At 42.4% G+C, this 57027-nt stretch carries 71 protein-coding genes, 1 rRNA gene and 2 other annotated features (2 of these 74 cut by a window edge); of the genes, 4 read left to right on the top strand and 68 right to left on the bottom strand.

From position 1 onward, the window contains the following. The 32 genes from BrL25_RS11185 to BrL25_RS25630 form a co-directional block, all read right to left on the bottom strand. A protein-coding gene (locus BrL25_RS11185; protein ID WP_035312459.1) for an energy-coupling factor transporter ATPase crosses the window boundary here: on the bottom strand, window positions 1-177 show its 5' end (the start). It extends 660 nt beyond the left edge of the window; the window shows 177 of its 837 coding nt (coding positions 1-177); its start codon is at window positions 175-177; its stop codon lies beyond the left edge, outside the window. A 151-nt stretch (window positions 178-328) separates the two neighbouring features. Next, a complete protein-coding gene (gene rplQ, locus BrL25_RS11180) occupies window positions 329-691 on the bottom strand; it encodes a 50S ribosomal protein L17 (RefSeq protein WP_018674387.1) in 363 nt (120 codons plus the stop codon). Window positions 692-817: 126 nt separating this feature from the next. Next, window positions 818-1762 carry a DNA-directed RNA polymerase subunit alpha gene (locus BrL25_RS11175; protein WP_099327245.1) on the bottom strand — a complete coding sequence of 315 codons (945 nt, stop codon included), beginning with the start codon at window positions 1760-1762 and terminating at the stop codon, window positions 818-820. A 158-nt stretch (window positions 1763-1920) separates the two neighbouring features. Further along, window positions 1921-2319: a 30S ribosomal protein S11 gene (gene rpsK / locus BrL25_RS11170; protein ID WP_018673881.1), complete on the bottom strand. Its 399-nt coding sequence runs from the start codon at window positions 2317-2319 to the stop codon at window positions 1921-1923. Window positions 2320-2335: 16 nt separating this feature from the next. Beyond that, window positions 2336-2704 (bottom strand): 30S ribosomal protein S13, encoded by a 369-nt coding sequence (rpsM, locus tag BrL25_RS11165; protein WP_018673882.1) that lies wholly within the window; start codon window positions 2702-2704, stop codon window positions 2336-2338. A gap of 23 nt (window positions 2705-2727) precedes the next feature. Further along, window positions 2728-2841 carry a 50S ribosomal protein L36 gene (gene rpmJ / locus BrL25_RS11160; protein WP_003333770.1) on the bottom strand — a complete coding sequence of 38 codons (114 nt, stop codon included), beginning with the start codon at window positions 2839-2841 and terminating at the stop codon, window positions 2728-2730. A gap of 31 nt (window positions 2842-2872) precedes the next feature. Next, the gene (gene infA, locus BrL25_RS11155) at window positions 2873-3091 is read right to left on the bottom strand and encodes a translation initiation factor IF-1 (RefSeq protein WP_003333772.1); all 219 of its coding nucleotides are present in this window, start codon (window positions 3089-3091) and stop codon (window positions 2873-2875) included. Between the two features lie 136 nt (window positions 3092-3227). Beyond that, window positions 3228-3974: a type I methionyl aminopeptidase gene (gene map / locus BrL25_RS11150; RefSeq protein WP_018673883.1), complete on the bottom strand. Its 747-nt coding sequence runs from the start codon at window positions 3972-3974 to the stop codon at window positions 3228-3230. A 6-nt stretch (window positions 3975-3980) separates the two neighbouring features. After that, window positions 3981-4625, bottom strand: a complete 645-nt coding sequence (locus BrL25_RS11145) for an adenylate kinase (RefSeq protein ID WP_026315344.1) — start codon at window positions 4623-4625, stop codon at window positions 3981-3983. 108 nt (window positions 4626-4733) lie between these two features. Beyond that, window positions 4734-6029 (bottom strand): preprotein translocase subunit SecY, encoded by a 1296-nt coding sequence (secY, locus tag BrL25_RS11140; protein ID WP_018673885.1) that lies wholly within the window; start codon window positions 6027-6029, stop codon window positions 4734-4736. Beyond that, window positions 6029-6469: a 50S ribosomal protein L15 gene (gene rplO, locus BrL25_RS11135; protein ID WP_003333776.1), complete on the bottom strand. Its 441-nt coding sequence runs from the start codon at window positions 6467-6469 to the stop codon at window positions 6029-6031. The genes secY and rplO overlap by 1 nt, the downstream gene beginning before the upstream one ends. A 31-nt stretch (window positions 6470-6500) precedes the next feature. Next, complete coding sequence (gene rpmD, locus BrL25_RS11130; RefSeq protein ID WP_018673886.1) at window positions 6501-6689, bottom strand: 50S ribosomal protein L30; 189 nt, start codon at window positions 6687-6689, stop codon at window positions 6501-6503. A 16-nt stretch (window positions 6690-6705) separates the two neighbouring features. After that, complete coding sequence (rpsE, locus tag BrL25_RS11125; protein WP_018673887.1) at window positions 6706-7203, bottom strand: 30S ribosomal protein S5; 498 nt, start codon at window positions 7201-7203, stop codon at window positions 6706-6708. Window positions 7204-7233: 30 nt separating this feature from the next. Then, complete coding sequence (rplR, locus tag BrL25_RS11120; protein ID WP_018673888.1) at window positions 7234-7596, bottom strand: 50S ribosomal protein L18; 363 nt, start codon at window positions 7594-7596, stop codon at window positions 7234-7236. A 33-nt stretch (window positions 7597-7629) separates the two neighbouring features. Continuing rightward, window positions 7630-8166 carry a 50S ribosomal protein L6 gene (gene rplF, locus BrL25_RS11115; protein WP_018673889.1) on the bottom strand — a complete coding sequence of 179 codons (537 nt, stop codon included), beginning with the start codon at window positions 8164-8166 and terminating at the stop codon, window positions 7630-7632. A gap of 30 nt (window positions 8167-8196) precedes the next feature. Further along, window positions 8197-8595: a 30S ribosomal protein S8 gene (gene rpsH, locus BrL25_RS11110; protein WP_018673890.1), complete on the bottom strand. Its 399-nt coding sequence runs from the start codon at window positions 8593-8595 to the stop codon at window positions 8197-8199. A gap of 27 nt (window positions 8596-8622) precedes the next feature. Then, the gene (locus BrL25_RS11105) at window positions 8623-8808 is read right to left on the bottom strand and encodes a type Z 30S ribosomal protein S14 (RefSeq protein WP_003333781.1); all 186 of its coding nucleotides are present in this window, start codon (window positions 8806-8808) and stop codon (window positions 8623-8625) included. 24 nt (window positions 8809-8832) lie between these two features. Beyond that, a complete protein-coding gene (gene rplE, locus BrL25_RS11100) occupies window positions 8833-9375 on the bottom strand; it encodes a 50S ribosomal protein L5 (protein ID WP_003333782.1) in 543 nt (180 codons plus the stop codon). Window positions 9376-9401: 26 nt separating this feature from the next. Further along, entirely contained in the window at window positions 9402-9716 is a 315-nt protein-coding gene (rplX, locus tag BrL25_RS11095; RefSeq protein WP_018673891.1) for a 50S ribosomal protein L24, read from the bottom strand. Between the two features lie 48 nt (window positions 9717-9764). Continuing rightward, a complete protein-coding gene (gene rplN / locus BrL25_RS11090) occupies window positions 9765-10133 on the bottom strand; it encodes a 50S ribosomal protein L14 (protein WP_003333784.1) in 369 nt (122 codons plus the stop codon). 59 nt (window positions 10134-10192) lie between these two features. Continuing rightward, window positions 10193-10459 (bottom strand): 30S ribosomal protein S17, encoded by a 267-nt coding sequence (gene rpsQ, locus BrL25_RS11085; RefSeq protein ID WP_018673892.1) that lies wholly within the window; start codon window positions 10457-10459, stop codon window positions 10193-10195. A gap of 22 nt (window positions 10460-10481) precedes the next feature. Then, window positions 10482-10679, bottom strand: coding sequence for a 50S ribosomal protein L29 (gene rpmC / locus BrL25_RS11080; protein ID WP_003333786.1), 198 nt, complete (start codon window positions 10677-10679; stop codon window positions 10482-10484). Continuing rightward, window positions 10669-11103, bottom strand: a complete 435-nt coding sequence (gene rplP / locus BrL25_RS11075; protein ID WP_018673893.1) for a 50S ribosomal protein L16 — start codon at window positions 11101-11103, stop codon at window positions 10669-10671. Before rplP ends, rpmC begins: the two co-directional genes overlap by 11 nt. Before the next feature lie 2 nt (window positions 11104-11105). Then, window positions 11106-11768, bottom strand: coding sequence for a 30S ribosomal protein S3 (gene rpsC, locus BrL25_RS11070; protein ID WP_003333788.1), 663 nt, complete (start codon window positions 11766-11768; stop codon window positions 11106-11108). 13 nt (window positions 11769-11781) lie between these two features. Beyond that, on the bottom strand, window positions 11782-12114 hold the full coding sequence (gene rplV, locus BrL25_RS11065; RefSeq protein ID WP_018673894.1) for a 50S ribosomal protein L22: 333 nt from the start codon (window positions 12112-12114) through the stop codon (window positions 11782-11784). A 30-nt stretch (window positions 12115-12144) separates the two neighbouring features. Further along, window positions 12145-12426, bottom strand: a complete 282-nt coding sequence (gene rpsS, locus BrL25_RS11060; RefSeq protein WP_018673895.1) for a 30S ribosomal protein S19 — start codon at window positions 12424-12426, stop codon at window positions 12145-12147. A gap of 53 nt (window positions 12427-12479) precedes the next feature. Further along, on the bottom strand, window positions 12480-13310 hold the full coding sequence (gene rplB / locus BrL25_RS11055) for a 50S ribosomal protein L2 (protein WP_018673896.1): 831 nt from the start codon (window positions 13308-13310) through the stop codon (window positions 12480-12482). A gap of 33 nt (window positions 13311-13343) precedes the next feature. After that, on the bottom strand, window positions 13344-13634 hold the full coding sequence (rplW, locus tag BrL25_RS11050; RefSeq protein WP_003333793.1) for a 50S ribosomal protein L23: 291 nt from the start codon (window positions 13632-13634) through the stop codon (window positions 13344-13346). Further along, window positions 13634-14257, bottom strand: a complete 624-nt coding sequence (gene rplD, locus BrL25_RS11045) for a 50S ribosomal protein L4 (protein WP_018673897.1) — start codon at window positions 14255-14257, stop codon at window positions 13634-13636. Before rplD ends, rplW begins: the two co-directional genes overlap by 1 nt. 17 nt (window positions 14258-14274) lie before the next feature. Continuing rightward, window positions 14275-14901: a 50S ribosomal protein L3 gene (rplC, locus tag BrL25_RS11040; protein WP_018673898.1), complete on the bottom strand. Its 627-nt coding sequence runs from the start codon at window positions 14899-14901 to the stop codon at window positions 14275-14277. A gap of 148 nt (window positions 14902-15049) precedes the next feature. Further along, window positions 15050-15358, bottom strand: a complete 309-nt coding sequence (rpsJ, locus tag BrL25_RS11035) for a 30S ribosomal protein S10 (protein WP_003333796.1) — start codon at window positions 15356-15358, stop codon at window positions 15050-15052. 25 nt (window positions 15359-15383) lie between these two features. Then, the gene (locus BrL25_RS25630; protein ID WP_236847671.1) at window positions 15384-15521 is read right to left on the bottom strand and encodes a hypothetical protein; all 138 of its coding nucleotides are present in this window, start codon (window positions 15519-15521) and stop codon (window positions 15384-15386) included. A 98-nt stretch (window positions 15522-15619) separates the two neighbouring features. Here BrL25_RS25630 and BrL25_RS11025 point away from each other — a divergent pair, with 98 nt between their 5' ends. Then, window positions 15620-16024 carry a globin domain-containing protein gene (locus tag BrL25_RS11025; protein ID WP_018673899.1) on the top strand — a complete coding sequence of 135 codons (405 nt, stop codon included), beginning with the start codon at window positions 15620-15622 and terminating at the stop codon, window positions 16022-16024. Window positions 16025-16072: 48 nt separating this feature from the next. Here BrL25_RS11025 and BrL25_RS11020 read toward each other — a convergent pair whose 3' ends face one another. From BrL25_RS11020 to BrL25_RS10895, 26 genes are all read right to left on the bottom strand, one after another. Continuing rightward, entirely contained in the window at window positions 16073-16996 is a 924-nt protein-coding gene (locus BrL25_RS11020) for a DMT family transporter (protein ID WP_018673900.1), read from the bottom strand. A 146-nt stretch (window positions 16997-17142) separates the two neighbouring features. Next, window positions 17143-18333, bottom strand: a complete 1191-nt coding sequence (tuf, locus tag BrL25_RS11015) for an elongation factor Tu (RefSeq protein ID WP_018673901.1) — start codon at window positions 18331-18333, stop codon at window positions 17143-17145. Window positions 18334-18495: 162 nt separating this feature from the next. Then, a complete protein-coding gene (fusA, locus tag BrL25_RS11010; protein WP_018673902.1) occupies window positions 18496-20574 on the bottom strand; it encodes an elongation factor G in 2079 nt (692 codons plus the stop codon). Window positions 20575-20643: 69 nt separating this feature from the next. Next, complete coding sequence (gene rpsG / locus BrL25_RS11005) at window positions 20644-21114, bottom strand: 30S ribosomal protein S7 (protein WP_003333802.1); 471 nt, start codon at window positions 21112-21114, stop codon at window positions 20644-20646. Between the two features lie 51 nt (window positions 21115-21165). Then, window positions 21166-21588 carry a 30S ribosomal protein S12 gene (rpsL, locus tag BrL25_RS11000; protein WP_018673903.1) on the bottom strand — a complete coding sequence of 141 codons (423 nt, stop codon included), beginning with the start codon at window positions 21586-21588 and terminating at the stop codon, window positions 21166-21168. Window positions 21589-21706: 118 nt separating this feature from the next. Beyond that, on the bottom strand, window positions 21707-21961 hold the full coding sequence (locus BrL25_RS10995; protein WP_018673904.1) for a 50S ribosomal protein L7ae-like protein: 255 nt from the start codon (window positions 21959-21961) through the stop codon (window positions 21707-21709). A gap of 164 nt (window positions 21962-22125) precedes the next feature. Beyond that, window positions 22126-25743 (bottom strand): DNA-directed RNA polymerase subunit beta', encoded by a 3618-nt coding sequence (rpoC, locus tag BrL25_RS10990; protein ID WP_018673905.1) that lies wholly within the window; start codon window positions 25741-25743, stop codon window positions 22126-22128. Window positions 25744-25773: 30 nt separating this feature from the next. Beyond that, the gene (gene rpoB / locus BrL25_RS10985; protein ID WP_018673906.1) at window positions 25774-29310 is read right to left on the bottom strand and encodes a DNA-directed RNA polymerase subunit beta; all 3537 of its coding nucleotides are present in this window, start codon (window positions 29308-29310) and stop codon (window positions 25774-25776) included. A 335-nt stretch (window positions 29311-29645) separates the two neighbouring features. Further along, window positions 29646-30242, bottom strand: a complete 597-nt coding sequence (locus BrL25_RS10980; RefSeq protein WP_018673907.1) for a class I SAM-dependent methyltransferase — start codon at window positions 30240-30242, stop codon at window positions 29646-29648. A gap of 109 nt (window positions 30243-30351) precedes the next feature. Beyond that, the gene (rplL, locus tag BrL25_RS10975; protein ID WP_018673908.1) at window positions 30352-30711 is read right to left on the bottom strand and encodes a 50S ribosomal protein L7/L12; all 360 of its coding nucleotides are present in this window, start codon (window positions 30709-30711) and stop codon (window positions 30352-30354) included. A gap of 30 nt (window positions 30712-30741) precedes the next feature. After that, entirely contained in the window at window positions 30742-31257 is a 516-nt protein-coding gene (gene rplJ / locus BrL25_RS10970; protein ID WP_018673909.1) for a 50S ribosomal protein L10, read from the bottom strand. Window positions 31258-31285: 28 nt separating this feature from the next. Beyond that, window positions 31286-31435 (bottom strand) — a sequence feature (ribosomal protein L10 leader region). Between the two features lie 48 nt (window positions 31436-31483). Then, entirely contained in the window at window positions 31484-32167 is a 684-nt protein-coding gene (rplA, locus tag BrL25_RS10965; protein ID WP_018673910.1) for a 50S ribosomal protein L1, read from the bottom strand. 99 nt (window positions 32168-32266) lie between these two features. After that, window positions 32267-32692 (bottom strand): 50S ribosomal protein L11, encoded by a 426-nt coding sequence (rplK, locus tag BrL25_RS10960; RefSeq protein ID WP_018673911.1) that lies wholly within the window; start codon window positions 32690-32692, stop codon window positions 32267-32269. Between the two features lie 169 nt (window positions 32693-32861). Beyond that, window positions 32862-33398 (bottom strand): transcription termination/antitermination protein NusG, encoded by a 537-nt coding sequence (gene nusG / locus BrL25_RS10955; RefSeq protein ID WP_003345138.1) that lies wholly within the window; start codon window positions 33396-33398, stop codon window positions 32862-32864. A gap of 48 nt (window positions 33399-33446) precedes the next feature. Beyond that, window positions 33447-33641, bottom strand: a complete 195-nt coding sequence (secE, locus tag BrL25_RS10950; RefSeq protein ID WP_003333814.1) for a preprotein translocase subunit SecE — start codon at window positions 33639-33641, stop codon at window positions 33447-33449. A 29-nt stretch (window positions 33642-33670) separates the two neighbouring features. Continuing rightward, on the bottom strand, window positions 33671-33820 hold the full coding sequence (gene rpmG, locus BrL25_RS10945; protein WP_003333815.1) for a 50S ribosomal protein L33: 150 nt from the start codon (window positions 33818-33820) through the stop codon (window positions 33671-33673). A gap of 290 nt (window positions 33821-34110) precedes the next feature. Continuing rightward, window positions 34111-34761 carry an RNA polymerase sporulation sigma factor SigH gene (gene sigH / locus BrL25_RS10940; protein ID WP_003333816.1) on the bottom strand — a complete coding sequence of 217 codons (651 nt, stop codon included), beginning with the start codon at window positions 34759-34761 and terminating at the stop codon, window positions 34111-34113. A 79-nt stretch (window positions 34762-34840) separates the two neighbouring features. Beyond that, window positions 34841-35365, bottom strand: a complete 525-nt coding sequence (locus BrL25_RS10935; protein ID WP_018673912.1) for an NYN domain-containing protein — start codon at window positions 35363-35365, stop codon at window positions 34841-34843. A gap of 1 nt (window position 35366) precedes the next feature. Further along, entirely contained in the window at window positions 35367-36122 is a 756-nt protein-coding gene (gene rlmB, locus BrL25_RS10930) for a 23S rRNA (guanosine(2251)-2'-O)-methyltransferase RlmB (RefSeq protein ID WP_018673913.1), read from the bottom strand. 5 nt (window positions 36123-36127) lie between these two features. Further along, on the bottom strand, window positions 36128-36535 hold the full coding sequence (locus tag BrL25_RS10925) for a Mini-ribonuclease 3 (RefSeq protein WP_018673914.1): 408 nt from the start codon (window positions 36533-36535) through the stop codon (window positions 36128-36130). An 11-nt stretch (window positions 36536-36546) separates the two neighbouring features. Continuing rightward, window positions 36547-37953: a cysteine--tRNA ligase gene (gene cysS, locus BrL25_RS10920; protein ID WP_018673915.1), complete on the bottom strand. Its 1407-nt coding sequence runs from the start codon at window positions 37951-37953 to the stop codon at window positions 36547-36549. Next, window positions 37934-38599: a serine O-acetyltransferase gene (cysE, locus tag BrL25_RS10915; protein ID WP_018673916.1), complete on the bottom strand. Its 666-nt coding sequence runs from the start codon at window positions 38597-38599 to the stop codon at window positions 37934-37936. The genes cysS and cysE overlap by 20 nt, the downstream gene beginning before the upstream one ends. 152 nt (window positions 38600-38751) lie before the next feature. Then, window positions 38752-39003, bottom strand: a binding site (T-box leader). A 17-nt stretch (window positions 39004-39020) separates the two neighbouring features. Beyond that, window positions 39021-40487, bottom strand: a complete 1467-nt coding sequence (gene gltX / locus BrL25_RS10910) for a glutamate--tRNA ligase (RefSeq protein ID WP_018673917.1) — start codon at window positions 40485-40487, stop codon at window positions 39021-39023. Window positions 40488-40536: 49 nt separating this feature from the next. After that, a complete protein-coding gene (gene ispF, locus BrL25_RS10905; RefSeq protein WP_018673918.1) occupies window positions 40537-41010 on the bottom strand; it encodes a 2-C-methyl-D-erythritol 2,4-cyclodiphosphate synthase in 474 nt (157 codons plus the stop codon). Beyond that, window positions 41007-41708, bottom strand: coding sequence for a 2-C-methyl-D-erythritol 4-phosphate cytidylyltransferase (gene ispD, locus BrL25_RS10900; protein WP_018673919.1), 702 nt, complete (start codon window positions 41706-41708; stop codon window positions 41007-41009). The genes ispF and ispD overlap by 4 nt, the downstream gene beginning before the upstream one ends. A 30-nt stretch (window positions 41709-41738) precedes the next feature. Further along, the gene (locus BrL25_RS10895) at window positions 41739-42830 is read right to left on the bottom strand and encodes a PIN/TRAM domain-containing protein (RefSeq protein WP_018673920.1); all 1092 of its coding nucleotides are present in this window, start codon (window positions 42828-42830) and stop codon (window positions 41739-41741) included. A 306-nt stretch (window positions 42831-43136) separates the two neighbouring features. On the opposite strand from BrL25_RS10895, the gene BrL25_RS10890 reads away from it, so the two are divergent. Then, window positions 43137-43529, top strand: coding sequence for a nucleoside triphosphate pyrophosphohydrolase family protein (locus BrL25_RS10890; protein ID WP_018673921.1), 393 nt, complete (start codon window positions 43137-43139; stop codon window positions 43527-43529). 100 nt (window positions 43530-43629) lie between these two features. Here the strand turns inward: BrL25_RS10890 and pssA are convergent, their stop codons facing one another. The 7 genes from pssA to BrL25_RS10855 form a co-directional block, all read right to left on the bottom strand. Further along, a complete protein-coding gene (gene pssA, locus BrL25_RS10885; RefSeq protein WP_018673922.1) occupies window positions 43630-44349 on the bottom strand; it encodes a CDP-diacylglycerol--serine O-phosphatidyltransferase in 720 nt (239 codons plus the stop codon). A 141-nt stretch (window positions 44350-44490) separates the two neighbouring features. Beyond that, the gene (gene disA / locus BrL25_RS10880; RefSeq protein WP_018673923.1) at window positions 44491-45537 is read right to left on the bottom strand and encodes a DNA integrity scanning diadenylate cyclase DisA; all 1047 of its coding nucleotides are present in this window, start codon (window positions 45535-45537) and stop codon (window positions 44491-44493) included. A 9-nt stretch (window positions 45538-45546) separates the two neighbouring features. Continuing rightward, window positions 45547-46911, bottom strand: coding sequence for a DNA repair protein RadA (gene radA / locus BrL25_RS10875; protein ID WP_018673924.1), 1365 nt, complete (start codon window positions 46909-46911; stop codon window positions 45547-45549). A gap of 190 nt (window positions 46912-47101) precedes the next feature. Next, complete coding sequence (locus BrL25_RS10870; protein ID WP_018673925.1) at window positions 47102-49564, bottom strand: ATP-dependent Clp protease ATP-binding subunit; 2463 nt, start codon at window positions 49562-49564, stop codon at window positions 47102-47104. A gap of 27 nt (window positions 49565-49591) precedes the next feature. Further along, complete coding sequence (locus tag BrL25_RS10865; RefSeq protein ID WP_018673926.1) at window positions 49592-50656, bottom strand: protein-arginine kinase McsB; 1065 nt, start codon at window positions 50654-50656, stop codon at window positions 49592-49594. 26 nt (window positions 50657-50682) lie between these two features. Continuing rightward, window positions 50683-51219 carry a protein-arginine kinase activator protein McsA gene (locus BrL25_RS10860; RefSeq protein ID WP_018673927.1) on the bottom strand — a complete coding sequence of 179 codons (537 nt, stop codon included), beginning with the start codon at window positions 51217-51219 and terminating at the stop codon, window positions 50683-50685. Window positions 51220-51294: 75 nt separating this feature from the next. Continuing rightward, window positions 51295-51759, bottom strand: coding sequence for a CtsR family transcriptional regulator (locus BrL25_RS10855; protein WP_018673928.1), 465 nt, complete (start codon window positions 51757-51759; stop codon window positions 51295-51297). Between the two features lie 274 nt (window positions 51760-52033). Here BrL25_RS10855 and BrL25_RS10850 point away from each other — a divergent pair, with 274 nt between their 5' ends. Continuing rightward, window positions 52034-52342: a transposase gene (locus BrL25_RS10850; protein ID WP_099327224.1), complete on the top strand. Its 309-nt coding sequence runs from the start codon at window positions 52034-52036 to the stop codon at window positions 52340-52342. Continuing rightward, window positions 52339-53217, top strand: a complete 879-nt coding sequence (locus BrL25_RS10845) for an IS3 family transposase (RefSeq protein WP_236848055.1) — start codon at window positions 52339-52341, stop codon at window positions 53215-53217. Before BrL25_RS10850 ends, BrL25_RS10845 begins: the two co-directional genes overlap by 4 nt. A gap of 68 nt (window positions 53218-53285) precedes the next feature. Here BrL25_RS10845 and BrL25_RS10840 read toward each other — a convergent pair whose 3' ends face one another. From BrL25_RS10840 to BrL25_RS10830, 3 genes are all read right to left on the bottom strand, one after another. Further along, entirely contained in the window at window positions 53286-53957 is a 672-nt protein-coding gene (locus tag BrL25_RS10840) for an HAD family hydrolase (protein ID WP_018674421.1), read from the bottom strand. 64 nt (window positions 53958-54021) lie between these two features. After that, window positions 54022-55122, bottom strand: coding sequence for a UDP-N-acetylglucosamine--LPS N-acetylglucosamine transferase (locus tag BrL25_RS10835; RefSeq protein WP_018674422.1), 1101 nt, complete (start codon window positions 55120-55122; stop codon window positions 54022-54024). A gap of 406 nt (window positions 55123-55528) precedes the next feature. Then, window positions 55529-57027: ribosomal RNA gene (locus BrL25_RS10830) — 23S ribosomal RNA — on the bottom strand; it runs 1430 nt beyond the window's last position.

Genomic DNA, 57027 nt, shown 5'->3' with positions numbered 1-57027 from the left:
AGTCGGTACCAACAAAGCGTTCATAAGCTTTGCTAACGTCGATTTGCCAGAGCCATTGTGTCCAATAATTGAAACAAAAGAACCTTCCTGAATAGAAAAGTCTATACCTTTTACCACGGGGGATGCTTCTACTTGCTCCGAGTGATATTGAAAGGTAAGCCCACTAGCCTGAATCATGTTAGATTGTTCTTTCAAAGTCCTCACATCCCTCGTCACAGGCAATAATACAAGATGTTTTTGGAACTATATCTGGATAAAAGAAAAAAGGGTTGAATCAGAACCCGGCAAAACCAGACCCTGTCCTCACCCTTTCTCTAGCAACCAGTTACTATTCAACTAATTCGATATAAGCCATTGGTGCAGCATCGCCACGGCGAGGACCAATTTTAAGGATACGAGTGTATCCACCATTACGCTCAGCGAAACGTGGTGCGATATCATCGAAAAGTTTTTGAACAGCTGTTTTGCCTTCCTCAGTAGCGATTTCGTTACGAACGAAAGCAGCTACTTGACGACGTGCATGAAGATCACCGCGTTTTGCAAGAGTGACCATTTTATCAGCGATAGAACGTAGTTCTTTCGCTTTCATTTCAGTCGTTTCGATGCGCTCATTGATGATAAGATCTGTTACCAAATCGCGGAACAGAGCTTTACGAGCCGCACTACGACGTCCCAGTTTACGGTATGCCATGTTCTAACCTCCTTCTTTCTGGTGTGTTGTGACTTATATTGCATCAGCATTTCACACCAGATTTGACCCTCTCCCAAGACAAGGAGTGGATAGTAACATCTGTATAGATAACTATGCTAAAAGCTCTTAGTCATCGTTACGTAGACCTAGACCAAGTTCTTGAAGTTTTTCTTGAACTTCTTCTAAAGATTTACGTCCCAAGTTACGAACTTTCATCATATCTTCTTCAGACTTCTGAGTTAACTCTTGAACCGTGTTGATACCAGCGCGTTTCAAGCAGTTGTAAGAACGAACAGAAAGATCAAGCTCTTCGATAGTCATCTCCAAGACTTTTTCTTTCTTATCTTCTTCTTTTTCGACCATGATTTCAGCATCTTTGGCTTCGTCAGTCAAACCAACGAACAAGTTAAGATGTTCCGTCATGATTTTGGCTCCAAGGCTAACAGCTTCCTCAGGGCGGATGCTTCCATTTGTCCAAACTTCCAATGTTAATTTATCATAGTTAGTCATTTGCCCAACACGGGTATTCTCAACTTGATAGTTAACACGTTTGATTGGAGTGTAAATGGAATCAATTGGAATAACCCCAATTGGTTGATCCTCAGATTTATTGCCATCTGCTTGAACATACCCACGACCGCGTCCTGCTGTCATGCGAATATGCAGACGACCGCCATTTGCTAACGTTGCGATATGCAGATCAGGGTTTAAAATCTCCACATCACTATCAGCACGAATATCTCCTGCTTTCACAACGCCTTCGCCTTCTGCATCAATCTCAAGGATTTTTTCTTCATCAGAATGGATCTTAAGCGCAAGACCCTTGATGTTGAGGATGATTTCAGTTACGTCCTCCACGACTCCATCAATAGTCGAGAATTCGTGTAGTACACCGTCAATTTGAACAGAAGTAACCGCCGCACCTGGCAAAGAAGACAGTAGAATCCGTCTAAGTGAATTGCCAAGGGTTGTACCGTAACCACGCTCAAGGGGCTCAACGACGAATTTGCCGTACAAGTTATCGTCGTCTAACTCCACAACCTCAATTCTAGGTTTTTCTATTTCTATCATTCTTAACAAACCCTCCTTCAAAACGTCGAAATTCAAGGGTGGGCCTAGGGACCCACTCAGGAATTTCTTTCGGCGGTTTACCGTTTGCATGCATGTCAAGCCAAAAAAGCAGAATCTACCATTCTATTATGGACAAGTTCTGAGCTTTATAAACCCGACTACACGCGGCGACGTTTTGGTGGACGGCAGCCGTTGTGTGGGATTGGGGTAACATCTTTAATCATGTTAACTTCCAAACCAGCAGCTTGCAATGAACGGATAGCAGCCTCACGACCAGCACCAGGACCTTTAACTAGTACTTCCAAAGAACGCATTCCATGATCCATTGCAGTTTTTGCTGCAGTTTCAGCAGCCATTTGAGCTGCGAATGGAGTGCTCTTACGGGAACCTCTGAAGCCGAGGGCACCAGCACTGGACCAAGAGATTGCGTTGCCATGAGGGTCTGTGATCGTAACGATAGTGTTGTTGAAAGTAGAACGGATATGTGCTACGCCAACTTCAACGTTTTTACGATCGCGACGACGTGTACGAGTCGCAACTTGTTTTCTTTTAGCCATGTTAATTTACCCTCCTTTACTTCTTCTTGTTCGCTACTGTACGACGAGGACCTTTACGTGTACGAGCATTTGTTTTAGAACGTTGACCACGAACTGGTAATCCACGACGATGGCGGATACCACGGAAGCAACCAATTTCCATCAAGCGTTTGATGTTAAGAGAGATTTCACGACGAAGATCCCCCTCAACTTTGATGTTCTTGTCGATGAATTCACGAAGTTTGTTAACTTCATCTTCAGTCAAATCACGAACACGAGCATTAGCATCTACGCCAGCTTCCGCAAGAATGCGTTGGGAAGTAGAGCGACCGATACCGAAGATATAGGTAAGTGCGATTTCCACTCGTTTTTCACGAGGCAAGTCGACGCCTGCAATACGTGCCATTCTTCTAAAGCACCTCCTTGAGTTTATCCTTGTTTTTGCTTATGTTTTGGATTTTCACAAATAACCATAACGTTACCTTTGCGACGGATAACTTTACATTTTTCGCAAATCGGTTTAACCGACGGTCTTACTTTCATGGTTCTTGCCTCCCTTTTCTAGGGGTTAAAATTATTTGTAACGGTACGTAATACGCCCGCGAGTTAAATCGTAAGGCGATAGTTCGACAGTTACCTTGTCTCCAGGAAGAATACGAATGAAGTGCATTCGAATTTTTCCAGATACGTGTGCCAATACTTTATGTCCATTTTCCAGTTCAACACGGAACATTGCATTTGGCAATGGTTCGATGACGGTACCTTCTACTTCAATTACGTCGTCTTTGGCCATTGGCTAGTCTCCTTTCAACTGTTTATACAGTCAGACCATGAGTTTGGCATCATCATAATGCCTCGAGAAACTTCTCGGCTACTTGAACAAACTTATCGTCAACACGTTGAACGACAATCTTCCAGTTCACCTTCGTTTAGGGTCTAGTCAAGATCTCATAGCCATCTTCCGTAATCGCGATGGTGTGTTCATAGTGCGCACACTTTTTCCCATCCACTGTTACGACCGTCCAATTGTCCTCCAATGTGCGGACATAACGTTCGCCAGCATTCACCATCGGCTCGATTGCTAAAACCATTCCTGGCTTTAATCTTGGCCCTCTGTTAGGAGAACCATAATTAGGAATTTGTGGATCTTCATGCAAACTTTGACCGATTCCATGTCCCACGTACTCGCGGACAATTGAATAACCAGCAGCTTCCGCATGTAGTTGAATCTCATGAGAGATATCAGAAAGGCGTCCATCAGGAATTGCTTTCGCCAGACCTTTATATAAGGACTCTTCTGTGACTTGCATCAGGCGCTGATCATCCAAAGAGATGTTACCAACAGCATAGGTCCAGGCTGAGTCACCATGATAACCCTGAAACTTAGCACCAATGTCTATGCTGATGATATCCCCTTCTTGCAATGTCCGTTTTCCTGGAATTCCATGTACGAGTTCCTCATTGACTGAGGCACAGATACTGCCTGTAAACCCACCGTAGCCCTTAAACGACGGAATCGCATTATGACTGCGAATAAAAGTTTCGGCCAGCTCATCAAGTTCCTTTGTAGTAACACCCGGCTTTATGAAGTTTGCCAGCTGTTGGTGAGTTAAAGCGACAATTCGGCCAGCTTCCCTCATAATTTCAAGTTCAGCTTTTGACTTTATATTAATCATTATCGCTTACCCTCGCAATAACGTGGCAATATTTTCAAACACCTTGTTGATATCTTGTTCCCCATTGATTGTACGCAAGATACCCTCTTTGGAGTAGTAATCAACCAAAAGATTAGCCTGAGAAATATTAACATCTAAACGTTGTGTTACTACTTCTGCTTTGTCATCATCTCGTTGGAATAGCTTGCTGCCATCTTTATCACAGATTCCATCCACTTGAGGTGGGTTAAACACTGTGTGGTAGCTCGCAGCGCAAGTTGGGCAGATCCAGCGACCAGTAAGACGTTCAATTAACAACTCGCGGCGAACCTCGATGTTAATCACGTGGTCAAGTTCACGTCCCAGTTCTTTTAGCATGGAGCTTAATGCTTCAGCTTGGGGAACTGTGCGCGGAAAACCATCGAGAAGAAATCCTTTTGCACAATCATCTTTACTTAAACGTTCCCGCACAATGCCGATCGTAATCTCATCTGGTACTAAGTTACCTTTATCCATATAGGACTTTGCTTCCATTCCTAGAGGAGTTTGGTTCTTAATAGCAGCCCGGAACATATCTCCGGTAGAGATGTGCGGGATGTTAAAGGTTTCTACGATACGTTCTGCCTGTGTGCCTTTACCGGCTCCAGGAAGACCCATCAAAATTATATTCATGTCCATCCCCCGTCCACTTACGAAAGATATCCTAAGGAATTCCTTAAAGAACTCTTTCTGCACCAGATCCTCTCCCATTAGGAGGTTCAGAGGTGATTATTATACTCGTTATTTAATGAAGCCTTTGTAATGACGCTGTATAAGCTGGCTCTCGATTTGTTTCATGGTGTCGAGAACAACCCCAATCATAATCAAGATGGATGTACCACCGATATAAATCGAGTTAGGCAATCCAAACATCTTACTAAATGCGAAAGGCAATAGCGAGATGATAGTCAGGAATATAGCACCGGCGAACGTTAGGCGAGTTAATGTACGAGTAATATATACCTCGGTGTTAGTACCAGGGCGAATTCCAGGAATGTAACCGCCATTCTTTCTCATATTTTCTGCCATTTGAGCAGGATTCATCTGAACAAATGTATAGAAGAACGTAAAGCCAATGATTAACACCGCGTAAAGCGTCATGCCAAGCGGAGAACTAACCTGGAAGTTGTTATAAATCCAGTTAGCAATTCCTTCACCAGTCGGTTTTACCCAGAAACTAGCGATTGTTGACGGGAACACTACTAGCGACACAGCGAAGATTACCGGAATAACCCCTGCTGAGTTGACTTTTAGTGGAATATGAGAAGACTGTCCACCAAACATCTTACGTCCTACAACACGTTTCGCATACTGTACAGGAATCTTCCGCAAGCCTTGTTGCATGTAGATAATTCCTACAACCAGCAATAGAATCGCTAGTAGAATCAGTAAGATTTTAATAACTCCAAAGAAAACTTGCGAGTTGGGATTATTAAACTGCATCTCATAGATTGTATGAATCCCACCAGGTATATTGGCGACGATACCCGCCATGATGATAATGGAAATACCATTACCAATGCCCTTTTCGGTAATTTGCTCACCTAACCACAGCAAAAAAGCAGTTCCTGCTGTTAGAGTCAAAGCAATTAACAAAAAGCTGCTCCAAGATGTGTCAGTAACTAATCCGTTCATCATTCGGTTAAAACCATAGGTCATACCAAGTGATTGGATAAATCCAAGAACAATCGTACCGTAGCGTGTTACCTGCGCAATTTTGCGACGTCCCACTTCTCCTTCCTTCGACCATTGCGTAAACTTCGGAACCACATCCATGGAAAGAAGCTGCATAATGATCGAAGCAGTGATGTATGGCATAATACCCATCGCGAAGATAGAGAATTTTTTCAATGCACCACCAGAGAATGTATCCAGAAGACCAACAAAATTGTTGGTATTACCTTGAAGTAAATCAACATTGATGTTAGGCACAGGAACGTGGGTTCCAATTCGGAAGACGACAAGCATCAAAAGAGTGAAAAACACCTTTCGACGCAGGTCGCCTATCTTAAAGATGTTAGAAAAAGATCCTAACATTAGATCACCTCAGTGGTTCCACCGACTTGAGCAATCTTTTCAGCAGCAGCACCAGAGAATTTGTGAGCTTTTACTGTAAGCTTCACAGTTAATTCACCGTTAGCCAAAACTTTCACTCCATCACGAAGAGCACTGATAACTCCTGTTTCTTTAAGCAACTCAGGTGTAACCACTGTACCTTCAGCAAAGCGATTCAACGCATCTAGAGATACGATTGCAAACTCCTTGCGGTTGATGTTGTGGAAGCCACGTTTAGGTAAACGACGGAATAGTGGGTTTTGACCACCCTCAAATCCTGGGCGTACGCCACCACCAGAACGAGCATTTTGACCTTTGTGACCTTTACCAGCTGTTTTACCAGTTCCACTACCGATACCACGTCCTAGACGTTTACGTTCATGACGGGATCCTTCTGCTGGTTTAAGTTCATGCAATTTCATAGGTTGCACCTCCTCACTATCAATCTGTAGCTTATTCTCCGATTTCCTTTACATCTACAAGATGTTTAACTTTGAAAATCATACCACGCATTGCTACGTTGTCTTCTTTTTCTACTGTTTGACGGATTTTGCGAAGGCCAAGGGCTTTCACCGTTTCCTTCTGGTCAGCCGGACGACCGATTAGGCTACGTTTTAGCGTGATTTGTAATGATTTCGCCATGTCCCTTTCCCTCCTTCTATCCTAAAAGTTCTGCGACAGTTTTTCCGCGAAGTTTAGCTACGTCTTCAGCAGTTTTCAGACGGCTAAGGCCTTCAAGAGTAGCGCTAACCATGTTGATTGGGTTGTTAGAACCCAAAGATTTACTCAACACGTCACCTACACCTGCAAGTTCAAGTACCGCACGAACTGGTCCACCCGCAATAACTCCTGTACCTTCAGAAGCTGGCTTGATTAATACACGGCCAGAACCGAAATGGCACAAAACTTGGTGAGGGATGGTAGTTCCTTTTAAAGGTACGCGAATCATGTTTTTCTTCGCGTCATCAATTGCTTTACGAATAGCGTCCGGTACTTCTTGGGCTTTACCCATACCAGAGCCAACATGGCCGTTCTTGTCGCCTACTACTACTAGTGCGCTAAAGCTGAAGCGACGACCACCTTTAACCACTTTTGCTACGCGGTTAACAGCGACGACTCTTTCTTCTAGCTCTAATTTGCTAGCGTCGATACGCATTCTTTTCCCTCCTTATATCTTATTGTCTCCTTAGAATTGCAGACCAGCTTCACGTGCTGCATCAGCTAGTGCTTTAACACGTCCATGGTACAAGTAACCACCACGGTCAAAGACGATTTCAGTGAGACCTTTTTCTTGAGCGCGTGCTGCGATCAAGTTACCAACAGCAGTTGCTGCTTCAGTATTAGAACCGTTATTTAAGTTAAGCTCTTTATCAAGTGAAGATGCAGATGCAAGAGTTGTACCTGCTACATCATCGATTAACTGAGCATAGATATGCTTAGAAGAACGGAAAACGTTCAAACGTGGACGAGCAGCAGAACCCATTACACGCTTACGAATACGCAGTTGACGTTTTTTCCGTGCTTTGTTTTTATCGTTTTTCGTAAACATTAAGCGGCCTCCTTTCTGATGAAACTATGCGGCTTATTTACCTTTTTTACCTTCTTTACGACGAACAACTTCATTGCTGTAACGAATACCTTTACCTTTGTATGGCTCAGGTTTACGTAGAGAACGAATTTCAGCAGCCACTTGGCCTACACGCTCTTTATCGATACCTTTAACAACTAATGTTGTTTGGTTAGTTAGTTCTAATTCGATTCCTTGTTCAGGAGTTACCTCAACTGGGTGAGAGAAACCTAGAGAAAGAGTTACACCGTTAGCAGACTTAGCTCCACGATAACCTACACCTACTAGTTCAAGTGTACGAGTGAAACCTTCAGATACACCTACAACCATGTTCGAAACCAAGGCACGAGTAGTACCATGGAGAGAACGATGAAGTTTATTGTCAGACGGACGTTCAACGATTACTTCAGATTCAGTAATGTTGATTTTGATGTCCGGATGAAAGTTACGAACGAGAGTACCCTTAGGGCCCTTTACTGTCAACTCTGTACCGTTCAGAGTTAAAGTAACGCCTGCAGGAACCGTAATCGGTTTTTTACCGACACGCGACATGACTTGCACCTCCTGTGCGTAAATCTAAGATTACCAAATATAAGCTAGTACTTCTCCACCAACATGTGCTTGACGAGCTTGTTTGTCAGTCATAACACCTTTGGAAGTAGAGATCAAAGCGACACCTAGTCCGCCTAATACACGAGGAATTTCATTGTTGTTTGCATAAACACGGTGTCCTGGCTTACTGATACGTTTTAGGCCAGTGATAACACGTTCGTTGTTAACCCCGTATTTAAGGAACAAACGAATGATTCCTTGCTTGTTGTCTTCGATAAATTCTGCATCACGGATAAAGCCCTCTTCTTTCAAAAGACGAGCAATTTCCTTCTTCAAGTTAGATGCAGGAATTTCAACTTTCTCGTGGCGAACCATGTTCGCATTGCGGACGCGAGTTAGCATATCAGCAACTGGATCAGTCATTACCATGAGAGAAAAACCTCCTTCCCGTCTATATTACCAGCTGGCTTTCTTTACACCTGGAATTTGGCCTTTGTAAGCCAATTCACGGAAGCAAATACGGCACAGTTTAAATTTGCGAAGCACAGAGTGCGGACGACCGCAACGTTCGCAACGAGTATACGCACGAACTTTAAACTTTGGATCACGCTGTTGCTTCACGATCATAGATTTCTTTGCCACAATTGTCCCTCCTTACGATAGGGTTTATTTACGGAATGGCATACCCATCTGAGTCAGAAGTTCACGAGCTTCTTCATCAGTTTTCGCAGATGTTACAACTACGATGTCCATACCGCGAACCTTATCAATTTTATCGTATTCGATCTCTGGAAAAATCAATTGCTCTTTAAGACCAAGAGTATAGTTTCCACGACCGTCAAAAGCTTTGGATGAAATACCACGGAAGTCACGAACACGTGGTAGAGATACGTTCATCAATTTATCGAGGAATTGGTACATACGCTCACCACGAAGTGTTACCTTCGCACCGATCGGCATACCTTCACGCAATTTGAAACCAGCGATAGACTTCTTCGCACGAGTAACAATTGGCTTTTGACCAGCGATTAATTGTAAATCTTCAATGGCTGTATCGATAGCTTTTGCGTTAGCAACTGCTTCACCAACACCAATGTTGATAACGATTTTCTCTACTTTAGGAACTTGCATGACAGTTTTATAGTTAAACTTAGTCATCAAGCTAGGAACGATTTCCTGCAAGTACTTATCTTTCAATCTTGCTGCCATTTAAGACAACCTCCTTTCCGACCTGACTACTTATCGATTACTTCGCCAGATTTTTTCGCAACCCGAACTTTTTTACCGTTCTCTAATACTTTGTAACCTACGCGGGTAGGTTTTCCTGATTTAGGGTCAATTAGAGAGACATTAGAAACGTGAATGGCAGCTTCTTGTGTTACGATTCCGCCTTGTGGATTCGCTTGAGAAGGACGAGCATGCTTCTTCACAAGATTAATACCTTCTACCAATACACGGTCTTTTTTAGGTAAAGCAGCCAATACTTGACCTTTTTTACCTTTGTCTTTGCCCGCAGTAACGATAACCATATCGCCTTTTTTTACGTGCATCGCTGGGTGCACCTCCTATCGAACAAAATACAGATTTGTTACGTTAATTTAGATAACCTCAGGAGCCAGAGAGATGATCTTCATGAAATCTTTTTCACGAAGCTCACGAGCAACCGGTCCAAAGATACGTGTACCACGTGGAGAGTTATCATCTTTGATAACTACCGCTGCATTCTGGTCGAAGCGGATGTAAGAACCATCGTTACGACGTACGCCACTAACTGTACGAACGATAACAGCCTTAACTACTTGACCTTTCTTGACAACTCCTCCGGGTGTAGCAGCTTTGACAGAGCAAACGATAATGTCGCCTACATTAGCTGTCTTGCGGCCAGATCCACCAAGAACCTTAATGCACATTAATTCTTTAGCACCAGAGTTGTCAGCAACTGCTAGTCTGGATTGAGTTTGGATCATTCTGAGTCACTCCCTTCGGATGTGATGTTTTATCCGAGTCTATCATATATTAAGCTATCTTAAACAATGACAGCTTCTTGTACTACTTTTACAAGACGGAATCTCTTGTCCTTAGAAAGCGGACGAGTTTCCATAATTTCTACGATATCACCGATTTTAGCTGTATTGTTTTCATCGTGTGCTTTGAACTTTTTAGAGTACTTCACACGCTTACCATACAACGTATGTTTTTTGTAGGTTTCAACCAGAACAACAATGGTTTTGTCCATTTTGTCTGATACTACACGACCTACCAGCGTTCTACGCAAATTGCGTTGTGCGGTCATCGTTGGAACCTCCTTCCTTATATTAGCCGATTCCTAATTCACGTTGGCGTAGGATAGTTTTCGCGCATGCGATATCCTTACGCACTTGCTTAATACGAGCCGTGTTTTCCAATTGGCCAGTAGCTAATTGAAAACGAAGGTTGAACAATTCTTCTTTCAAAGAAGAAACGTTTTGTTCGATCTCGGCAGTGGTTAGATTGCGGTATTCATTAGCCTTCATGTGCGTCACCACCCACTTCTTCGCGCTTAACAAACTTACACTTTACAGGTAGTTTGTGCATAGCAAGACGCATAGCTTCACGCGCTACTTCTTCAGATACACCAGCAAGTTCAAACATAACTTTACCTGGTTTAACTACAGCAACCCATTTTTCAACGGAACCTTTACCAGAACCCATGCGGACTTCTAGAGGTTTTTGTGTAATCGGTCTGTCTGGGAAAACTTTAATCCAAACTTTACCGCCACGACGGATATAACGTGTCATCGCAATACGTGCTGCCTCGATTTGACGATTCGTTACCCAAGCTGGTTCAAGAGCTTGGAGGCCATATTCACCGAAAGCAACAGTTGTACCGCCTTTAGCGTTACCGGACAACTTCGGACGATGTTGTTTACGATGCTTCACGCGTTTAGGCATCAACATGTTTACTTGCCTCCTTCCACTCGTGCAACGTTCTTCTTAGTAGGAAGAACTTCACCACGGTAGATCCATACTTTTACACCGATGCGGCCATAAGTAGTGTGAGCTTCAGCTGTACCATAGTCGATGTCAGCACGCAATGTATGAAGAGGTACAGTACCTTCGCTGTAACCTTCAGAACGCGCGATATCAGCTCCACCTAGACGACCACTAACAAGTGTTTTGATACCTTTCGCACCTGCACGCAAAGAACGAGTGATTGTTTGCTTTTGTGCACGACGGAAAGAAATACGGTTTTCCAATTGACGAGCAATGTTTTCAGCTACAAGAGTAGCGTCAAGATCAGGTTTCTTGATCTCGTTGATATTGATGTGTACACGCTTGCTAGTAAGTTGGGAAAGAGCTTTACGAAGTGTTTCAACTTCAGATCCACCTTTACCGATAACCATACCAGGCTTAGCAGTGTGAATTGTTACGTTTACGCGATTTGCAGCGCGTTCGATTTCAACAGTAGATACAGCAGCGTCTTTAAGACGACCTTTGATGTATTTACGAATGTGAAGGTCTTCATGCAACAAAGTTGCGAAGTCCTTATCAGCATACCATCTGGATTCCCAGTCACGAATTACGCCAACTCGCAGACCGACCGGACTTACCTTTTGTCCCACTCAATTTCCCTCCTTATTTTTCGTTTAATACCACTGTAATGTGGCTCGTACGCTTATGAATACGGCTAGCACGACCCATTGCACGTGGACGGAATCGTTTCAAGGTAGGACCTTGATCAACGAAAATTTGACCAACAACAAGGTTTTCAATATCCATGTTGTAGTTATGCTCAGCATTAGCAATCGCAGAGTTTAAAAGCTTCTCTACTACTGGAGAACCTGCTTTAGGAGTGTGTTTCAAAATACCTAGAGCTTCTCCAATTTTCTTGCCTCTGATTAGATCGATAACTAGACGCACTTTACGAGGCGCGATTCGAATATTACGAGCAACTGCTTTGGATTCCATGATTGTACCTCCCCTCTATGAAGAGAATAATTAGCGCTTCTTGGATTTTTTGTCGTTGTCGACGTGACCCCTGAAGGTACGAGTAGGTGCGAATTCACCTAATTTGTGTCCGACCATATCTTCAGTCACGTATACAGGAACATGTTTACGACCATCGTATACAGCGAATGTATGACCGATAAAATCAGGGAAGATTGTAGAACGGCGTGACCAAGTTTTAACAACTTTCTTCTCGCTTTTCTCGTTCAAAGCATCAACCTTTTTCATCAAGTGGTCGTCCACGAAAGGACCTTTCTTCAAGCTACGACCCATAGTTCAGAAACCTCCCTTCGCCAAAGGCGTTCGGTTTATTGTATTATCCGATCTTACTTCTTACGGCGACGGATAATGTATTTATCATTCTTGTTTTTCTTCTTACGAGTCTTAAGACCCAATGCAGGTTTACCCCAAGGAGTAACTGGTGCTTTACGACCGATAGGAGCGCGACCTTCACCACCACCGTGTGGGTGATCGTTAGGGTTCATTACGCTACCGCGAACAGTAGGACGTACGCCCAACCAACGTTTACGACCAGCTTTACCGATGTTGATCAACTCATGATCCAAGTTACCAACTTGACCGATTGTAGCACGGCACACGTTGTGGATACGACGAGTTTCACCAGAACCTAGACGTACGATTACGAATTCACCATCGCGACCTAGCAATTGAGCAGATGTACCAGCTGCACGTACCAACTGAGCACCTTTACCTGGTTTCAACTCGATGTTGTGAATTGTTGTACCAACAGGAATGTTTACAAGTGGTAAGCAGTTACCTGTTTTGATGTCTGCATCTGCGCCAGATACAATCTCATCTCCAACTTTCAAACCATGTGGAGCGATGATGTAACGCTTTTCACCATCAGCGTAGTTGATTAACGCGATGTTTGCAGAACGGTTTGGATCGTATTCGATAGTAGCTACGCGACCTACGATACCATCTTTGTTACGTTTGAAATCGATAACACGATATTTACGCTTATGGCCGCCACCTTGATGACGAACAGTAATCTTACCTTGGTTGTTACGTCCAGCTTTTTTGTTAAGCGGTTGTAGAAGAGATTTCTCCGGAGTGGAGGTTGTGATCTCTTCGAAGGTAGAAACCGTCATTTGGCGACGACTCGGAGAAGTCGGTTTAAACTTCTTGATACCCATTCCTTATTCCCTCCTTATAGAAAGTCGTCGAACTTAGATACCTTCGTAGAATTCTAGCTCTTTGCTATCAGCAGTCAATTTAACGATTGCTTTTTTCCACTCAGAAGTGTATCCAGCATATTTACCATAGCGTTTAGGTTTTGCAGCAACGCGAATTGTGTTAACTGCTTCAACTTTTACGCCGAAAACTTTCTCAATAGCTTGTTTGATTTCCGTTTTGTTGGCTTTCATCGGTACTTCGAAAACGTACTTCTTATCAGCCATCATATCGGTGGTGCGCTCAGTAATGATAGGGCGCTTGATAACATCGTGAAGGCTCTTCATTATGCGAGCACCTCCTCTACTTTAGCAACCGCTTCTTTAGTCACGATTACTTTATCATGTGCAACTAGGTCAAGAACGTTAACGCCAGCAGCATCAATGCACTTAGCACCTGGAATGTTGCGAGAAGAAAGGGCGATGTTTTGATCATAGTCTGCTGTTACGATTAGAACTTTACGGTCAACTTTCAAGCTAGAAAGAATACCAGCAAAATCCTTAGTTTTAGGAGCAGACATAGTCAATGCATCTAGTACTAACAATTCATTGTTTTGTACTTTTGTAGATAAAGCGGATTTAAGAGCCAAACGACGAACTTTACGGTTTAGCTTATATCCGTATTTACGAGGTGTAGGTCCGAATACTACGCCGCCGCCTTTCCATTGAGGAGAGCGAATAGATCCTTGGCGTGCACGACCAGTACCTTTTTGACGCCATGGTTTGCGTCCACCACCACGTACTTCAGAACGATTTTTTACATCGTGAGTACCTTGGCGTTGAGAAGCTTGTTGCATAACGATTGCATCAAACAGTACAGCGTTGTTTGGTTCGATACCGAATACAGCTTCAGCCAATTCGATGTCGCCTACTTGCGCACCTGTTTGGTTATAAAGAGCTACTTTTGGCATGTCAGTTCCTCCTTTCCTTATTTCTTGACAGCCGTACGCACGACTACGTAGCTGTTTTTAGGTCCAGGTATGGAACCTTTAACAAGAATCAAGTTACGGTCTGTGTCAACTTTAACAACCTCAAGATTTTGGATTGTTACGTTTTCGCCACCCATTTGACCAGGCAATTTCATACCTTTGAATACACGGTTAGCTGCGATAGAACCCATGGAACCTGGTCCACGATGGTAACGGGAACCGTGAGCCATTGGACCACGAGCGTGGTTGTGGCGCTTGATAGAACCTGCAAAACCTTTACCTTTTGTCACGCCGGACACGTCTACAAACTCTCCTGCGGCAAAAATATCAGCTTTAAGTTCTTGACCTACCTCATATTCTGTGAGGTTAATTCCGTCGATTTCACGGATGAAGCGCTTAGGTGCAGTGTTAGCTTTAGCTGCATGTCCTTTTTCAGGTTTGTTCGCACGATGATCTTTCTTATCGTCGAAACCGATCTGAATCGCCTCATATCCATCAGTTGCTTGATCCTTCTTTTGAAGAACTACGCAAGGACCTGCTTGGATTACAGTTACAGCAGTCGCTGTACCATTTTGAGCGAAGACTTGAGTCATTCCAAGTTTTCTTCCTAAGATTCCTTTGGTCATTTGTGCCACCTCCTACATTAACATTTTCATAAAATGACCTTTGTTGTATCAAGTCCCTACTGACGAGCAGGGGAGCTATATAAAGAATCCTTTAACTTCCGTACTCATCAAGACAACGCTAGCTAGCGTGTCATTCTCTAGGTAGAGATTAAAGCTTAATCTCAATGTCAACACCAGATGGTAGATCCAAACGCATTAGTGCATCAACCGTTTGTGGTGTTGGATTCAAGATATCAATTAGACGCTTATGCGTACGCATTTCGAATTGCTCACGAGAATCTTTATACTTATGAACCGCACGAAGAATTGTGTACACAGCTTTCTCAGTAGGAAGTGGAATCGGACCAGATACATTTGCACCGGAACGTTTCGCAGTTTCTACGATTTTTTCTGCTGATTGATCTAGAATCTTATGATCATATGCTTTCAATCGGATACGAATCTTTTGTTTTGCCATTGTAGTCCCTCCTTTTTCGCCCATATTATAACGGACATTTCTCCGCGAAAATATCCTGCACCCCAGCAATGGCAAAGGAGCCGGGTGTGTCAGCAACCTCCCGCATCATCGCAAGTCCATGACCAACATTCACTATTTTACTAAATAAATATAGGCATTGCAAGTTTTTTTTGTAATTCCTATGATTTTCTAATCAAACAAGTATAATAGAGTTATGCGGGTTACGACTTTTGCTATTATACAATAGAAAGGAGCCTTCATGTGATTGAAAAGACTGGAAGCCTTTATGACCAAATTGGAGGAGCTCCCACCCTTAAGAAACTAGTAAATCACTTCTATGATTTGGTTGCCAAGCATGAAGACTTAATTCCTATTTTTCCAGCGGATCTTACAGAAGTAAAAGCAAAGCAATATTTGTTCCTTACACAATTTCTTGGTGGACCTTCTCTCTATTCTGAAAAGCATGGACATCCGATGCTTCGAGCACGCCACCTACCTTTTGAAATTACTCCTAAAAGAGCAGGAGCTTGGCTTCTTTGTATGGAACAAGCTCTAGATCATACTAAGATCGATGAACCGATGAAGTCTCAGATTTTTGAACGTCTTACTTTAACAGCACATCATATGATCAATCATTGGAATCAACAAGAAGGAACGTCTTCGTAGGCGTTCCTTCTTCTATATGATATAAAGTTTTAACACATGAAACTTTGCCTAAACTTCTCTCCTTTTATTACATACAGGAATTTTTACGGAACGGGAAGTAGAACCAAGATAAACTCCCGCAATCGTACATAATAAAGCAACTATAGCTAAATAAGTAAGTGGCTCATTTATAAGCCAAGCAGCAAAAAGCAAACTGGCTATTGGCATGCCATTCAAAAAGATGGAAGTTTGACTTGCTCCAATCTTTTGAATGCCATAATTACATCCTAAAGAGCCGAGTCCACTGGAAATACCTCCTGAACAAAAAATCACAAACCAGGTAAACCAACTGGTATTCATCTCCTGAAAAATAGATGTGGGATAAATTCCTATACTTAAGACCGCTAAAATAATAGCACCGATCCATTGAGAATACGCAGTCAGCTCCCACACGGGCAAGCCAGTTGACTTAGCTCCTCTTACAAACAATCCACCTGCTACATACATGAGCATAGAACCAAAAATAATAATTTCACCCAATCCAAAAGATATATGCCCATTCCCTTTTGATGTAACTGCAATAATCACACCAGTAAAACCCAGTAAAATGCCCATGCCTTTGCGAATACTTAATTTTTCACCCAACAACAAGGCTGCTAATAAGGTAGTGGCTAATGGATTTAATGCCAAGATTAATGAGGAGCTTCCAGCCGTACTATGTTGAAGTCCCCAAGCTAAAAGAATCTGATGCAAAGCAATTGATGTGGAACCGATTGCGACTATAAACAACCATTGTTTTACTGAGAGTTTACATTTTTCTTTCTTCTTAACAAAAAGAATTGGCGTTAACACGATTGCTGCGATCAGCATTCGAATGGCTGCAATGACCACTGGAGGAAAAAAAGACAGGTATTTCACCATTACTACATTAAGTCCCCAGAAACATACTACGGAAGTTAGTATGACATAGATGTATGAATCTTTCTTTCCCACTTCTGTTCCACTCCTCAAGTAAAAGTATGAATGGTATTGTAACAGGTAGATGATTATTTGACTATAGTCGTGGTTGTAAAGAATTGCTTTCTTAGCATACAAAAAACCCGAGGAGAATATCCTCGGGTTTTTATATCAAGTAAAAACTATTCAACGATAGTAGATACTACGCCAGCGCCTACTGTACGGCCACCTTCGCGAATCGCGAAACGAGTACCTTGTTCCATTGCAACTGGAGCGATAAGTTCAACAGTGAACTCAGTGTTATCGCCAGGCATGATCATTTCAACGCCTTCTGGCAATTGAACGATACCTGTTACGTCAGTTGTACGGAAGTAGAACTGAGGGCGGTAGTTAGCGAAGAATGGAGTATGACGTCCACCTTCTTCTTTAGATAGAACGTAAACTTCACATTTAAATTTAGTGTAAGGTTTAACAGAACCTGGTTTAGCTAGACATTGTCCACGCTCGATGTCTTTACGCTCAACACCACGTAGAAGAGCACCAATGTTATCGCCTGCTTCAGCTTGATCAAGAAGCTTACGGAACATCTCAACACCTGTTACAGTAGAGTTGCGAGTTTCTTCTTGAAGACCGATGATTTCGATAGCGTCACCAACTTTGATAACACCGCGCTCAACGCGACCAGTAGCAACTGTACCACGACCAGTGATTGTGAATACGTCCTCTACAGGCATCAAGAAAGGTTTGTCAGTAGCACGTTCTGGAGTTGGGATGTAAGAATCAACAGCTTCCATCAACTCAAGAATTTTCTTAGCCCAATCGCCATTTGGATTGTCCAAAGCTTCTTTAGCAGAACCTTTGATTACTGGAGTATCGTCACCTGGGAACTCATATTGAGACAATAGGTCACGGATTTCCATTTCAACTAGTTCTAGCAACTCTTCATCGTCAACCATGTCGCATTTGTTCATGAATACTACGATGTAAGGTACACCTACTTGTTTAGAAAGAAGGATGTGCTCACGAGTTTGTGGCATTGGACCGTCAGCAGCAGATACTACTAGGATCGCTCCGTCCATTTGTGCAGCACCAGTGATCATGTTTTTAACATAGTCAGCATGGCCTGGGCAGTCAACGTGTGCATAGTGACGAGTAGCTGTTTCGTACTCAACGTGTGCAGTGTTGATTGTGATACCGCGCTCGCGCTCTTCAGGAGCAGCGTCGATGCTACCGTAATCCATAGCAGTTGCTCCACCAGTTACTGCAAGAACAGTAGTGATAGCAGCTGTTAGAGTTGTTTTACCATGGTCAACGTGACCGATAGTACCAATGTTAACGTGGGGTTTATTCCGCTCAAATTTTGCTTTTGCCATGAGAATATATGCCTCCTTAAAGATTAAAGGTTTTTATAATAAGTATAGAGAGAAAGGTTTACATGAGGTTGGTTATAACCAAACAATATTGTAAACCTTTCTTCTTTGAAGATAAAGAGAGAAATCTACACTAGAAGTAAATTCTCAAAAAATAAATCCTGATTATTCACCTTTAGTTTTCTTGATGATTTCCTCAGAAATATTTCTTGGTACTTCTTCGTAGTGGTCGATTTGCGTAGAGTACTGACCGCGACCTTGTGTACGGGAGCGTAATACTGTAGAGTAACCAAACATCTCAGAAAGTGGAACCATTGCACGGATAACCTGTGCATTTGCACGAGCATCCATACCTTCGATACGTCCACGACGAGAGTTGATGTCACCCATTACGTCACCCATGTAGTCTTCAGGTACAGTAACTTCTACTTTCATAATTGGCTCAAGAAGAACAGCTCCACATTTCTTAGCTGCCTCTTTAAGTGCTAAGGAACCTGCAACTTTAAACGCCATCTCAGAGGAGTCTACATCATGGTAGCTACCGTCTAGAAGAACAGCTTTAATGTCAACAAGTGGGAAACCTGCAAGAACACCATTTTTCATGGATTCTTCAATACCTGCTTGAGCTGCTGGGATGTATTCACGAGGAATCGCACCACCGACAACCTTGTTCTCAAACACGAAGCCTTGACCAGCTTCAAGTGGAGAGAACTCAACCACAACGTGACCGTATTGACCACGACCACCAGATTGACGTACGAATTTACCATCAACTTTAGCAGTTCCGCGGAATGTTTCACGGTAAGCTACTTGTGGAGCACCCACGTTAGCTTCTACCTTGAATTCGCGTCTCATACGGTCAACGATGATATCAAGGTGAAGTTCACCCATACCACCGATGATGGTTTGTCCAGTTTCTTCATCTGTGTGCGTACGGAACGTTGGATCCTCTTCAGAAAGTTTAGAAAGGGCAATACCCATCTTATCTTGGTCTGCTTTAGATTTTGGTTCGATAGCAACGTGAATAACTGGCTCAGGGAATACCATAGACTCAAGGATAACTGGCGATTTCTCATCGCACAAAGTATCCCCAGTTGTAGTATCCTTCAAACCTACAGCTGCTGCAATGTCACCGGAGTGAACCATAGGGATCTCTTCGCGGTGGTTAGCGTGCATTTGTAGGATACGTCCGATACGCTCGCGTTTACCCTTAGTAGAGTTAAGCAAGTAAGAACCGGAAGCAAGTGTACCAGAGTATACGCGGAAGAAAGTAAGTTTACCAACGTAAGGGTCAGTCATGATCTTAAATGCAAGAGCAGAGAACGGACCATTGTCATCGGATTCACGAACTACTACTTCGTCACTCTCTGGAAGAGTACCTTTAATAGCTGGTACGTCAATTGGAGCTGGCAAGTAGTCAACTACTGCATCCAACATCAATTGAACACCTTTGTTTTTATAAGAAGAACCACAAAGAACAGGAACTAGATTAACTGCGATGGTACCTTTACGTAGAGCAACTTTGATTTCTTCAATCGTTAACTCTTCACCTTCAAGGTATTTCATCATTAGTTCTTCGTCTTGTTCCGCAGCTGCTTCAACAAGTTGCATGCGAAGTTCTTCGCATCTGTCTTTCAACTCAGCTGGAATCTCTGTAGTTTCAGAAGTTTTACCCAAGTCATCTACATAGATGTGAGCTTTCATTTCAACAAGGTCAATGATACCTGTGAAATTATCTTCAGCTCCAATTGGGTATTGGATAGCTACTGGGTTAGCACCTAGACGCTCTTTGATTTGATCTAAACACATATCAAAATCAGCACCCATGATATCCATTTTATTTACGTAACAAACACGTGGTACGCCATAACGGTCTGCTTGGCGCCATACAGTCTCAGACTGTGGCTCTACGCCGCCTTTCGCGTCAAAAACCGCAACAGTACCATCAAGTACGCGCAGAGAACGTTCAACTTCAACTGTGAAGTCTACGTGACCAGGAGTATCGATGATGTTGATGCGGTGACCATTCCATTGAGCAGTCGTAGCAGCAGAGGTGATTGTAATACCGCGCTCTTGTTCTTGTTCCATCCAGTCCATCGTTGCGGCACCTTCGTGTGTCTCACCGATTTTGTGAACGCGACCGGTATAAAAAAGAATACGCTCGGTTGTTGTCGTTTTACCGGCATCGATGTGTGCCATGATACCGATATTACGCGTATTCGCTAGAGAGAATTCGCGAGCCATTTAGGAATTGCTCCTTCCATACTCATATGTGAGAATATGCGGGTATCCTTTAGATACCCGCTTTGCATTCTACCAGCGATAGTGTGCAAACGCTTTGTTTGCTTCAGCCATTTTGTGAGTGTCCTCACGTTTCTTAACAGCTGCACCAGTACTGTTTGCTGCATCCATAATTTCGCTAGCTAAACGCTGTTCCATAGTTTTTTCACCACGAAGACGAGCGTAGTTAACTAACCAACGAAGACCAAGAGTCGTACGACGCTCAGGTTTAACCTCGATAGGTACTTGGTAGTTAGCACCACCTACACGGCGAGCCTTTACCTCAAGTACAGGCATGATGTTTTTAAGAGCTTCTTCGAACACTTCCATAGGGTTGCGTCCTGTACGTTCTTGAATGATGTCAAACGAGTTATATAGGATATTTTGCGCAACTCCACGCTTACCATCCAACATCAAACGGTTGATTAAACGAGTAACCAACTTGCTGTTATGAATTGGATCTGGCAATACGTCGCGTCGAGCAACTGGACCTTTACGCGGCATCAAGTTCCCCTCCTTTTCCTAGAGTTATTATAAGGTAATCACGCAATGTGATTATTTTTTTGCAGGTTTCGGACGTTTTGTACCATACTTGGAGCGAGATTGCATACGGTTGTTAACACCCGCTGTATCAAGCGCACCACGTACGATATGATAACGTACCCCTGGTAAGTCTTTTACACGACCACCACGAACTAGTACAACACTATGTTCTTGAAGGTTGTGACCGATACCTCCGATGTAAGCTGTAACCTCGATTCCGTTAGTTAAACGTACACGAGCATACTTACGAAGGGCGGAGTTCGGTTTTTTAGGTGTCATTGTACCTACACGAGTACATACACCACGTTTTTGAGGTGAACTTTGGTTCGTTTGAGATTTCTTAAAGCTGTTGTACCCTTTTTGTAGAGCTGGGGACTTAGACTTTACGACTTTATCTTTACGACCTTTGCGCACTAATTGGTTAATTGTAGGCATGATCTTTTTCCTCCTTCCTCATTCTTTAGTGTAAGACCACAGATCCAGGTGAATCACTTATGGGCAAAATAAGATGCCTTTGCCTGAAAAACGCACTGTTCTTCAACAAAAACATAACTTAACCACTTTTTTTTATTGCACAAGCGGCTGCCCCAACTTGTATTCCACACGCTTTACCTAAACGCTTCATGGAATCAACAAAGTTGACGGGAACACCCTTCTCTTTACATAGAAGTGCGATCCTTTGTATTAAACGTCTATCTGCATCCTTAGCCAAAAACACTTCCTCAACAAGTCCGTGTTCGATCGCTTTGGTAGTTTGATTAATACCGATCGTTAACTCCTTTGCCCACTCTACTTTTTCATAAGACATGATGATCATATCCTCCAAAGTAATTGAGTATCAGGCACACTCAAGTATCATACCAGCTATTCTTATAGAAGTCAACCTATGATTCTATAAAAAATTATTTTCTATTAAATAGATAAGGAGGCGGTTTCCCTAAGGAGGAAGCGCCTCTCTATCTATATAGCAAACTAGGATTCTACTGATACAGCTTCTAGCCTGTCAGTGTTACCTTCTGCTTGTTCACGATTTAATAGTCTTGAATTGCGATAACGATTCATACCGGTACCAGCTGGAATCAGCTTACCAATAATTACGTTCTCTTTCAATCCAAGAAGCTTATCTACTTTACCCTTAATCGCCGCATCTGTAAGAACACGTGTTGTTTCTTGGAAGGATGCTGCAGATAAGAAGGAATCTGTCTCCAGGGATGCTTTTGTGATACCAAGCAACACTGGGCGTCCAACTGCTGGACTTTTACCAGACATAAGAACTTTTGCATTTGCAAGTTCAAATTCATGAACTTCCACGAAAGAACCTGGCAACAGATCAGTTTCTCCACTATCAATTACACGCAATTTACGAAGCATTTGACGAATCATTACCTCGACGTGCTTGTCGTTGATTTCTACCCCTTGCATATGGTAAACTTTCTGAACCTCTTGTAAGATGTAGTTGGATACACCGCGTTGTCCGCGTACTTTCAGCATTTCTTTCGGGTCTACAGAACCCTCTGTTAACTCATCACCGGCATTTAGTTTTTGACCAACAGATACCTTGATACGTGCACCGTATGGAGCTGCGTACTCTTTGTTCTCTGCTTCACCACGAACTTCGATGATGTGTTTATCTTTATCTTCACGAATGCTAACTACTTCTGAGTCAATTTCAGTGATAACCGCTTGACCTTTCGGATTACGAGCTTCAAACAACTCTTGGATACGCGGCAAACCTTGCGTGATATCGTCTCCTGCTACCCCACCGGTATGGAACGTACGCATTGTTAACTGTGTACCTGGTTCACCGATAGATTGTGCAGCGATAATACCAACTGCTTCACCGATTTCTACCTCAGCTCCTGTTGCCAAGTTACGGCCATAGCAACGTTTGCAGACACCGTGACTTGTGCGACAAGCAAGTACGTTACGAATGTAAACATCTTGAATGCCAAGTTTAACGATATATTCAGCCATCTCCTCTGTAATTTCCTCATTGCGATGAACAAGGATCTCACCAGTTTCAGGATGACGAACTGTTTCAAAGCAGGTACGACCTTCTAAACGGTCAGACAGCTTTTCGATTTCTTCCTTACCATCTTTAATAGCACTCACGCGAATACCTTTATCTGTTCCGCAATCTTCTTCACGAACGATAACGTCTTGCGCTACGTCTACTAGACGACGAGTTAAGTAACCTGAGTCAGCTGTACGCAGGGCTGTATCGGCCAAACCTTTACGCGCACCATGCGTAGAGATAAAGTATTCCAATACCGTCAAACCTTCACGGAAGTTAGATTTGATTGGTAACTCGATGATTCGACCTGATGGGGTTGCCATCAGACCACGCATACCAGCTAGCTGAGTAATCTGGGATACGTTACCACGGGCACCGGAATTAGCCATCATGTAAATCGCATTGAATTGATCCATTGATTTCATGAGAACTTCAGTTACTTCATCTTTAGCTTTTGACCAGATTGAGATAACACGGTCATAACGCTCATCTTCGGTAATTAAACCACGACGGAATTGCGCCATTACCGCACTTACTTTCTCGTCAGCAGAGTTAAGGATTGCTTGTTTTTCAGATGGAACCACGATATCCGCAACGGCGATCGTAATACCAGCTTTTGTTGAATATTTAAAGGCCAATTCTTTTATCTTATCAAGAATTTCAGATGTCATGGTTGTTCCAAAGCGACGGAAGCATTCAGCAATGATTGTTCCCAAGAAGCCTTTTTTCACAGCACCTGGATCTTTCAAGCTCTGAATAAAAGCAGTTGTATCCTGACCTTTTTCAAACATAAAGTATTCATCAGAAACTTGGTTCTGAAGGTTGTCTCTTGTAGGAGCATTGATGTATGGCAACTCTGGAGGGAAAATCTCGTTAAAGATTACTTTTCCCACTGTAGTAGCCAGCAATGCTTCTTGTTGTTGATCCGTAAATGATGTTTTGCTCAAACTCTTAGCCGGAATAAGGATACGAGTTTGCAACGTGATGTATGCATTCTCATAAGCCGCAATTGCATCAGCAGGATCACGGAAAATAGATCCTTCACCCACATCTCCTCTGCGCTCCAGCGTCAGATAGTAAGAACCAAGCACCATATCCTGAGACGGTGTAACAACTGGCTTACCATCTTTCGGGTTCAAGATGTTTTGTGCAGCAAGCATTAGGACACGAGCTTCAGCTTGTGCTTCCGCAGACAATGGTACGTGAACCGCCATTTGGTCACCGTCAAAGTCAGCGTTATAAGCTGTACATACGAGTGGATGCAGACGAATCGCACGTCCCTCTACCAATACCGGCTCAAATGCTTGAATACCTAAACGGTGCAAGGTAGGAGCGCGGTTTAGTAATACTGGATGTTCCTTGATTACCTCTTCTAGAACGTCCCATACCTCAGGCTGAATACGCTCAACTTTACGTTTCGCACTCTTAATGTTATGAGCTAGACCTTTTGCTACAAGCTCCTTCATAACGAAAGGCTTAAACAGTTCCAACGCCATTTCTTTCGGTAGACCGCATTGGTACATACGAAGGTTCGGTCCTACTACGATAACGGAACGACCAGAGTAGTCAACACGTTTACCCAAAAGGTTTTGACGGAAACGACCTTGCTTACCTTTAAGCATATGACTCAAAGATTTCAATGGACGGTTACCAGGACCAGTAACAGGACGTCCACGACGACCGTTATCAATCAACGCATCCACTGCTTCTTGTAGCATACGTTTTTCATTTTGTACGATAATGTCTGGTGCGCCAAGTTCAAGTAGGCGTTTTAGACGGTTGTTACGGTTGATAACACGACGATACAAGTCATTTAGGTCAGATGTCGCAAAACGTCCACCATCCAACTGTACCATCGGACGCAATTCTGGAGGAATTACAGGCAATACGTCAAGTACCATCCAATCAGGGCGATTACCAGAGTTACGGAACGCTTCCAATACCTCTAGACGTTTAATCGCACGAGTGCGGCGTTGACCCTGCACGGTTTTTAAATCTTCCTTCAGAGTGCTTACTTCTTTTTCAAGGTCAATTTCAGCCAGCAAGCGACGAATTGCTTCAGCACCCATTGCTGCTTGGAAGGATTGACCATATTTTTCACGATAGTTACGGTATTCTTTTTCAGACAAAAGTTGTTTTTTGTCCAAAGGAGTATCTCCCGCATCTACTACTACATAAGAAGCGAAGTAGATAACTTCCTCAAGGGAACGAGGAGACATATCCAGTACTAGACCCATACGGCTAGGGATACCTTTGAAATACCAGATGTGGGAAACAGGAGCAGCAAGCTCAATATGCCCCATACGTTCACGACGCACTTTTGCACGAGTTACCTCAACGCCGCATCGATCACAAACCACACCTTTATAACGAACGCGCTTGTATTTACCGCAATGACATTCCCAATCTTTGGTTGGTCCGAAAATACGTTCACAGAACAAACCATCTTTTTCGGGCTTCAAGGTACGGTAGTTAATTGTTTCAGGTTTTTTAACTTCCCCGAAAGACCACGAACGGATCTTATCGGGAGAAGCTAAACCAATCTTCATATATTCAAAATTATTGACGTCAATCACAGGGCGTTACCTCCCTCTTGTACCGGAATCTTACTCATCTTGTGCGCCTATGCTTTCAGGTAAGAGATTTAACTTTTCTCCAGTTCCTTCATCCTCATCATCGGTTTCGCGCATTTCAATTTCCTGCTCGTCTCCAGAGAGGATTTTTACGTCCATACCTAAGCTTTGAAGTTCTTTAATCAATACTTTGAATGATTCTGGAACTCCAGGTTCTGGTACGTTTTCACCTTTAACGATCGCTTCGTACGTTTTCACACGACCAACAACATCGTCAGATTTAACGGTGAGGATCTCTTGCAGAGTATATGCGGCACCGTATGCTTCAAGCGCCCATACCTCCATCTCCCCGAAGCGCTGACCACCGAATTGAGCTTTACCACCCAATGGTTGTTGCGTAACAAGAGAGTATGGTCCAGTTGAACGAGCATGAATCTTATCGTCAACCAAGTGAGCCAGTTTCAGCATGTACACGCAACCTACTGTTACACGGCGATCGAATGATTCACCTGTACGGCCATCATATAGGAGGGTTTTACCGTCGCGGTCTAATCCAGCTTCTTCAAGTGTATCAAGAACATCGTCTTGACGCGCACCACCGAAAACAGGAGTCGCTACGTGAATACCCAACAATTTAGCAGCCATACCTAAATGTGTTTCAAGTACCTGACCGATGTTCATACGCGATGGTACACCCAGTGGATTCAATACAATCTCAACTGGCGATCCATCCGGTAGGAACGGCATATCTTCTTCCGGCATGATACGGGCAATAACCCCTTTGTTACCATGTCGACCGGCCATCTTATCTCCAACGGAAATCTTACGTTTTTGAGCAATGTATACACGCACTAGTTGATTAACACCTGGAGGCAATTCATCGCCATTGTCGCGAGTAAATACTTTTACATCAACAACAATACCAGAGCCACCGTGTGGTACACGTAGTGACGTATCACGAACTTCTCGTGCCTTTTCACCAAAGATCGCATGCAATAGACGCTCTTCAGCTGTTAGCTCTGTTACACCCTTAGGAGTTACTTTACCAACAAGAATATCGCCATCGCGAATCTCAGCACCAACGCGAATGATACCACGTTCATCAAGATTCTTCAGCGCCTCTTCCCCTACGTTCGGGATATCGCGTGTAATCTCTTCTGGTCCTAGCTTCGTATCACGTGCTTCTGATTCATATTCTTCAATATGAATGGACGTGTAGACGTCATCTTTAACCAGTTTTTCACTTAACAAGATCGCATCCTCGTAGTTATAACCTTCCCAAGTCATAAACGCTACGATAACGTTGCGACCAAGTGCCAATTCACCCTTCTCAGTGGACGGACCATCACCGATAATATCGCCTGTTTCGATAATATCACCAGATTTTACAATCGGACGTTGGTTAATGCAAGTCCCTTGGTTAGAACGGATGAATTTGTGCATTTTATATTTATCTAGATCTCCAGCAACTTGTTTACCGTCAACCTCTATATAACGTCTTACAATTACTTCACGAGCTGTTACACGCTCTACTTTTCCAGGCCATTTCGCAACAACTGCAACACCGGAGTCTTGCGCTGCTTTGTGTTCCATACCAGTTCCTACGAACGGAGCTTGAGGAATTAGCAAAGGAACGGCCTGACGTTGCATGTTTGATCCCATCAGAGCACGGTTGGCGTCATCGTTCTCAAGGAACGGAATCAACGCTGTCGCAACCGATACAACCTGCTTAGGAGAGATATCCATAAAGTCTACTTTATCGCGAGGTACGTTAAGGATTTCACCTTTACGGCGGCAAATAACCATCTCGTTTGCAAATCTACCATCTTCAGCTAATGGCTGATTCGACTGAGCTACGTTATATACATCCTCTTCATCAGCTGTCAAATAATCAATCTCAGTTAATACAACGCCTGTTTCAGGATTAATTTTACGGCGAGGTGTTTCAATAAAGCCGTAATCATTAATACGAGCAAAAGTAGACAGGGAGTTGATCAAACCGATGTTTGGTCCCTCTGGAGTCTCGATCGGACACATACGTCCATAGTGAGAGTGATGCACGTCTCGCACTTCGAAACCAGCGCGTTCACGTGTCAAACCACCAGGTCCCAATGCGGACAAACGGCGTTTATGTGTTAATTCAGCAAGCGGATTCGTCTGATCCATGAACTGTGAAAGCTGGGAGCTACCAAAGAACTCTTTGATCGCCGCGATTACAGGACGGATGTTAATCAAAGCCTGCGGAGTAATTTGATTTTGGTCTTGAATGGACATGCGTTCACGAACCACACGTTCCATACGAGAAAGACCAATACGGAATTGGTTCTGCAACAATTCACCTACAGAACGTAGACGACGGTTACCCAAATGGTCAATATCATCTGTAGTACCTATGCGATGAAGTAAGTTAATAAAATAGTTAATTGCGGAAACGATATCTGCCGGAGTAATATGCTTTACAGACATATCGATATTAGCATTACCGATAATCTTAACTACTTTACCTTCTTCATCAAAGATATCTACAGATTGAAGAGTAATCGTTTCGTTTTCTAGAACTCCACCATGTGTACGTACGTCCACATAGTTTACGCCACCTTCCAACATAGGTAGAATTTTTTCCATTACACGACGGTCAATAATTTGACCTGCTTCTGCAATGATTTCACCTGTTGTTGTATCAATCAGCGTCTCAGCAAGACGTTGGTTAAATAGGCGGTTTTTAATATGGAGCTTTTTGTTCATTTTATAGCGACCTACTGAAGCTAAATCATAGCGCTTTGGATCGAAGAAGCGAGAAATCAATAAGCTCTTCGCGTTCTCTACAGTAGGTGGTTCACCTGGACGCAAACGCTCATAGATTTCAATCAAAGCTTTCTCAGTAGAATCGGTGTTATCTTTTTCAAGCGTGTTATTTACGAATTTCTCATCATGACCCAAAAGGTCTAGAATATCTTTATCAGTTCCAAAACCTAAAGCACGTAGTAATACTGTAACTGGAATTTTGCGAGTACGATCGATACGCACATAAATGATATCTTTCGCATCGGTTTCAAGTTCAAGCCATGCTCCACGGTTCGGAATAACAGTAGCGCTGAAAGTCTGTTTACCGTTCTTATCAATTTTAGTGTTATAGTAAACACTAGGGGAACGAACGAGCTGACTGACAATAACGCGCTCCGCTCCATTTATAATGAAGGTACCCGTTTCTGTCATCAGTGGGAAATCTCCCATAAAGACTTCTTGCTCCTTCACTTCGCCCGTCTCTTTGTTTAGAAGACGTACTTTAACACGCAATGGAGCAGCATACGTTACATCACGTTCCTTCGACTCGTCTACGCCGTATTTAGGCTCACCAAGACTGTAATCAATAAACTCCAGCACTAAATTACCAGTAAAGTCTTGGATTGGCGAAATGTCTTGGAACATCTCTCTTAAACCAGTATCCAAAAACCATTGGTAAGATTTTTGCTGAATTTCGATTAGGTTAGGTAGTCCCAGTACTTCGTTGATTCGAGAATACGTGCGACGCTGGCGGTGCTTACCGCTCTGGACCAGTTTACCTGCCAACTCATTCACCCCTCACTATTTGTTGCAACACCCTTTAGTTAGATGTTGACCGCAACATGTCTTCCCTCTTAATTTAGGAAAACGGAAAGCATCTAGTAATATAACACCAGACGCTGAAGACACAAAAATAAAAATGGGTTAACCATTTAACCTCATTTTTGATAAAAAACTCTATTCTAAAAGAATTCCCAACCTTTTACAGCTTTAACCCTCTATGCATAAAAATCAGCACAAAAAGGTATTGACAAATCAGGAATCGCTCAGTTTAGACATTTAACCCATATTGACATTTTATAATGTTAACATAAGGGAAATGCCTCGTCAAGGAGATTTGGTTATTTTCTTGCTCGAATTATAAAATAACCCTTGCTTTTTCCGACAGTTTCTACCTCTCGAAAATATTCTTCCATTTTTTTAATAGCAGAAGGTGCACCTTGCTTCTTTTGAATAACAACCCACATTTCACCGCCAGGCGCTAAAAGCTTATAACCTTCTGTGAAAATGCGATGCACCGTCTCTTTTCCAGCTCGGATGGGAGGATTGGTTAAGATAACATCAAACTCTCTATCCTCTACTTGCTCGTAAAGGTCACTGGCCATAATCTCCACATTGGAAATTCCATTTCGCTCTGCATTCCGTTTTGCAAGTGCTACTGCTCGTTCATTTATATCAATCATAGTAACGAGCCCTTTGTTAGCTATCGATGCAGCCGCAAAACCCATCGGGCCATAGCCACAGCCTACATCAAGAACGCGCGCATGTTCCGAAAACTGCATGGTTTCTATCAAAAGCACGCTCCCAAAATCAATTCGTTCCCGAGAAAAAACACCACTATCGGTAGTAAAGTGATAGGTTTTTCCAAGTAGCTCAAAGTTAAATTCAGCTTCCTCATGTGCCGATTGTGGTCGGTTTGTGTAATAATGATCACTCATCCTCTTGCCTCCTTTCCCAAGCAATTCAATCAAGATCAAATAAGCCTAGATAGCAGAAATCCCCCAACCTTAACGGTAAGGGGGATTTCACTATAGAAAGTAGAAGAAATTACTTAACTTCTACAGTTGCACCTGCTTCTTCAAGCTTAGCTTTGATGCCTTCAGCTTCGTCTTTAGAAACGCCTTCTTTAAGTGCTTTAGGAGCGTTGTCAACCAAGTCTTTTGCTTCTTTCAAGCCAAGACCAGTGATTTCGCGAACAACTTTGATTACGTTGATTTTGGAAGCTCCACCACTAACTAGGTTAACAGTGAATTCAGTTTGCTCAGCAGCTGCTTCAGCGCCACCAGCCATAACAGCTACAGGAGCTGCAGCAGTTACACCAAACTCTTCTTCGATTGCTTTTACTAGATCGTTCAACTCAAGAACGGACATACCTTTGATAGCTTCTAAAATTTGTTCATGATTCATTTCATTGTCCTCCAATCTTTCTTATAACGATTAGGCGCCTTGGCCTTCTTTTTGTTCGGAAACAGCTTTAACCGCAAGCGCGAAGTTGCGAACTGGTGCTTGTAGCACGCTGAGAAGCATGGACAACAAGCCTTCGCGAGATGGTAGTGCAGCAAGTGCTTTGATTTCTTCAGCGCCTACTACTTTACCTTCGATAACTCCACCTTTGATTTCAAGTGCTTCATTTTTCTTCGCGAAGTCAGCAATGATCTTCGCAGGAGCAATTACGTCATCTTTGGAGAAAGCAATTACGTTTGGTCCCAAAAGGTATTGGTCCAAATCGCTCAAGTTTTCTTGAGCTGTAGCTAAACGAGTCAAAGTATTTTTGTATACTTTAAATTCAATGCCAGCTTCACGCAATTGTTTACGAAGTTCAGTTACCTGAGCCACTGTAAGACCACGATAATCAGCTACTACTGTTGCTTGACTTTCACGTAACTTAGTAGCGATCTCGCTGATTACTTGTGCTTTCTCTTCACGGATAACAGTTGGACGAATTTCTGCCATTTGTTACACCTCCCGTGCAATCAATCCTAATGTAAATTGAAAATGCCCTCGCAGACGTTTCGCGAGGGCACATATCAACAGAACTAATCTATTAATAGTACACACCTCGGAAGGAAATTAAGCAGCTTGCCTTTCGGTTCATTGCACCTTCTGTCTGCGGTATGACAATATTCTCTTTAACAACAGGTTATATATTATCAACTTCTCTACTAGAAGTCAACTGTAATTATTTTACATCAATGCGTACACCAGGACCCATAGTGGAGCTGATAGATACACTCTTCATGTAAATACCTTTAGCTGCTGCTGGTTTTGCACGGTTAAGTGCTTCTGTCAGAGCTGCAAGGTTTTCAGTTAGTTTTTGAACATCAAAAGATACTTTACCGATAGGAGCGTGGATAATACCACCTTTTTCTACACGGTATTCGATCTTACCTGCTTTGATTTCATTAACTGCTTTTGTAACATCAAATGTTACAGTTCCAGTTTTAGGGTTTGGCATTAGACCTTTAGGACCTAATACGCGACCCAATTTACCTACTTCACCCATCATGTCTGGAGTAGCAACGATAACGTCGAACTCAAACCATCCACCTTGGATTTTAGCAAGCATGTCTGCATCGCCTACGTAATCTGCTCCAGCTGCTTCAGCTTCTTTCGCTTTTTCACCTCTAGCAAATACAAGAACACGTTGTACTTTACCAGTACCGTGTGGCAATACAACAGCACCACGAATTTGTTGATCAGCACGTTTAGGGTCTACACCCAAACGGAATGCTGCTTCAACTGTTTCATCAAATTTAGCAGAAGCTACGTTTTTCACTAGCTCGACCGCTTCAGATACAGCATACACTTTAGTCTTGTCGATCTGCTTTGTAGCTTCTAGATATTTTTTACCATGCTTAGGCATTTGCAAATCTCCCTTCAATGTGGTCGTAGCGGTTTAATCCTCCCACAGGATGAGATACAAAACTTGCAATCTCATCCTTAACAAGCAATCAAAGACAGATTAGTCTTCGATTACGATACCCATAGAACGGGCAGTACCTTCAACCATACGCATAGCTGCTTCAACAGAAGCTGCGTTTAGATCCGGTTGTTTCAAGATCGCGATATCACGAACTTTATCACGTTTCAAAGTAGCAACTTTTGTTTTGTTAGGCACGCCAGAACCAGATTCGATTCCTGCTGCTTTTTTCAATAGAATTGCTGCCGGTGGAGTTTTTGTAATGAATGTGAAAGAACGATCTTCAAATACAGTAATTTCTACTGGAATGATCATTCCTGCTTCGCTTTCTGTACGAGCGTTAAATTCTTTACAGAAACCCATGATATTAACCCCAGCTTGACCGAGTGCCGGACCTACTGGAGGTGCAGGGTTTGCCTTACCTGCTGGAATTTGTAGTTTAATTACGCGGATTACCTTCTTAGCCACGTAATACACCTCCTTCTTCGTGTGTGGTAATGCGGGGTACTCGCCCCTCCCACTCTACCAAAAAACCAAATGAGCTATTTAGTAGTGAGATTGAGAACCGCATTTGTCTGCAGATTCTAGAATCATCAAGAACTGTACCATATGAAACGATACTTTTCAAGATGAGTTCTTAATCCATTTTTTCAACTTGTGTATAATCTAATTCAACTGGTGTCTCGCGACCGAAAATATCCAATAGCACGCGAATTTTTTGCTTGTCGGCCAGAATTTCAATGATTTCTCCATCACGACCTGTGAAAGGACCATCCTTTACAGTAACCATGTCGCGAAGCTCAAAATCGATCCTAACTTTCGGCGCTTCAAATCCCATTGTTTTGAGAATTGTATCCGCTTCTTCAGGAAGCAACGCTGTTGGTTTGGAACCAGCTCCAGTGGATCCGACAAAACCCGTGACCCCTGGGGTATTCCGCACGACATACCATGAATCGTCCGTCATAACCATTTCAACAAGCACGTATCCAGGAAATACCTTTTTGGTAACTGTGCGTTTTTTACCGTCTTTATTCTCTACTTCTTCCTCAGTAGGAACAAGCACCCGAAAGATTTTGTCTTCCATGCCCATAGACTCAACACGTTTTTCCAGATTCGCTTTAACCTTGTTTTCATACCCAGAGTAAGTATGAACGACATACCACGCTTTTTCCATATCCACGAGGACGTTAGACGTCCGTCCCTCCTAAGACCCGAATATTACCTACTTCTTAATAATAAGACCGATTAGCTCTGAAATTCCAAAGTCCACCACAAACATAAATACCGCCAAGAACGTAATCGCAAGCACAACGACAGTTGTATAGCTAACCAGCTCTTTGCGATTCGGCCAGCGGACTTTTTTCAATTCAGAGACAACATCTTTTAAAAACGAACCTGTTCTGGAAAAGATATTCATATTGCTACCTCCAGACTTCTCGTTCATCATTACTTAGTTTCACGATGAACTGTGTGCTTTTTATCACGGGAGCAATACTTCTTCTTTTCGATGCGCTCAGGGTTCGTACGCTTGTTCTTCGTGCTGATATAGTTACGATCACCGCAATCGGTGCACGCTAATGTAATGTTTACTCGCATCATTGCCACCTCCATCTTTTCTGATACCTAAAGACTATAACTACAACCCAAATAAACTCGGGAAAAACCGCTACTTTTTTCCGTATGTTCATAGAAGTAACCATAGAATCTACTCTATGGCTACCAAACAAATTTATCACATCAGCTAGCTCAATGTCAACGAAATGCCTTGACAATTTTATACACTATCGTTCTAACTAATATTTCCTTGAATATAATTCGACAAAAAACAGGATTTTCGCGTTTATGGCCGAATACATTCTTATAGACAACACAGAAGCATCCAAAAATTACAGTTGCACTTCTCTACCTTCTAAATATCGTTCCAATTTCCGTTTCACTCGTTGTAACGCATTGTCGATAGATTTTACATGGCGATCCAACTCAACTGCGATCTGTTGATAGGAACGTCCATCCAGATAAAGCATCAGTACCTGACGTTCCAAATCGCTAAGAATTTCACTCATTTTCCCTTCAATGTCGTCAAATTCTTCTCGATTAATAAACAGCTCTTCAGGATCAGTTACCTTTGTTCCACAAATCACGTCAAGCAATGTTCGATCCGAATCCTCATCATAAATGGGCTTGTCCAACGATACGTAAGAGTTAAGAGGAATGTGCTTCTGCCTTGTTGCCGTCTTTATCGCAGTAATGATTTGACGGGTAATGCATAACTCAGCAAATGCCTTAAACGAAGTGAGCTTGTCCCCTCTAAAATCCCGTATGGATTTGTATAGGCCAATCATGCCCTCCTGTACAATATCTTCACGGTCCGCCCCGATCAAAAAATAAGAACGAGCTTTGGCCCGTACGAAATTTTTGTACTTATTGATCAGGTATTCTAGGGCCTCAGCATCGTTCTCTCGTACTAACTCTACAACTTCTTCGTCGGACATCAGATCATATTGAGTATGTTTCAACTCCTTGAGGTCAACACTCACTATTATCCCTCCGACACCTGGTTACATAAGATAGTGTTATTATACATGAATCGATAAAATAGCGTCAACCAAATGCGTTTTACTCTCTTCTCCATTTTTCGAAGATTTTCGCTATTTCATCATTTAACGGAATCCGTGAAAAACACTGGTCTTCATTCGTTTGTTTTACCGTTTGATCAATTTCCTTGTGGGCATTTTCTACTTCTAGTAACAGCTCTCTTGCCGATTTTCGTAGAGCTCCCTGCCCAAAAATGACCCGTTGAGAAGTATAGTCGGATGTAGCGACATATATTTGTCGATTTTTCTCGAAAAACTCATGAACTAGTCGCTCAATTTTTTCGTCAGCTGTCTCTTTTTTCTTCGTAAAGTAAACCTCGATCTTAAAATCTTCCTGTTTTCTTCCAATTCCGGGTATTTTATAGGCATCAAATACTACAATGACCTTAATTCCTGAATAGCTTTGGTAATCAGCTAATTGAGAGATGAGGAGGTCGCGCGCCTCATCCATCTGATCCTGATCCTTCAAGACGCGCAACTGTGGCCAAGCCCCAATAATGTTATAGCCATCTACAATGAGCAGTTGCTTGCTCTTTCTTTTAGCCATTTCATTTTCCTCTAGGTAACAGTGGGTTTCGTCCTCGATATACCTCATACATTAGAATAGCCGCTGCAACCGAAGCATTAAGCGAAGTAACTTGTCCAACCATCGGCAAACGGTAAAGGAAGTCGCAATTCTCGCGTACAAGACGACTCATTCCCTTCCCCTCACTACCAATTACCAAAGCAAACGGCATGGTATAATCCCCTTCTCGGAAATCCTGTTTTCCTGCCGCATCCGTACCACCAATCCAGAAGCCCTTTTCCTTCAATTCCTCCATCGCACGTACAATATTAGTCACACGGGCAACTGGCACATATTCAATAGCACCAGCAGAGGCTTTAGCAACTGTTGCTGTCAAAGAAACAGACCGACGTTTTGGTATAATGACGCCATGTGCTCCAACTGCATCAGCAGTCCGCAGAATGGAGCCTAGATTATGTGGGTCCTCCAACTCATCTAAAATAATCACAAAAGGTACTTCATTTCTCTCTTCTGCCTTAGCTAAAATATCATCTATCTCCACATAGTCATACGCTGCTACTGAAGCAATGACCCCTTGATGGTTATCTGAGTTAACCAATTGATCTAGCTTCTTTCGATTGGCTGTGGTAATCACCACTCCAAGCTCCTTTGCTAGCGTGAAGATAGGCCCCATCTGGTTTTTATTAGCACCTTCTGCCATCCAGATTTTATTAATAGTACGTCCCGAGCGCAAAGCCTCGATAACGGGGTTTTTACCCAAAATCCACTCTTCATTCATTTCATTTATTCTCCTTCCACGATTGCAAACGCTTGTTGAATAATCTCCTGCAATCGCTTGTCTTCACCATTCAAATATAAATAGCCGACCAAGGCCTCGAATGCTGTAGCATGTCGATAATCAACAATATCAGCATTCTTGGCGCTTGATCCAGATTTGGCATTTCTTCCACGCTTTACTTGCGCCATCTCCTCTTCAGTTAAAGAAGGAATGAGATGGTGCAAGATTGTCGCTTGCGCTTTTGCAGCCACATAGCGATTTGCCGTTTTATGCAGTAGATTTGGTTTTGCAATCCCTCGCGTTATCAAATGGTAGCGCACGTAATGAGCATACGTAGCATCCCCCAAAAAGGCGAGCACTAGCGGATTAATAAGTTTAGGATCACGAGCTAGTGTATCTCTTTCTATTATCATGTTATTGCTCCTTATTTTCGACGCCAACGAATACCCTGTGGTGTATCTTCAAGGATAATCCCCATCTCTTGTAGTTGATCGCGGATTTCATCAGAACGAGCAAAATTTCGAGCCTTTCGAGCTTCCGTACGTTCTGCTATTAAAAGCTCAATCTCTTCATCTAGTAAAGTAGGCTCTGCTTGCAAAGTCAAACCTAATACAGCACTTAGCTCTTCTAGCAACTGACGATAAGCTTTGATTTGTGTAGCCCCTACGTTTTCATGACGCGTGTATAGGTTAGCTTCCTTGGCAATGTCAAACAATACTGTAATTCCATTGGCTGTATTTAAATCATCATCCATCTCTTCTTCAAAACGCTTACGCAAACCCTCAATCAACTGTGCTTGCTCCTGAGCTAAGCCATTTGGCTCTTCTTCACGCGCCGTATTCAAACGATGCCCCAGATTCTCATAAGCATTTTTGATACGTTCTAATCCATTAGCAGCTTGCTCTAGCATTTCATCACTAAAATTAATAGGACTGCGATAATGACCACTTAGCATGAAAAAGCGAATGAGTTGACCACTGTATTTTTCAATCAGATCGCGTGCTAACAAAAAATTACCCAAGGACTTAGACATCTTCTCGTTGTCGATGTTAAGCATTGCGTTATGCATCCAGTACCGGGCAAACGGCTTGCCTGTAAAGCATTCTGACTGTGCAATCTCATTTTCATGGTGAGGGAAAGTAAGATCTGTTCCACCTGCATGAATATCAATGGACTCGCCTAGGAAACGAAGGGCCATTGCAGAGCACTCAATATGCCAGCCTGGACGACCTGCTCCCCAAGGGCTCTCCCAAGAAATTTCTTGAGGCTTAGCTGCTTTCCACAGAGCAAAGTCAAGTGGGCTCTCTTTCTTTTCACTTACTTCAATGCGTGCTCCTGCTTGCAAATCATCTAGTGGTTGATGAGATAGTTTACCATACTCGTCGAAGCGATTGGTACGGAAATAGACATCGCCCTCACTCTCGTAAGCAAACCCTTTTTCAATCAAACCCTCAATAAAGGAAATGATTTCTGGAATCGTATTCATAACTCGTGGTTGAATATCTGGCGGTAGGACATTTACTCCTTGCAGGTCCTGATTATAAGCCTCTGTATAACGGTCAGCCAATTCGGCCACGGTTGTCTGTTCTTCATTTGCTTTACGAATTAATTTGTCATCTACATCGGTAATATTTTGTACAAAAGTAACCTCATAGCCTTTGTATGACAAATAGCGGCGCAATGTATCAAACACAATGGCAGGACGCGCATTTCCTATATGAATATAATTATAAACGGTTGGACCGCAAACATACATTTTCACTTTGCCTTCCTTTAACGGGATAAAGGCCTCTTTTTCGCGTGACATGGTGTTATATAAGCGTATGCTCATTATTTGATTTCTCCTTTTTAACTTGATCAAGCTCCATTTTTAATTGAGCAATTTCCTTTTGCATGTCCCGAATCATTTCTAAAATCGGGTCTGGTAAATTAACATGGTCTAAATCACATTCTACTTTTTTGCCATTTTGCATCTTAATACGCCCCGGAATCCCAACTACTGTTGAATGGGGGGGAACAGGTTGGAGGACGACGGAACCCGCTCCAATTTTTGAATAATCGCCAATCTTAAATGAACCAAGCACCTTTGCCCCAGAGGCGATAATGACATTGTTTCCTACCGTCGGATGACGCTTTCCTTTTTCTTTTCCTGTACCTCCAAGGGTTACTCCTTGATATATTGTTACATCATCGCCAATCTCACAAGTCTCTCCAATTACAACACCAGCTCCGTGGTCAATAAACATTCTCCGACCAATCGTTGCTCCTGGGTGTATTTCGATTCCTGTAAAAAAACGCGTGATTTGAGAAACGAAACGAGCTGAAGTTTTCCAGCCTTTTTTCCATAATCTATTCGCCACCCGGTGTCCCCAAATGGCATGAAGCCCTGCATAAGTTAGCACCACTTCCCACGTACTACGTGCAGCAGGGTCACGTTCAAACACTATCTGTATATCTTCCTTCATCCTAGCAAACATGGGACTCCCCCTATTTTTTTGTCTGACCACCGGTTTCTCAACGTTCTATCGTAAACGAAGCAGGCTTTACGTTTTGACAAGGCTTCAGCAGGGCAGGATGTTGCTTTTTCTCAGATGAATACAAAAAACACCGCCTCATACGCCTATATAGACGCAGAGACGGTGTTTTTACCGTGGTTCCACTCTGCTTAGATGAATTAAACTCTACACCAACGATGACTAGAGTTCATCTCGCTCAATACCCTTTATCGGCGGGTCCCCCGACCAATCTACTTTCAATAGACATTGTGTTCAATTGGTTGCTCCCAGGTGCATTTCCAAGCAGAGTCTACAAACGGCTTCCACCTATCCCGTTCTCTCTATTGAATCCTCTCACTTGTACTTCTCCTGTTCAACGCGTGTAACTTCTATATTGTTTTTATTATAGACTAGAAATAACTTGTTGTAGACGTGCTAACACTTTTTCGCGACCAATTAAATAAATGGATTGACCAAGATCACGTCCGTGTGCCTGACCTGTAATAGATACACGCACTGGCATAAATAGCGCTTTTCCCTTATGTCCAGTTGCTTTTTGGACTGCCTTCAGGGAAGCATTAATTGTTTCTACACTATATTCATCTGCAGATTCAATGTGCTCCTTAAAGCTCACAAGCACCTCTTTTACTTGAGGTTCTTTTAATACGAGCTTCGCATCCTCTTCATAAACAACTTCATCTAAGAAAAAGAGAGCGGAAAGAGGTACAATCTGTGCACAGTAAGACATTTGTTCTTGATATAGTGCTACGATTTGTTTCGCCCATTCTCTGCGTTCAGAAGTCAATTCTTCTTCTAAGAAACCAGCTTCTTGTAGATGAGGGATACACATGTCAACGATCTCGTCTACTGGTTTAGCTTTTAGATAATGATTATTCATCCAGTTCATTTTGGTGCTGTCAAATACAGCTGGGGACTTGCTAACTCGATCGAAGCTAAATAGCTCGCTCAACTCTTCTAATGAGAAGATCTCTTGTTCCCCACCTGGAGACCATCCTAATAGCACTAAGAAATTAACAATAGCTTCTGGTAAGTAGCCCATATCGCGATATTGTTCAATGAATTGAATAATGCTTTCATCGCGTTTACTCATCTTTTTACCCTCTTGATTCAAAATGAGAGCTAAGTGAGCGAATTGGGGTGCCTCCCAACCAAATGCTTCATAGATCATCAATTGACGTGGTGTGTTGGAGAGATGTTCTTCTCCTCGAACAACATGACTGATTTTCATGAGATGGTCATCGATTACAACCGCAAAGTTATAGGTTGGGATACCATCTGGACGACAAATAACGAAATCCCCGCCCATTTCATTTGAATCAAAGGTTACTTCACCACGGACTAGATCATTCACTGTATAAGAACGATTATCTGGCATAATGAAATGAACAGAAGGAACGCGTCCTTCTTTCTCATATGCAGCTTTTTGTTCTGGAGTAGTATGACGATGCTTTTCTAAAATACGAGGGGTTTCATTACGTGCAAGCTGCTCTTCGCGTTCTGCATCAAGCTCTTCCTTTGTTGCATAGCAATAATACGCTTTTCCCTCATGTAATAATTGATCAATGTATCCTTTATAAATATCCAAGCGGTCCATGCAACGATATGGGCCATATGGGCCACCAATGTCATCGCCCTCATCCCAATCGACGCCGAGCCACTTCAAGTTTTCCATTTGCTTTTCTGCAGCATTTTCCACATTGCGAACCTGATCTGTATCCTCGATACGCACAATAAATTTTCCGCCTAAACGACGTGCATACAAATAATTAAATAGCGCTGTACGAGCACCGCCAATATGCAAATGACCGGTTGGACTCGGAGCATAGCGCAAACGAACTTCCTTTGTCATGATGACACCATCCTTATCCCATCTCTTCCAACTTATGATACTACTAGACTTACGCATTGACAAGCAAACATACAGCCTGCGCAGCGATACCCTCCCCACGTCCAGTAAAGCCCAATTTTTCCGTTGTGGTTGCTTTAATATTCACCTGAGAAGCATCTGCATCTAGCGCTTTAGCAATTACTTCACGCATCTGCGGAATATAAGGTGCCATTTTGGGTGCTTGTGCGATGATCGTAGCATCAACATTGCCTAATTGATATCCTCGCTCTTTTACCAAATTCCATACATGGACAAGTAACTGTAGGCTATCAGCATCTTTAAAAGCCGGATCAGTATCAGGGAAATGCCGTCCAATGTCTCCCTCTCCAATCGCTCCAAGAAGTGCATCTGAAACCGTATGTAATAGTACATCCGCATCTGAATGTCCTAACAGACCTTTTTCATATGGAATAGTTACGCCACCAATGATGCAAGGCCTGCCTTCCACCAGTTGATGCACATCGAAACCTTGTCCGATCCTCATTTTCTCCTCTTCCTCTCTTCCAAACGCCTCTTCATAATCTCTTCTCCAAACCAGAGATCATCAGGAGTTGTCACCTTGATGTTTTCATAGCTACCTTCAACAATTGTAACTGGGTACCCAAGCATTTCTACGAGCATCGCATCGTCTGTTCCTACTTTTCCTTGGTCAACCGCAAACTGATGCGCCTCTTTTACGAGTGAAAGTGGAAAAGCTTGTGGGGTTTGAACCGCCCACAAGCTCTCGCGTGCCGGGGTTGCTTGCACGATTCCATCTGGACCTACGATTTTAATCGTATCCTTGACAGGAACCGCTACAACAACTGCCTGATGATCTTTTAATTTGGTTATAATTCCAGAAATTTGCTCGGCCGTGATAAAAGGTCTTGCTGCATCATGGATTAATACATGCGTACAGCTCACCGATAGAGCTTCAAGGCCATTTCGCACGCTATCTTGACGCTCCGCACCACCTGTAGCCAAGATCACCGAATACGGCATGCCCTTTCGCCAACGATCCATATCCTCGTAATCTTGTTCATTAATCACCAGAACTACCTCGGTAATTCCAGGATGTTGAACGAAAGCTTCAACTGTATGCTGAAAAATTGGCTTATGCTGTAAATGTAGCCATATCTTATTCTTACCAGCTTTCATTCGTTTCCCTGTCCCAGCGGCAACGATCACCACGCTTGTTTCCACACGTACCCTCTCCATTATGTTATCAATGCGCTACAATGCCTTCTCCAACATCTTTGGCTTCGCGAAGATCATGCGACCTGCCGATGTCTGTAGTACGCTGGTTACCAGCACATCAATCTCTAACCCAATATAATCTCGACCGCCTTCTACTACGATCATAGTACCGTCATCAAGATAAGCCACACCTTGACCGTACTCTTTCCCGTCTTTAATCACCTGCACATGTAATTCTTCTCCCGGCAGGACCACAGGTTTAACCGCATTGGCTAAATCATTGATATTAAGAACTGGAACACCTTGCAATTCACAGACCTTATTTAAGTTGAAGTCATTGGTAACCACTTTACCGTTAAGCACCTTCGCTAGCTTAATTAATTTACTATCCACTTCCGCAATCTCTTCAAAATCTCCTTCATAAATTTGAACATTAACTTTTAATTCTTTTTGAATTTTGTTTAGAATGTCCAAACCTCTGCGACCACGGTTTCTTTTTAGTGCATCAGACGAATCAGCAATATGTTGTAATTCTTCAAGTACGAAACCTGGAATAACAAGCGCTCCCTCGATAAAACCGGTGCGACAGATATCAGCAATTCGGCCGTCGATAATAACACTGGTATCCAAAACTTTATGCTCAACGTTGGCGGCAATGCCCCCGCTTTCCTTTTTGCTTTTCTCCTTACGACCTATAGAAAATACCGCCATAATTTCATCTCTTTTACGGAATCCCACCTGAAAGCCTAAATAACCAAGCAAACCAGAAACAAGAAGTGGTAAGAAATCACCGAGAACTGGGACCGGTATACTATTGATCGGTAGGAATAATAAAAAGGCAACGATAAGTCCGATAATCAAACCTAAGGCTCCAAACATGACATCAGTAATAGGGAGCGTCAATAACCTTTCTTCACCCCAGCGGATTGCATTCACCAAGTAATCCACCAACGTATTTGCCAAAAGGTAAAACAAAACCACCCCTAGTACAGCCCCAATGTATGCTGGACGTGGAACTTCTCCAAAATTGAGCAAATCATTCAAAAATGAGAAAAATGCAGGTCCAAACTGATACCCCAGTCCTCCACCAACGATAACAAAGAAAACCTTGCAGATTCGTTTTAACATAGGCTCACCTCCTCTTATTAATATAGACAGAAGATCTAACAAAAAAACCTAGTCTCCTGCAAATGATTTGAATGGTTTGTCTCATATCTCTTTCCCCTCACTATAACAAAATATTTTTTATAGTGTCAAATAGCCGGAAATTTTAACACAGCTTCAACATGTACGTCAATCAAAAAAGCATAAATTTGTAAAACCAGCAAAAATTCTAACGTTTGACAGATGGATTAAGGAGTTTCTATAATAAACCATAACCAAGTGAATAGAATTTTCTGACTCCCCCTCATCAGAGAACAGAGGTGAATACTATTGTCTAGTGAAATCAAGGATTTTCAAGAACAAGTTTCCAACCTACTGATTAGACATCGGAGTATTTTAGATGTCATGACTAAGCTGCAGGAGTCTAGCGCTCGAACAAACCGAGCATTGACGAAAGCGGTAACTGATTGTGGATGCGTGGAGATTACTGCCTTAAAGCAAGCATTTGATCCTGCAAGTACTTTACACGATAACCAACCTCATCTAGATACGCATTTTTCAGGACAGCTTTGTGAACATTGTCGGGACACCGTAACCGCTGAAATTGGGAAAAACTTATTTTACTTAGCTGCCCTTTGCAACGTCACTGATATTTCCTTATCCAAAGTACTCGAGGTTGAAACAGACCGGCTCAATACGTTAGGAGTTTTTAATCTCTCCTAGCATCAATTGTTCTTTTCTCTCTATACTACGGATGAACCCACAAGAAAGTTGCAACCCCCCGTTTAACTCAAACGGGGGGTTGTTTTTTGATCCTATTGGGTTATAGATAATGCTTTTTCTCTTCTTGTGATTCTCTTTTTCTTACCTTGCGAATAAAATATTCAACGTTTTTTTTTATCCCATACAAAGCATATAGTGCGAGAGGCACAAATACCAGTTTGGAAATTTGATTAGGGAACATGACCGCAATAATAATTACACCAACGATGATTATTGGGGCAATCCAATATGCTGATTTCGGAATCCCTACTTTTTTGAAGTTTGGGTATTTCACGCGCGATACCATAAGGTAAGCAAGCATCAGCATTCCAAGTGCCAAGATGGTTGTTGGAAATACTTCATGAAATAGTGCCAGTGTAGCTAGTACACCACCAGCAGCCGTAATAGGCAAGCCAATAAAGTAACCAGGAACACCCGCTTGTACATTAAAACGTGCTAAGCGACAAGCTCCACAAATTGGGAAAAGTGCCGTGATGATAATACCTACTACACTAATTTCTTGCAAAGCAACTACATACATAATAAAGGCTGGTGCTACCCCAAAAGATATAACGTCCGATAATGAGTCCAATTCTTTTCCAAATTCACTTTGTGCATTTAACATACGTGCTACACGACCATCCAAACCGTCCAACAGCATTCCGACGATTACTGTAATGGCTGCGAAATCAACATAATCGTTAAATGCCAAGATCATTGCTACTATACCTAAAAATAGGTTGCCTAGAGTGAGCATGTTCGGCAATGCTTTCACAATCATAGTCTACCTCCGTTAATTATCATCCCACGATATTCTATCCCTACTGCTGACTGGTAATTGGTAAGAGTAGAAAAAGGGGGTAATTTATACCTGTTGACTTTAAAAAGAAAACCGTAGCATAATCCCTTCATACTAATAGAACTAAATGTGCCTGTCAATGAACACTTGTTCTTGGATTCTTCTCAATCCGTCCTTAATGGCACGTGCCCTAATCTCACCAATTCCTTCTACATCGTCCAATTCCTCGATAGTAGCCATCATGATGAAGTGTAGGTTACCAAAGTGGCAAATGAGATTGCATATGACAGTGGAAGGAAGTCTAGATATTTTACTGAGCAATCGATATCCACGTGTCATCACTGCCTCGTCCGACATCTTATTCATATTTATATACCCCAATAAGCGAAGAAAGACGCTTGGATCCATCAATTCCTCAGGACTGAGCTTACTCATCTCGTTTAAGACTTGCTTAGTATCCACCTTATCGTCTCTTGCATAGTCTAAAATGAGCAGTTCCGCCTCTTGTTCCACATTGACTACAAGCTCTTCTAGCTGCAGGTTAATTAACCGACCCTCGGTGCCTAATTCCAGAATATATTTTTTCATCTCTAACTTTATACGGATGACCATCTCAATCCGTTGCATAACCGATACAATTTCATGAACAGTGACTAATTGTTCAAATTCTAGGGCACTTAGATTTGTAAGCCCTTGCTCTAATACCATCTTATATCTTTCCAAAGTTTGAAGTGCTTGATTCGTTTTTGCCAAAATAACACTAATATCTTTAATAACATAGCGCTGAGTCCCTTGGTATAAAGTAATTACATTGCGCCTCTGAGAAATAGCTATAACCAAATGGTTAGTTAATCGTGCTGTTCGATCGGCTGTCCGATGCCTGGTTCCAGTTTCATTAGAAACAACAGCCCCACTGGGCAATAGCTGCGTGTTGGCATATAAAATTCGCTTAGCGTCCTCGCTGACAACAATAGCCCCGTCCATTTTAGCCAATTCATATAAATGTGCAGGAGTAAATTCACAATCAATAAAGAAGCCACCATCAAGAATGTTTTTCATCTGTGTACTACACCCTACAACAATTAAAGCTCCTGTTTTGGCATGTAGAACGTTTTCCAATCCTTCACGAAAAGGCGTACCTGGAGCGACAAAACGCAAAGCATCCAACATCAAATATAGCTACCCCCTCAACGCATATTCCAAAGCTTCCTCTACATTCTTCACACCAATTACCTCAATGCCTGAAGGCTTTTCTAGTCCTCGCATGCTTCTCTCCGGAATAATGACACGCTTAAAGCCCAGTTTTTCCGCTTCACGTATACGTTGCTCAATTCGAGAAACACCGCGTACTTCACCTGTTAAACCAATTTCTCCAATCACTACGTCATATGGATTTGTAGAATGATCTCGAAAACTACTAGCAATGCTCACTGCAATAGCTAAATCAATGGCAGGCTCATCCAGGCGAACACCACCAGCTACATTTACATAGGCATCTTGGTTTTGTAGCATCAAGCCTACTCGTTTCTCCAAAACGGCCATAATCATAGCAATTCGCTGATGATCTACTCCTGTTGCCATTCGACGTGGAGTAGCAAAGCTGGTTGGGGAAACCAATGCCTGTAGTTCAACAAGTACAGGGCGAGTCCCTTCCATACTCGCTACTACTGTTGATCCAGCAACTCCAATCGGACGTTCGGCTAAGAATAGTTCAGAAGGATTTTCTACTTCAGTAAGTCCTTTTTCTTTCATTTCAAAAATACCCATTTCATTTGTGGATCCAAATCGGTTCTTAACTGCCCGTAAAATACGGAAGGTATTATGTCGATCTCCTTCAAAGTAAAGAACAGCATCAACCATATGCTCAAGCATACGCGGTCCAGCGATTGCTCCTTCTTTTGTAACATGTCCGACAATAAAGATAGCAATACCTTTACTTTTTGCTATTCGCATGAGGTGGCTGGTACACTCTCTGACCTGAGCTACACTACCTGCTGCAGATGTGACAGCAGGATGAAAAATGGTTTGGATTGAGTCAATTATGACCACATCAGGGTCTACAAACGTTATCTGCTCCTCCACCTGCTCCAAGTCAGTCTCTGTCACTACTAGCAGATTTGATGTTTGCACACCAAGTCGATCAGCTCGCATTTTAATTTGTTTAACAGACTCCTCACCGGAGATATACAACACTTTATTATTCTGATGTGCGAGAGCAAAAGAAGTTTGGAGAAGTAAAGTAGACTTTCCGATCCCCGGGTCTCCTCCAACAAGCACCAGTGATCCCAAAACTAATCCGCCACCTAATACACGGTTTAATTCACCTAAAGTGGTATCTAATCGTGGTTCTTCGTCACTTATTACCTCTGTGATTGGTTGTGCTTTTTGTTTGGTGGACATTCCACGCTCTCTGCCACCTACTTGTTTACGTTCTAATTCTTCAACCAGTGTATTCCAATTATTACAGCCTGGGCATTTGCCCATCCATTTGGGACTTTCGTACCCACAATCCTGACACACAAACTTTGTTTTTACTTTTGACATATAACATACTCCCGTATCTATAAATTCATTCTACTGTTGTTCGTGCAAGTTCTGTTAAATCCTGCTAATGAAAAGCATTTTTATATCACCTTACATTTATGCTAGCTGTATAAAAAATATCCCCGAATCATCTTCGGGGATACATACTGCTTCCTTCTGAAATTATACCATGTTTTGCTTCACGATTAGTTTATTTTGTTACTTTTACTTGTTCTAAGCGTTTTACCGTTAATTTGCCATCTTCAGCCTCAATTTGAACGGTATCTCCTTTAGTGATCGTACCCTTGAGCAATTCTTCAGACAAGCGGTCTTCGATGTTCCGCTGAATAGCTCGGCGTAATGGTCGTGCACCATAGGCAGGATCAAAGCCCTCTTTAGCGAGAATTTTCTTGGCCTCTTCGCTTAGATTAAAATCAATCTCTTGTTCCACTAAGCGTTTGCGCAAGTCCTCAGTCATCAACGTAACGATTTTTTCAATATGCTCCTGTTCTAAAGAGTGGAACACAATAATTTCATCAATACGGTTCAAGAACTCTGGACGGAAGCTACGTTTCAATTCATCCATCACTTTATCTTTCATATCTTGATATTTCTTTTCAGAATCATTCGTAGTAAAGCCAAGGGAGCTATTTTTCCTAATCATGCTAGCACCCACATTGGATGTCATGATGACTACCGTATTACGGAAATCAACTGTCCGTCCTTTAGAGTCTGTTAATCGTCCATCATCAAGCACTTGTAATAAAATATTAAAGACATCTGGATGTGCCTTTTCAATTTCGTCTAACAAAATGACTGAGTATGGTTTACGGCGAACCTTTTCTGTCAATTGACCGCCTTCATCATAACCTACATATCCTGGAGGCGCACCAACAAGACGAGCAGTAGTATGCTTCTCCATATATTCAGACATGTCTACACGAATCATGGCATCTTCATCACCAAATAATGTTTCAGCGACGGCACGTGCCAATTCTGTTTTACCTACCCCTGTTGGACCCAAGAAGATGAACGAACCGATCGGGCGTTTTGGATCTTTTAAACCAGCACGAGCACGGCGTACTGCACGGGCAACCGATTTTACAGCCTCATCCTGCCCAATAACTCGGTCGTGTAGAATATCTTCCATTTTTAACAGGCGTTCCGTTTCTTCTTCTTTCAATTTCAAAACAGGAATACCAGTCCAGTTAGCTACCACATGAGCGATATCCTCAGGAGTAACTTCCATGTTTAGTTTTCCTTGTCTCTCTTTCCAATCCTTCTTAGTGGAATCGAGCTCCTCGCGTAGTTTTTGTTCCTTATCTCTCAAGGCCGCAGCTTCCTCAAATTCCTGAGATTGTACTGCTGCGTCCTTTTCTTTACGAACCTCTTCTAATCGAACTTCTAATTCTTTCAGGTTAGGTGGTACTGTAAAAGATTGCAGGCGAACTTTGGAAGCTGCCTCGTCAATCAAATCAATAGCCTTATCTGGTAAAAAGCGATCAGATATATAACGATCAGACAATTTCACCGCTTGATCAATTGCTTCATCTGTAATTTTCACACGGTGATGGGCTTCATAACGATCACGTAAACCACTCAAAATTTTAATTGCATCTTCTGGAGTTGGTTCATCTACTTGAATTGGTTGGAAGCGACGTTCGAGCGCAGCATCCTTCTCAATGTATTTTCGATACTCATCCAAGGTGGTGGCCCCTACGCACTGTAGCTCACCGCGAGCAAGAGCTGGTTTTAGGATATTGGATGCATCAATCGCTCCCTCAGCCCCACCTGCTCCAATTAATGTATGCAACTCGTCAATGAACAGAATAATATTTCCTGCTTGACGAATTTCATCCATGATTTTTTTCAGACGATCCTCAAATTCACCACGATATTTGGTACCTGCTACCACTGTACCCATGTCTAAAGTCATGACGCGTTTATCACGTAATGTTTCTGGGATTTCATTATTAACAATTTTTTGGGCAAGACCCTCTGCTATTGCGGTCTTACCAACACCCGGTTCCCCAATTAAGACTGGGTTATTTTTTGTCCGTCGGCTCAATACCTGAATGACACGTTCAATTTCTTTCTGACGACCAATCACCGGATCAAGTGAACCTTCTTTAGCGATAGTCGTCAAGTCCCGTGCCAATCCATCTAAAGTAGGAGTATTGGCTGAAGCATTGCTTCCAGATGGTTGATGTGATGACATCATTTCTGAGCTACCCAATAATTGCAATACCTGTTGACGCGCCTTATTTAGGCTCACACCTAGGTTGTTCATGATCCGCGCAGCAATTCCTTCTCCCTCGCGAATCAGACCTAACAAAATATGTTCAGTTCCCACGTACGTATGACCTAGCTTGCGAGCCTCGTCCATGGACAACTCAATTACTTTTTTAGCTCGTGGAGTGTAGTTTGGTGTATAGTTTGTCGTGTTTGCCGGTTGTTCAGGAGCACGACCGATTAAAGATTCTACTTCACTTTGAATTTTATCAAGGCCGAGACCGAGAGCTTGAAGTGCTTTTGCCGCAATTCCTTCTCCCTCACGGATCAGACCTAAAAGGACATGTTCAGTCCCTATATCTTTGTGACCTAAGCGAACTGCCTCTTCCAATGCTAAAGCTAATACTTTTTGTGCACGCTCTGTAAATCGTCCAAACATCATAGTATAAGCACCTCCATTACTCTTCTCTTATGAATTACATTTTAGTCGTTCCCTGATAACATAAGCTCTACGTTCATCACGTTGTTCTGCTGTTAGTTTCTGCCCAGCATCATATTGTAAAAAGCCGGGTTGTGTGCTTACTAACAGCTCATTCACAACAAATGGGCTACATGCTTGCAAATATCCCAAATCTATACCTAATCGTACATCAGATAAACGCTGCGCCGCTTCCTTTGATTCTACCGTTCTTGCATGAGTCAAAATCCCATAAGAACGGAAAATCTTATCCTCAATAGATATGCGATTATGCTCTTGCAAATACTGACGTGCTTCACGCTCTTGTTCAATAATCTGACTTGCAACGCTGTATAGATTGGAAATAATATCTGCTTCTGACATACCGAGTGTCACTTGATTGGAGAGCTGAAAGAGATTTCCAACAGCTTCGCTTCCTTCCCCATACAGGCCACGAACAACCAAGCCTACTTGAGTAATAGCTTGCAAAATTCGATTGATTTGTTGGGTCATCACAAGTGCCGGTAAATGTAACATGACAGAAGCACGTATACCTGTACCTACGTTTGTAGGACAACTGGTTAAATATCCTCGTTTTTCGTCAAATGCATAATTGACTTGTTTTTCGAAGATGTCATCCATCTTGCTTCCTCTTTCCCAGGCCTCACGCAATTGAAAGCCTGGCAAGAACACCTGAATGCGTAGATGATCTTCTTCATTCACCAATACACTGATAGATTCGTCCTCACTTAAAATGACAGCACCTTTTCTTGATTCCTCTGCCAAATTAGGGCTGATGAGATGTTTTTCTACCAGTACTCTCTTTTCGAGAGGCTTCATCTCCTCCATGCACAACAGTTCGAAGGAACCTTTTTTCTTCATAGAAGGAGAATCAATTACTTCTTGTACTTTGCGTACGACCTCTTCTGCTTGTGAGTCAGTAGCTAGGAGTGGAAATGGATGTTGACGTAGGTTCCTGGCAATGCGCAACCGTGTACTAATAACAATATCAGAGTCAGGACCCTCGCCTTTCATCCAATTACTCCATGGATGCTGGGTAAAACGCTGTAGGGACATACTTGATGTTCACCTCCACCATTTATTCACTTGGATTGTTCAATCTTTTGTTCCAATGCACGAATACGGTCTCTAATTTCTGCTGCCTTCTCAAACTCCTCTGTAGCAATATGTTGTTGCAGAGCAGTTTTTAGTTGCTGTAAATCCTTTTTTATCTTTAGCTGGCTACCTGTACGTTCAGGTACTTTCCCCATATGCTGGGTATTTCCATGAATTCTTCTGAAGAGCGGATCGAGTTTAGCTCCGAAATGGTTATAACAATCACTACAACCAAAGCGACCACTCTTGCTAAATTGTGTATAGGTTAAACCGCATGTTTCGCAACGCGTAAGCGGAGAAACCGCATTTTGGCTAATCTGCTGACTATTGACACCTTTGTTCATCGGATCAAAATTTAATAGACCAGCCAATAAATTATTTAGACCAAAGTTCCCAAACCCTGAGAAATATTCACCTTTTTCCTTAGCACATTGCTCGCAAATATGAGTCTCAGACTTTTCACCATTTACGATTTTGGTAAGATGTAAGGTTGCTGGGCGTTTGCCGCACTCTTCACAATTCATAATAAGAATCCTCCTTACAAGTCAATCGGTACATTCAGACTTCAGGGTTAATTCCATTTCTGCAAAGTGTAACTTTTATGTTATTAGGATTGTTGTAATCATATGCTTTAAAATACTGGCTCTCAACTGATCACGCAAAGGTGTGTTAACCATCAGAACCTGCCTTGAGGTAGCTACCTTCATTAAAGTGGCTTCTCGTAGATTAATCCATCTTTCTTCCACTAAACGATCAATAATAGAGTAGCCATAAGATTGACTTATACTATCTCCAATCATTTCTTCTGTCAAAAGCTCTTGTAATGTTTCCCTACACAAAATCTGTGCTTTGCGAATCCGGATAAAGCCTCCACCGCCACGTTTACTTTCAACAATATATCCTTTTTCAATAGAGAAACGAGTGTTAATAACGTAATTAATTTGGGACGGTACACATTGAAACTTTTCGGCAATATCACTCCGCTGAATTTCAATAGCTCCATTCGGACTCTCCTGAAGTATGCTCTTTAAATGCTGCTCAATGATGTCCGATATATTTCGCAAAGTGTCGCCTCCTTGCCTAAGAATATGCTTGATGCTAAGGGCCTCAAAATTAATTTTTTTGTTAGTTAATTTGACTTTGACTATCTTTGACTTTTATTATAATTACTTTTTTATTTACTTTCAACCCTTATTTCCCTTACTCCTTTATTTTGGTCAAAAAAGGTCTATTTCAACCTGTATCAATCAAAAAACCACCTCGAAATGATATTATCCCCTTTTAGTAGACAGTAAGAAGCAAGACCCCTTACTGTATTAACTAGGAGGGGAATTTTCTATGGGGGAAATTAGAAAAACATATTCAAAGGATTTTAAGTTAAAAGCCGTACGGCTTTATTTGAGCGGTGAACAAGGGTACAAAACACTTACAAGGGATCTCGGCATTAGTGACCCTTCTATTTTAAGAAGATGGGTTGATCATTATAGAAAGGAAGGTATACAGGGACTAGATGAAAAACGCGGGAGAACAAAAAATCCTCTTAGAGGAAGACCACGAATAAGGCCAGAGAGTACGGAGGAAGAGATAGTTCGATTACGTGCAGAGAACGAATTCTTAAAAAAGTGGCTAGGTCTAGAAAAGAGGTGAAACCGAAAGATAAATGCTGTTTTTTCGAGCTTATTAAAGAATTGTCTAAAAAGTATTCTATTACTTTATTGTGTAAAATTACGAAAGTATCTCGTAGTGGTTTTTACAAGTGGCTTTCTCGTGAGAAACACCCCACCTCAAAACAATTGGTAAATGAAAAATTAAGAGAAATGATCATGGAGTGTCATCAAGAGGTCAAAGGTATTTACGGGTATCCCCGAATAAAAGTGTGGTTATTTAGAAGGTACGGGCTAAAAGTCAATCATAAACGTGTGTATCGCATTATGAAGGAACTTGGGATACAAGCGCTAATCCGTAAAAAACGAAAATTCTTTGGGCGCAAAGAGAAGGTTGTCATCTCCGAAAACAAGCTGAATCGAAATTTTTGCGCCTCACGGCCAAATGAGAAATGGGCTACAGATATTACCTACATACTATTTAATGGTCGCCGTCTTTATCTGTCTGTCATATACGACATGTATAACAACGAAGTTGTTGCCTACAAAACAAGCAAACGTAATGATTTACGACTCGTAATGGATACCGTAAAATTAGCGATTAAAAAGCGGGATGTAAGCGGAGTCCTCCTACACAGTGATCAAGGATACCAGTACACCTCAAAGCAGTATAACCAGTTCCTTCAGCAATATAAAATCGTAGCAAGTATGTCTAGAAAAGGTAACTGTTTAGATAACGCCTGTATTGAGGGGTTCTTTGGGCATTTAAAAACAGAGTGTTTGTACCTTCATTCGTTTCAAACAGATAAAGAAGTGGAAGAAGCTCTTCACGGTTACATTAATTTCTATAATCAGCAACGGTTTCAATCTCGATTAAAAAACCTGAGTCCGATAGAATACCGAACTCAGGTAGCCTAGATGGGGCTTGTTTAAAGTTGTCTACTTGACAGGGGCAAGATCAAATAAGGTGGTTTTTTTCTACCTATTTAAATAGATTGATAAAATGGTACCTGTTGAAGTAATTCTGCATAGCTTTTAATGACTACATCCGCATTTTTCAGCTCACCAGAATCAGCAAAGCCAAAATCACAGCCTACTGTCCATAAATGATTCTTGTTACCAGCCTCAACATCCGACTTACGATCTCCTACCATTACTGCCTGCTTAATATCATACGTTCGTAAAAGAAGGGCAACTAGATCTACTTTTGACTTAGTTTGGAAACGTCCAGCTGAGTACAGATCAGTAAAAAGATGTGTGATTTTAAAGTGTTCACATATCGCTTCCACATAACCATCCATTGCATTAGATGCTACAAAAAGCGCAATTCCCTTTTCGTGCAATGCAGTAAGTTGTTCTACAACTCCCGGATACAAGGAAACAACACCTTCGTCTAATAACTTCTCTTCGTGCTTAGCTAATAACTCAGTAGCAAGCTCTCTTGTCTTTTCATCTGCTTCCGGTAACATTACATCCCATATCTCATCTAGAACCATACCCAAGGTACTAGTAATAGCACGATCATCAGGAAGCTCACCATCCCATAGCTGACGATCTCTTAAATCTTGAAAGGTGCGTCTAAAACCTGGAATAGCCATAGACTCTGTTTGCAATAAAGTACCATCCATGTCAAAAATAACGGCATTCTGTATGCTCACTCTACCACCTCAATATTCGTGTTGTTAAATGATTGTGACCGATTTTCATGGAAATAACGCATCTCTACTGCATATCTTGTTTAATAAATGCAGCGATATCATACGCAGCAAACGGACGAGCAATCATTTCAGCTTGTTGTCGCATTGCTTTAGACTTTTGTTCATCTGAAAGCACCTGCTCAATTGAGTATATCAAATCTCGACTCTCTGTAGCGTGAACAGCACAGCCATTGTTTAACAAAAAGTGACTATTTCGTTCTTCTTGACCTGGTAATGGATTAAAAATAACCATAGGAACACGTTTGCTTAATACTTCAGCAGTTGTTAAACCACCTGATTTTGTCACAATCGCATCAGCTACTTCTAAATATTCATGGAAATTATCCACATATTTTAATGCCACTACATCATGAGAATACGAACGGTTTGTAACACTTCGATATAATTTGTCATTTAAACCTGTTAAGACGAAAATTTTTAAAGGAATATGTAATTCATCGAGACCTTGTAACACTTTATCCATAGGACCTAATCCTAATCCGCCCCCGGACAATATTAATACCTTTTGCTCCGGCTGAATTGCAAATTTAGTACGGAGCTCCTGTTTATTAAGCTCTTCTCTAAACTTGCGCATAATCGGGATGCCCATTGGTTTAAATTTTTGATGATTTTCATGATAAAGATCAACTAAGTAAAAAAGCTGTTCACTAGCAATAAAATAGTGATCAATATGATGATTTACCCAGGATGGGTGGATAGTATAATCGGTTATAACTGTATAAATTGGTTCGGTCCACTGGTTACGTCCCTTTAATACAGAGAGCATACAGCTGGCAAATGGATGCGTAGCAATAAAAGCGTCTGGTTCTACACTGTTAATCAATCGTTTCAAATTATTTGCCAGTAGCTTATTAACAAAAACATTCATATCAAACAGTCTGGTTTTCTCTGTATTATGATAAATTTTACCCCAAACACTTGGAGAGAGTTTTAATATATTCGTATAGCTTTCCAATAAAATTTTATGGAAGGTTGGACTTATATATTCAAGGGTGTCAATTACCATAGAAGCATAACCAAGTTCGCTTAACTCTTCCTGAATCGCACGAGCAGCCTGGTTATGACCGTTGCCAATGGAGGCGGAAAAGATGAGTATCTTTTTCATTTCGACTCTCCTTTGCTGTCTATTCCAACATCAGTTCATTTGCACCCAATTCTTTTTAACACTAGCACTCTTACATTTTCTGTAAGTACATAAATTAATGTCTTATCATTGGGGTACGAAGATGAGGAAGGCCTAATTCATGTAGGAAAAGTATATTTAGCCTGATTTGATCCCTATCCTTACCATATCATACCATTGGTTATAACCTAAGTCATATCTTCATGTGCATATATGTTCTAATGTTCTCTTATTTAATACGATTTAACACTGCAATAAGATACACTATGATTCCATCTAAATAATCTTTTCATAAAACGAAAAATCTCTCAACAATAATCTGTTGAGAGAATCTATTCAGTATCTTCATTCTCTGAAAACTAGATAATGAAGTCAGCATAAAGGCAATGTGGATAAGTCCTCGACCGATTAGTATTCGTCAGCTCCATGCATTACTGCACTTCCACACCGAACCTATCAACCTCATCGTCTATGAGGGGTCTTACTAGCTTGCGCTATGGGAAGTCTCATCTTGAAGGGGGCTTCACGCTTAGATGCTTTCAGCGCTTATCCCGTCCGCACATAGCTACCCAGCTGTGCCACTGGCGTGACAACTGGTGCACCAGAGGTGCGTCCATCCCGGTCCTCTCGTACTAAGGACAGCTCTCCTCAAACTTCCTACGCCCGCGACAGATAGGGACCGAACTGTCTCACGACGTTCTGAACCCAGCTCGCGTACCGCTTTAATGGGCGAACAGCCCAACCCTTGGGACCTACTTCAGCCCCAGGATGCGATGAGCCGACATCGAGGTGCCAAACCTCCCCGTCGATGTGGACTCTTGGGGGAGATAAGCCTGTTATCCCCAGGGTAGCTTTTATCCGTTGAGCGATGGCCCTTCCATGCGGAACCACCGGATCACTAAGCCCGACTTTCGTCCCTGCTCGACTTGTAGGTCTCGCAGTCAAGCTCCCTTGTGCCTTTACACTCTACGAATGATTTCCGACCATTCTGAGGGAACCTTTGGGCGCCTCCGTTACTCTTTAGGAGGCGACCGCCCCAGTCAAACTGCCCACCTGGCATGGTCCTTCCACCCGATAAGGGCGGCAAGTTAGAAACTCCGTACATCAAGGGTGGTATCCCAACGACAGCTCCACGAAGGCTGGCGCCCTCGCTTCACAGCTTCCCACCTATTCTGTACATGATGCACAAAGTTTCAATACCAGGCTACAGTAAAGCTCCATGGGGTCTTTCCGTCTTGTCGCGGGTAACCTGCATCTTCACAGGTATTATGATTTCACCGGGTCTCTTGCCGAGACAGCGCCCAAGTCGTTACGCCTTTCGTGCGGGTCGGAACTTACCCGACAAGGAATTTCGCTACCTTAGGACCGTTATAGTTACGGCCGCCGTTTACTGGGGCTTCGGTTCAAAGCTTCGCTTGCGCTAACCCATCCCCTTAACCTTCCAGCACCGGGCAGGCGTCAGCCCCTATACTTCGCCTTGCGGCTTCGCAGAGACCTGTGTTTTTGCTAAACAGTCGCTTGGGCCTTTTCACTGCGGCCTCCTCGGGCTATAAACCCTACCGAGGCGCCCCTTCTCCCGAAGTTACGGGGCCATTTTGCCGAGTTCCTTAGCAAGAGTTATCCCGCGCACCTTAGGATTCTCTCCTCGCCTACCTGTGTCGGTTTGCGGTACGGGCACCTTGTTCCTCGCTAGACGCTTTTCTTGGCAGTGTGAAATCAGGGACTTCGGTACTTATATTTCCCTCGCCATCACAGCTTGTGCTTATTGGTGTGCGGATTTGCCTACACACCACACTTACTGCTTAGACGGCCATCCAATAGGCCGCTCACCCTATCCTCCTGCGTCACGCCATTGCTCAAGCGGAACAGAGGTGGTACTGGAATATC

It is taken from the genome of Brevibacillus laterosporus DSM 25 (assembly GCF_002706795.1).
Classification (GTDB): Bacteria; Bacillota; Bacilli; order Brevibacillales; family Brevibacillaceae; genus Brevibacillus_B; species Brevibacillus_B laterosporus.
Note: the sequence above shows the minus strand (reverse complement) of the source record. Positions and strands in the feature narration are given on the sequence as shown.

Coding starts and splice junctions, on each gene's coding strand:
- rpsL (WP_018673903.1), bottom strand. CDS start 21,588: ATGCCTACAATTAACCAATTAGTGCGCAAAGGTCGTAAAGATAAAGTC.
- rpmG (WP_003333815.1), bottom strand. CDS start 33,820: ATGCGAGTAAACATTACATTAGCGTGCACCGATTGCGGTGATCGTAAC.
- rplJ (WP_018673909.1), bottom strand. CDS start 31,257: ATGGCAGAAATTCGTCCAACTGTTATCCGTGAAGAGAAAGCACAAGTA.
- rplR (WP_018673888.1), bottom strand. CDS start 7,596: ATGTTTACGAAAAACGATAAAAACAAAGCACGGAAAAAACGTCAACTG.
- rpmC (WP_003333786.1), bottom strand. CDS start 10,679: ATGAAGGCTAATGAATACCGCAATCTAACCACTGCCGAGATCGAACAA.
- rpsE (WP_018673887.1), bottom strand. CDS start 7,203: ATGCGTATCGACGCTAGCAAATTAGAGCTAGAAGAAAGAGTCGTCGCT.
- secY (WP_018673885.1), bottom strand. CDS start 6,029: ATGTTAGGATCTTTTTCTAACATCTTTAAGATAGGCGACCTGCGTCGA.
- rplX (WP_018673891.1), bottom strand. CDS start 9,716: ATGCACGTAAAAAAAGGCGATATGGTTATCGTTACTGCGGGCAAAGAC.
- rplV (WP_018673894.1), bottom strand. CDS start 12,114: ATGGAATCCAAAGCAGTTGCTCGTAATATTCGAATCGCGCCTCGTAAA.
- cysS (WP_018673915.1), bottom strand. CDS start 37,953: ATGAGCATACGCTTATATAACACCATGTCACGCGAAAAAGAGGCCTTT.
- radA (WP_018673924.1), bottom strand. CDS start 46,911: ATGTCAAAAGTAAAAACAAAGTTTGTGTGTCAGGATTGTGGGTACGAA.
- rplF (WP_018673889.1), bottom strand. CDS start 8,166: ATGTCGCGTGTCGGTAAAAAACCGATTACGGTTCCTGCAGGCGTTACT.
- rplB (WP_018673896.1), bottom strand. CDS start 13,310: ATGGGTATCAAGAAGTTTAAACCGACTTCTCCGAGTCGTCGCCAAATG.
- BrL25_RS10835 (WP_018674422.1), bottom strand. CDS start 55,122: ATGAAAAAGATACTCATCTTTTCCGCCTCCATTGGCAACGGTCATAAC.
- rpmD (WP_018673886.1), bottom strand. CDS start 6,689: ATGGCGAAATCATTACAAATCACGCTAAAACGTAGCCTAATCGGTCGT.
- BrL25_RS10980 (WP_018673907.1), bottom strand. CDS start 30,242: ATGAGTGATCATTATTACACAAACCGACCACAATCGGCACATGAGGAA.
- rplP (WP_018673893.1), bottom strand. CDS start 11,103: ATGTTGATGCCTAAACGCGTGAAGCATCGTAAACAACATCGTCCGAAG.
- cysE (WP_018673916.1), bottom strand. CDS start 38,599: ATGTTTGCTAGGATGAAGGAAGATATACAGATAGTGTTTGAACGTGAC.
- rplE (WP_003333782.1), bottom strand. CDS start 9,375: ATGGCAGCAAGATTGAAAGATAAGTACTTGCAGGAAATCGTTCCTAGC.
- BrL25_RS10850 (WP_099327224.1), top strand. CDS start 52,034: ATGGGGGAAATTAGAAAAACATATTCAAAGGATTTTAAGTTAAAAGCC.
- BrL25_RS11175 (WP_099327245.1), bottom strand. CDS start 1,762: ATGATAGAAATAGAAAAACCTAGAATTGAGGTTGTGGAGTTAGACGAC.
- disA (WP_018673923.1), bottom strand. CDS start 45,537: ATGTTGGATGCTTTGCGTTTTGTCGCTCCAGGTACGCCTTTTCGTGAA.
- BrL25_RS10935 (WP_018673912.1), bottom strand. CDS start 35,365: ATGGCTAAAAGAAAGAGCAAGCAACTGCTCATTGTAGATGGCTATAAC.
- tuf (WP_018673901.1), bottom strand. CDS start 18,333: ATGGCAAAAGCAAAATTTGAGCGGAATAAACCCCACGTTAACATTGGT.
- rpsH (WP_018673890.1), bottom strand. CDS start 8,595: ATGGTAATGACTGATCCAGTTGCTGATATGCTAACTCGCGTCCGCAAT.
- BrL25_RS10870 (WP_018673925.1), bottom strand. CDS start 49,564: ATGATGTTTGGACGATTTACAGAGCGTGCACAAAAAGTATTAGCTTTA.
- rplA (WP_018673910.1), bottom strand. CDS start 32,167: ATGCCTAAGCATGGTAAAAAATATCTAGAAGCTACAAAGCAGATCGAC.
- rplN (WP_003333784.1), bottom strand. CDS start 10,133: ATGATCCAAACTCAATCCAGACTAGCAGTTGCTGACAACTCTGGTGCT.
- infA (WP_003333772.1), bottom strand. CDS start 3,091: ATGGCCAAAGACGACGTAATTGAAGTAGAAGGTACCGTCATCGAACCA.
- rpsG (WP_003333802.1), bottom strand. CDS start 21,114: ATGCCGCGTAAAGGTCCAGTTGCTCGACGCGACGTATTGCCAGATCCA.
- nusG (WP_003345138.1), bottom strand. CDS start 33,398: ATGGAAAAAGCGTGGTATGTCGTTCATACTTACTCTGGGTATGAAAAC.
- rlmB (WP_018673913.1), bottom strand. CDS start 36,122: ATGAATGAAGAGTGGATTTTGGGTAAAAACCCCGTTATCGAGGCTTTG.
- rpsM (WP_018673882.1), bottom strand. CDS start 2,704: ATGGCACGTATTGCAGGCGTCGACTTGCCTCGTGAAAAACGAGTGGAA.
- rplL (WP_018673908.1), bottom strand. CDS start 30,711: ATGAATCATGAACAAATTTTAGAAGCTATCAAAGGTATGTCCGTTCTT.
- rpsQ (WP_018673892.1), bottom strand. CDS start 10,459: ATGACCGCACAACGCAATTTGCGTAGAACGCTGGTAGGTCGTGTAGTA.
- BrL25_RS10925 (WP_018673914.1), bottom strand. CDS start 36,535: ATGATAATAGAAAGAGATACACTAGCTCGTGATCCTAAACTTATTAAT.
- BrL25_RS11145 (WP_026315344.1), bottom strand. CDS start 4,625: ATGAATATAATTTTGATGGGTCTTCCTGGAGCCGGTAAAGGCACACAG.
- ispF (WP_018673918.1), bottom strand. CDS start 41,010: ATGAGGATCGGACAAGGTTTCGATGTGCATCAACTGGTGGAAGGCAGG.
- map (WP_018673883.1), bottom strand. CDS start 3,974: ATGATTAATATAAAGTCAAAAGCTGAACTTGAAATTATGAGGGAAGCT.
- pssA (WP_018673922.1), bottom strand. CDS start 44,349: ATGATTGTGAAAGCATTGCCGAACATGCTCACTCTAGGCAACCTATTT.
- rplW (WP_003333793.1), bottom strand. CDS start 13,634: ATGAAGAGCCTTCACGATGTTATCAAGCGCCCTATCATTACTGAGCGC.
- rplQ (WP_018674387.1), bottom strand. CDS start 691: ATGGCATACCGTAAACTGGGACGTCGTAGTGCGGCTCGTAAAGCTCTG.
- BrL25_RS10895 (WP_018673920.1), bottom strand. CDS start 42,830: ATGTTAAAACGAATCTGCAAGGTTTTCTTTGTTATCGTTGGTGGAGGA.
- BrL25_RS10860 (WP_018673927.1), bottom strand. CDS start 51,219: ATGAATTGTGAAGAGTGCGGCAAACGCCCAGCAACCTTACATCTTACC.
- rplC (WP_018673898.1), bottom strand. CDS start 14,901: ATGACCAAAGGAATCTTAGGAAGAAAACTTGGAATGACTCAAGTCTTC.
- gltX (WP_018673917.1), bottom strand. CDS start 40,487: ATGACAAAGGAAGTTCGTTTGCGCTATGCTCCGAGTCCAACCGGTCAT.
- rpsS (WP_018673895.1), bottom strand. CDS start 12,426: ATGGGTCGTAGCTTGAAGAAAGGTCCTTTCGTGGACGACCACTTGATG.
- fusA (WP_018673902.1), bottom strand. CDS start 20,574: ATGGCTCGCGAATTCTCTCTAGCGAATACGCGTAATATCGGTATCATG.
- BrL25_RS10995 (WP_018673904.1), bottom strand. CDS start 21,961: ATGTCTTATGAAAAAGTAGAGTGGGCAAAGGAGTTAACGATCGGTATT.
- rpmJ (WP_003333770.1), bottom strand. CDS start 2,841: ATGAAAGTAAGACCGTCGGTTAAACCGATTTGCGAAAAATGTAAAGTT.
- secE (WP_003333814.1), bottom strand. CDS start 33,641: ATGAATATCTTTTCCAGAACAGGTTCGTTTTTAAAAGATGTTGTCTCT.
- rpsK (WP_018673881.1), bottom strand. CDS start 2,319: ATGGCTAAAAGAAAACAAGTTGCGACTCGTACACGTCGTCGCGATCGT.
- rplO (WP_003333776.1), bottom strand. CDS start 6,469: ATGAAATTGCATGAACTTAAACCAGCAGAAGGATCCCGTCATGAACGT.
- rpsJ (WP_003333796.1), bottom strand. CDS start 15,358: ATGGCAAAACAAAAGATTCGTATCCGATTGAAAGCATATGATCATAAG.
- BrL25_RS10865 (WP_018673926.1), bottom strand. CDS start 50,656: ATGTCCCTACAGCGTTTTACCCAGCATCCATGGAGTAATTGGATGAAA.
- rplD (WP_018673897.1), bottom strand. CDS start 14,257: ATGCCAAAAGTAGCTCTTTATAACCAAACAGGTGCGCAAGTAGGCGAC.